49 protein-coding genes are annotated in these 57,671 nt (G+C 61.8%); 36 read left to right on the top strand and 13 right to left on the bottom strand.

Features of this window, described 5'->3' with window-relative positions; all coding sequences use genetic code 11:
- Positions 1-474: 474 nt before the first annotated feature.
- Together QH270_RS14310 and QH270_RS14305 are read right to left on the bottom strand one after the other, a co-directional pair.
- On the bottom strand, positions 475-615 hold the full coding sequence (locus QH270_RS14310) for a hypothetical protein (RefSeq protein ID WP_280341980.1): 141 nt from the start codon (positions 613-615) through the stop codon (positions 475-477).
- A 329-nt stretch (positions 616-944) separates the two neighbouring features.
- The gene (locus QH270_RS14305) at positions 945-2,102 is read right to left on the bottom strand and encodes an acyl-CoA dehydrogenase family protein (protein WP_280341977.1); all 1,158 of its coding nucleotides are present in this window, start codon (positions 2,100-2,102) and stop codon (positions 945-947) included.
- 75 nt (positions 2,103-2,177) lie between these two features.
- Here QH270_RS14305 and QH270_RS14300 point away from each other — a divergent pair, with 75 nt between their 5' ends.
- From QH270_RS14300 to QH270_RS14255, 10 genes are all read left to right on the top strand, one after another.
- Complete coding sequence (locus QH270_RS14300; protein ID WP_280341975.1) at positions 2,178-3,056, top strand: HpcH/HpaI aldolase/citrate lyase family protein; 879 nt, start codon at positions 2,178-2,180, stop codon at positions 3,054-3,056.
- Positions 3,053-4,045 (top strand): MaoC family dehydratase, encoded by a 993-nt coding sequence (locus QH270_RS14295; RefSeq protein WP_280341972.1) that lies wholly within the window; start codon positions 3,053-3,055, stop codon positions 4,043-4,045. The genes QH270_RS14300 and QH270_RS14295 overlap by 4 nt, the downstream gene beginning before the upstream one ends.
- Positions 4,046-4,214: 169 nt before the next feature.
- Positions 4,215-5,753 (top strand): acyl-CoA synthetase, encoded by a 1,539-nt coding sequence (locus QH270_RS14290; protein WP_280341969.1) that lies wholly within the window; start codon positions 4,215-4,217, stop codon positions 5,751-5,753.
- A gap of 446 nt (positions 5,754-6,199) precedes the next feature.
- Positions 6,200-7,237: an MBL fold metallo-hydrolase gene (locus tag QH270_RS14285; RefSeq protein WP_280341964.1), complete on the top strand. Its 1,038-nt coding sequence runs from the start codon at positions 6,200-6,202 to the stop codon at positions 7,235-7,237.
- Positions 7,238-7,345: 108 nt separating this feature from the next.
- Positions 7,346-8,059, top strand: coding sequence for a TetR/AcrR family transcriptional regulator (locus QH270_RS14280; RefSeq protein WP_280341962.1), 714 nt, complete (start codon positions 7,346-7,348; stop codon positions 8,057-8,059).
- Positions 8,060-8,249: 190 nt separating this feature from the next.
- Positions 8,250-9,047 (top strand): SDR family NAD(P)-dependent oxidoreductase, encoded by a 798-nt coding sequence (locus QH270_RS14275; RefSeq protein WP_280341959.1) that lies wholly within the window; start codon positions 8,250-8,252, stop codon positions 9,045-9,047.
- Entirely contained in the window at positions 9,044-9,682 is a 639-nt protein-coding gene (locus QH270_RS14270) for a TetR/AcrR family transcriptional regulator (RefSeq protein ID WP_280341955.1), read from the top strand. The genes QH270_RS14275 and QH270_RS14270 overlap by 4 nt, the downstream gene beginning before the upstream one ends.
- Positions 9,683-9,771: 89 nt before the next feature.
- A complete protein-coding gene (locus QH270_RS14265; RefSeq protein WP_280341953.1) occupies positions 9,772-10,923 on the top strand; it encodes an acetyl-CoA C-acetyltransferase in 1,152 nt (383 codons plus the stop codon).
- Between the two features lie 3 nt (positions 10,924-10,926).
- Positions 10,927-12,075 (top strand): acyl-CoA dehydrogenase family protein, encoded by a 1,149-nt coding sequence (locus QH270_RS14260; RefSeq protein ID WP_280341950.1) that lies wholly within the window; start codon positions 10,927-10,929, stop codon positions 12,073-12,075.
- 90 nt (positions 12,076-12,165) lie between these two features.
- Positions 12,166-12,786: a TetR/AcrR family transcriptional regulator gene (locus QH270_RS14255; protein ID WP_280341947.1), complete on the top strand. Its 621-nt coding sequence runs from the start codon at positions 12,166-12,168 to the stop codon at positions 12,784-12,786.
- 71 nt (positions 12,787-12,857) lie between these two features.
- Here the strand turns inward: QH270_RS14255 and QH270_RS14250 are convergent, their stop codons facing one another.
- Entirely contained in the window at positions 12,858-16,259 is a 3,402-nt protein-coding gene (locus QH270_RS14250; protein WP_280341944.1) for a serine/threonine-protein kinase, read from the bottom strand.
- Positions 16,260-17,008: 749 nt separating this feature from the next.
- Here QH270_RS14250 and QH270_RS14245 point away from each other — a divergent pair.
- On the top strand, positions 17,009-17,830 hold the full coding sequence (locus QH270_RS14245) for an enoyl-CoA hydratase/isomerase family protein (RefSeq protein WP_280341941.1): 822 nt from the start codon (positions 17,009-17,011) through the stop codon (positions 17,828-17,830).
- A 500-nt stretch (positions 17,831-18,330) separates the two neighbouring features.
- Positions 18,331-19,341, top strand: a complete 1,011-nt coding sequence (locus QH270_RS14240; RefSeq protein WP_280341938.1) for an ABC transporter ATP-binding protein — start codon at positions 18,331-18,333, stop codon at positions 19,339-19,341.
- Between the two features lie 122 nt (positions 19,342-19,463).
- Here the strand turns inward: QH270_RS14240 and QH270_RS14235 are convergent, their stop codons facing one another.
- Entirely contained in the window at positions 19,464-19,655 is a 192-nt protein-coding gene (locus QH270_RS14235) for a ferredoxin (protein ID WP_280341936.1), read from the bottom strand.
- A 491-nt stretch (positions 19,656-20,146) separates the two neighbouring features.
- Here QH270_RS14235 and QH270_RS14230 point away from each other — a divergent pair, with 491 nt between their 5' ends.
- The 11 genes from QH270_RS14230 to QH270_RS34680 all read left to right on the top strand — a co-directional run bounded on the left by QH270_RS14230 (position 20,147) and on the right by QH270_RS34680 (position 32,649).
- On the top strand, positions 20,147-21,802 hold the full coding sequence (locus QH270_RS14230) for a class I adenylate-forming enzyme family protein (protein WP_280341933.1): 1,656 nt from the start codon (positions 20,147-20,149) through the stop codon (positions 21,800-21,802).
- A 164-nt stretch (positions 21,803-21,966) separates the two neighbouring features.
- Entirely contained in the window at positions 21,967-23,625 is a 1,659-nt protein-coding gene (locus QH270_RS14225; protein ID WP_280342023.1) for a class I adenylate-forming enzyme family protein, read from the top strand.
- Positions 23,625-24,908 carry an aromatic ring-hydroxylating oxygenase subunit alpha gene (locus QH270_RS14220; RefSeq protein WP_432420362.1) on the top strand — a complete coding sequence of 428 codons (1,284 nt, stop codon included), beginning with the start codon at positions 23,625-23,627 and terminating at the stop codon, positions 24,906-24,908. Before QH270_RS14225 ends, QH270_RS14220 begins: the two co-directional genes overlap by 1 nt.
- Complete coding sequence (locus tag QH270_RS14215; protein ID WP_280341928.1) at positions 24,905-25,387, top strand: aromatic-ring-hydroxylating dioxygenase subunit beta; 483 nt, start codon at positions 24,905-24,907, stop codon at positions 25,385-25,387. The genes QH270_RS14220 and QH270_RS14215 overlap by 4 nt, the downstream gene beginning before the upstream one ends.
- Before the next feature lie 10 nt (positions 25,388-25,397).
- Positions 25,398-25,649 (top strand): hypothetical protein, encoded by a 252-nt coding sequence (locus QH270_RS14210; protein WP_280341925.1) that lies wholly within the window; start codon positions 25,398-25,400, stop codon positions 25,647-25,649.
- Positions 25,646-26,917 carry an acetyl-CoA hydrolase/transferase family protein gene (locus QH270_RS14205; protein ID WP_280341922.1) on the top strand — a complete coding sequence of 424 codons (1,272 nt, stop codon included), beginning with the start codon at positions 25,646-25,648 and terminating at the stop codon, positions 26,915-26,917. The genes QH270_RS14210 and QH270_RS14205 overlap by 4 nt, the downstream gene beginning before the upstream one ends.
- The gene (locus QH270_RS14200) at positions 26,914-28,119 is read left to right on the top strand and encodes an acetyl-CoA C-acetyltransferase (RefSeq protein ID WP_280341920.1); all 1,206 of its coding nucleotides are present in this window, start codon (positions 26,914-26,916) and stop codon (positions 28,117-28,119) included. The genes QH270_RS14205 and QH270_RS14200 overlap by 4 nt, the downstream gene beginning before the upstream one ends.
- Before the next feature lie 16 nt (positions 28,120-28,135).
- A complete protein-coding gene (locus tag QH270_RS14195) occupies positions 28,136-29,542 on the top strand; it encodes an OB-fold domain-containing protein (protein WP_280341918.1) in 1,407 nt (468 codons plus the stop codon).
- Positions 29,539-30,732, top strand: a complete 1,194-nt coding sequence (locus tag QH270_RS14190; RefSeq protein WP_280341915.1) for an acetyl-CoA acetyltransferase — start codon at positions 29,539-29,541, stop codon at positions 30,730-30,732. Before QH270_RS14195 ends, QH270_RS14190 begins: the two co-directional genes overlap by 4 nt.
- Before the next feature lie 90 nt (positions 30,733-30,822).
- The gene (locus QH270_RS14185; protein ID WP_280342020.1) at positions 30,823-31,686 is read left to right on the top strand and encodes an SDR family oxidoreductase; all 864 of its coding nucleotides are present in this window, start codon (positions 30,823-30,825) and stop codon (positions 31,684-31,686) included.
- 438 nt (positions 31,687-32,124) lie between these two features.
- Positions 32,125-32,649 carry a transposase gene (locus QH270_RS34680; RefSeq protein ID WP_432420361.1) on the top strand — a complete coding sequence of 175 codons (525 nt, stop codon included), beginning with the start codon at positions 32,125-32,127 and terminating at the stop codon, positions 32,647-32,649.
- 87 nt (positions 32,650-32,736) lie between these two features.
- On the opposite strand, the gene QH270_RS14175 is transcribed toward QH270_RS34680, so the two are convergent.
- Complete coding sequence (locus tag QH270_RS14175; RefSeq protein ID WP_280341913.1) at positions 32,737-33,612, bottom strand: alpha/beta hydrolase; 876 nt, start codon at positions 33,610-33,612, stop codon at positions 32,737-32,739.
- Positions 33,613-33,919: 307 nt separating this feature from the next.
- On the opposite strand from QH270_RS14175, the gene QH270_RS14170 reads away from it, so the two are divergent.
- The 3 genes from QH270_RS14170 (at position 33,920) to QH270_RS14160 (ending at position 37,091) form a co-directional block, all read left to right on the top strand.
- Positions 33,920-34,687: an alpha/beta fold hydrolase gene (locus QH270_RS14170; protein WP_280341911.1), complete on the top strand. Its 768-nt coding sequence runs from the start codon at positions 33,920-33,922 to the stop codon at positions 34,685-34,687.
- 130 nt (positions 34,688-34,817) lie between these two features.
- Complete coding sequence (locus tag QH270_RS14165) at positions 34,818-35,741, top strand: esterase/lipase family protein (protein WP_280341909.1); 924 nt, start codon at positions 34,818-34,820, stop codon at positions 35,739-35,741.
- 324 nt (positions 35,742-36,065) lie between these two features.
- Positions 36,066-37,091 (top strand): MCE family protein, encoded by a 1,026-nt coding sequence (locus tag QH270_RS14160; protein WP_280341907.1) that lies wholly within the window; start codon positions 36,066-36,068, stop codon positions 37,089-37,091.
- 224 nt (positions 37,092-37,315) lie between these two features.
- Here the strand turns inward: QH270_RS14160 and QH270_RS34675 are convergent, their stop codons facing one another.
- On the bottom strand, positions 37,316-37,522 hold the full coding sequence (locus QH270_RS34675) for a hypothetical protein (protein WP_432420360.1): 207 nt from the start codon (positions 37,520-37,522) through the stop codon (positions 37,316-37,318).
- Positions 37,485-38,123 carry a tyrosine-protein phosphatase gene (locus tag QH270_RS14155; RefSeq protein ID WP_280341905.1) on the bottom strand — a complete coding sequence of 213 codons (639 nt, stop codon included), beginning with the start codon at positions 38,121-38,123 and terminating at the stop codon, positions 37,485-37,487. Before QH270_RS14155 ends, QH270_RS34675 begins: the two co-directional genes overlap by 38 nt.
- A 152-nt stretch (positions 38,124-38,275) precedes the next feature.
- Here QH270_RS14155 and QH270_RS14150 point away from each other — a divergent pair, with 152 nt between their 5' ends.
- Positions 38,276-40,120, top strand: coding sequence for a wax ester/triacylglycerol synthase family O-acyltransferase (locus tag QH270_RS14150; protein ID WP_348537657.1), 1,845 nt, complete (start codon positions 38,276-38,278; stop codon positions 40,118-40,120).
- A gap of 372 nt (positions 40,121-40,492) precedes the next feature.
- Here QH270_RS14150 and QH270_RS14145 read toward each other — a convergent pair whose 3' ends face one another.
- Positions 40,493-41,065 (bottom strand): TetR/AcrR family transcriptional regulator, encoded by a 573-nt coding sequence (locus QH270_RS14145; RefSeq protein WP_280341901.1) that lies wholly within the window; start codon positions 41,063-41,065, stop codon positions 40,493-40,495.
- A gap of 357 nt (positions 41,066-41,422) precedes the next feature.
- Between QH270_RS14145 and QH270_RS14140 the strand changes: the two genes are divergently transcribed.
- Complete coding sequence (locus tag QH270_RS14140; RefSeq protein ID WP_280341898.1) at positions 41,423-42,712, top strand: NlpC/P60 family protein; 1,290 nt, start codon at positions 41,423-41,425, stop codon at positions 42,710-42,712.
- Positions 42,713-43,766: 1,054 nt separating this feature from the next.
- Positions 43,767-44,606, top strand: coding sequence for an SDR family oxidoreductase (locus tag QH270_RS14135; protein ID WP_280341895.1), 840 nt, complete (start codon positions 43,767-43,769; stop codon positions 44,604-44,606).
- Between the two features lie 64 nt (positions 44,607-44,670).
- Here QH270_RS14135 and QH270_RS14130 read toward each other — a convergent pair whose 3' ends face one another.
- Positions 44,671-45,243 (bottom strand): TetR/AcrR family transcriptional regulator, encoded by a 573-nt coding sequence (locus tag QH270_RS14130; RefSeq protein ID WP_280341892.1) that lies wholly within the window; start codon positions 45,241-45,243, stop codon positions 44,671-44,673.
- A 228-nt stretch (positions 45,244-45,471) separates the two neighbouring features.
- On the opposite strand from QH270_RS14130, the gene QH270_RS14125 reads away from it, so the two are divergent.
- From QH270_RS14125 to QH270_RS14110, 4 genes are all read left to right on the top strand, one after another.
- Positions 45,472-45,876: an SCP2 sterol-binding domain-containing protein gene (locus QH270_RS14125; protein WP_280341889.1), complete on the top strand. Its 405-nt coding sequence runs from the start codon at positions 45,472-45,474 to the stop codon at positions 45,874-45,876.
- 42 nt (positions 45,877-45,918) lie between these two features.
- Complete coding sequence (locus tag QH270_RS14120; RefSeq protein WP_280341886.1) at positions 45,919-47,439, top strand: acyl-CoA synthetase; 1,521 nt, start codon at positions 45,919-45,921, stop codon at positions 47,437-47,439.
- Positions 47,440-47,518: 79 nt separating this feature from the next.
- Complete coding sequence (locus QH270_RS14115) at positions 47,519-48,919, top strand: aldehyde dehydrogenase family protein (protein ID WP_280342017.1); 1,401 nt, start codon at positions 47,519-47,521, stop codon at positions 48,917-48,919.
- 223 nt (positions 48,920-49,142) lie between these two features.
- Positions 49,143-50,375, top strand: coding sequence for an NAD(P)/FAD-dependent oxidoreductase (locus QH270_RS14110; RefSeq protein WP_280341884.1), 1,233 nt, complete (start codon positions 49,143-49,145; stop codon positions 50,373-50,375).
- Positions 50,376-50,471: 96 nt separating this feature from the next.
- On the opposite strand, the gene QH270_RS14105 is transcribed toward QH270_RS14110, so the two are convergent.
- The 4 genes from QH270_RS14105 to QH270_RS14090 all read right to left on the bottom strand — a co-directional run bounded on the left by QH270_RS14105 (position 50,472) and on the right by QH270_RS14090 (position 53,568).
- Positions 50,472-50,753, bottom strand: coding sequence for a hypothetical protein (locus QH270_RS14105; RefSeq protein ID WP_280341881.1), 282 nt, complete (start codon positions 50,751-50,753; stop codon positions 50,472-50,474).
- 58 nt (positions 50,754-50,811) lie between these two features.
- Entirely contained in the window at positions 50,812-51,405 is a 594-nt protein-coding gene (locus QH270_RS14100; RefSeq protein ID WP_280341878.1) for a TetR/AcrR family transcriptional regulator, read from the bottom strand.
- A gap of 242 nt (positions 51,406-51,647) precedes the next feature.
- A complete protein-coding gene (locus QH270_RS14095) occupies positions 51,648-52,292 on the bottom strand; it encodes a TetR/AcrR family transcriptional regulator (protein WP_280341875.1) in 645 nt (214 codons plus the stop codon).
- A gap of 202 nt (positions 52,293-52,494) precedes the next feature.
- Positions 52,495-53,568: a hypothetical protein gene (locus tag QH270_RS14090; RefSeq protein WP_280341873.1), complete on the bottom strand. Its 1,074-nt coding sequence runs from the start codon at positions 53,566-53,568 to the stop codon at positions 52,495-52,497.
- Between the two features lie 574 nt (positions 53,569-54,142).
- Here QH270_RS14090 and QH270_RS14085 point away from each other — a divergent pair.
- The 3 genes from QH270_RS14085 to QH270_RS14075 all read left to right on the top strand — a co-directional run bounded on the left by QH270_RS14085 (position 54,143) and on the right by QH270_RS14075 (position 57,495).
- Positions 54,143-55,258, top strand: a complete 1,116-nt coding sequence (locus QH270_RS14085) for a phosphotransferase (protein WP_280341870.1) — start codon at positions 54,143-54,145, stop codon at positions 55,256-55,258.
- Between the two features lie 158 nt (positions 55,259-55,416).
- Positions 55,417-56,652 carry a cytochrome P450 gene (locus tag QH270_RS14080; RefSeq protein WP_280341867.1) on the top strand — a complete coding sequence of 412 codons (1,236 nt, stop codon included), beginning with the start codon at positions 55,417-55,419 and terminating at the stop codon, positions 56,650-56,652.
- Positions 56,653-56,739: 87 nt separating this feature from the next.
- A complete protein-coding gene (locus tag QH270_RS14075; RefSeq protein WP_280341864.1) occupies positions 56,740-57,495 on the top strand; it encodes a hypothetical protein in 756 nt (251 codons plus the stop codon).
- Positions 57,496-57,671: the final 176 nt, after the last annotated feature.

Raw genomic sequence — 57,671 nt, 5'->3', positions numbered from 1 at the left:
TGGAGTGCGGCACCGGAAGACAACTAACACACCACCAACCTTGCGGCGACGCTGGCGCGGTTGAGGGCTCGCTGTGAGAAATGAGGGCGATCTCCTGGTGAGGGCGATCGCTTGAGGTCGCCATTTTGTGATGGTGTCGCTTCGCGATGAAGTATCTTGGCGAAAGGGGACGGCATGGACGATCGGCTGCGCAGGCACGTGGGATATCACCTGCTATGGATTGGGCGCACCTGGACCGGCTCGCACGATGTGGCCAGGGCTGGCTGGGCATTGACGAGGAGGCCGTTCGTCAATGCCGCCGTTTCCGCCTCTACGGCCCCACAGCGTCCACCTGTCCGACATGACCTGTGACCACCGGCCGCTGCGCGATCTTGACGCAGGCGTCGAAGACGAGAACCCTGCCTCGCTCGACTACAGCATCCTTGGTGTGGATGCCGTCCTCGGCGGCTTGCGGAAGCGTCGTCCAGTAGGGCGCTACGCGGCCTCCACTTGTGGTGCAGCGCCTCGTGTGAGGTGATAGCTGTCGCGGCTGACTTCCAGCACCGCGGCAAGTCCTCCGAGCTGCAAACCCACGTCACGCATGGCAGCATTTTCGATTAAGCGGTCGATCTCCACGGTATCGTTTCCGGCGTCGACCGTCGCAGACGGCAGTGTCCGGCCATTGGATCCACACGTCATCTTAGCGGCAGTGGGCGCCGCCGAGGTATCGTGGAGGGCCCTCGGCGACGCCCACTGCCGCCAAGATGGTATGCGGTCCCGTTGTCCGGCTCGGCCCTTGTTCGGCTCACGAGTCGCCCGGAGATGCGACTAGTCGTGTCGGAGATGGGCCCCTGTGGTATTCGCCGATTTGCGGCAGTTCCATGTCAAAGGCGCTCGACCGCCAAGTTGCAGGGCCAGTGGTGACAGACCGGCGTCACCACTAACGTCCAAACTGGCCTGCCAATTCAACGCTGCAGTCCGCCCCTGGCGACAAGCTGGGATACGATCACATTTTGCAGGATCTCATTTGTTCCTTCGCCGACAATCATCAAGGGCGCATCACGGAAGTATCGTTCGACGTCGTATTCGGTGGAGTAGCCGTATCCGCCGTGGATTCGCACGGCGTTGAGTGCAATCTCCATGGCAATCTCAGAGGCGTAGTATTTGGCCATCCCGGCTTCCATGTCGCACCGCTCGCCTGCTTCGGATCGCTCGGCAGCGAGTAGTACCAGCTGGCGAGCGGCGGTCAGTTTAGCTGCCATCTCGGCCAGATAGTTACCGATAGCCTGATGCTTCCAGATCGGGACACCGAAGCTCTCGCGTTGCTGTGCATAGTTGAAGGCGTCGTCGAACGCGGCCTGCGCTACGCCCAAGGCTCGGGACGCGACTTGGATGCGGCCGGTTTCGAGGCCCTTCATCATCTGCGCGAAGCCCTTGCCCTCGACTCCGCCGAGTACCGCGTCTTCCGGTGCGTGAAATGCATCGAAGACGAGCTCGCAGCTCTCGACCCCCTTGTAGCCGAGCTTGGGGAGGTCGCGCGAAACCGTCAACCCGGGGCCATGCTCGACAAGCATGATGCTGATGCCGCGGTGACTTGGTCTGGCGGAGGGATCCGTCTTGCAAAGCAGCGCGATCAGTTGCGACCTACGTGCATTGCTGATCCATGTCTTGGCGCCGTTGATGGTGAAGCCGCCGGCACTGCGCTTTGCGACAGTCTTCATAGCTTGTAGGTCGGAACCACCACCCGGTTCGGTCAGTGCCATCGTTGCTCGGATCTCACCGGTGGCCATCTTGGGCAGGTAACGCTGCTTCTGGTCTTCGGTGCCGAACGCGAGGATGAGCTTGGCGACCACTGTGTGCCCGCCCATGGCGCCGGCGAGACTCATCCAGCCGCGTGCCAGTTCCTCGGTCACCCCGACGTAGCAGGGCATAGAGACCGGAGCTTCGCCGTACGGTTCGGGGATCGCCAGGCCGAAGATGCCGAGCTGTTTCATCTGGTCGATCAGCTTTTCGGGGTAGGTGTTCGCATGCTCGAGTTCGCGAGCGACCGGCCGGACCTCCCGGTCGACCCACTCGCGCACTGTCGCCACTACCTGCTGCTCCTCGGCGGACAGCTTGCTCAATTGGACTCCTCGCTAGCTCCGATGTCTACCGCTATACTTTAACATAGATTAAAAACCAGAAGGGAGCGGTATGTGATGACCGGACATCCACCGCGCAGATCTGTGCTCTGCGTGCCGGGCGGTGACGAGCGAAAGATCTCCAAGGCAATGGCCTCAGGGGCCGACCAGGTGGTCATCGATCTCGAGGACGCTGTAGCGCCTGGGGGGAAGGAGCGGGCAAGAGCTCTGTTGGACTCGGTGGAGTGGCGTGACTTCGCGCAGCTGCCTTCGATCGCGGTGCGTGTGAACGCGCCGAGAAGCAGATGGTGCTATCTGGATGTCGAAGCTGTCGTGCGGTCGTCGGCCCCTGTGGGTTCGATCGTCCTACCGAAGGTGGAGTCACCGGGGGATATCGATTTCATCGAACGCCTGCTCGACGGTGTCGAGTCAGGCGGCGCGACGGCTCGCCCGATAGCCGTGGAAGCGCTGATCGAAACGGCCGATGGCCTCGGTCGGGTCGACGAGATAGCGGCTTCCTCGAGGCGGCTATCAGCTCTGTTGGTGGGCTACGCCGATATGGCGGCCTCCCTTGGGCGTGCCGCTGACATGCCACCCGAGTTGTGGATTGCCGTGCAGGACAAGGTGATTACTGCCGCACGAACCAACCGCCTGGATGCCGTCGACGGCCCGTTCCTCGGAGTCTCCGACGACGAAGAATTTCAATCGGCTGTCCGACACGGTGTGCGGATGGGTTTCGATGCCAAGTGGGCCATCCACCCGCGACAGATTGAATCGATCAACCGGGCGTTCGAACCGACTCATGCGCAGATACACCATGCACGCCGAGTGGTCGAAGCCTTGGCTGCTGCTCACGGTGCAGGACGCGGAGCCGTCGAGCTGGACGGCCAGATGATTGACGAGGCCGTCGCCGTCGCTGCGCGTCGGGTCCTGTCGAAGATCGGAGCCGCGTTGTGAAGGCCGAAGGGCCGTACTTCGACGAGTTGGAGCGCGGCCAGGTCTTCGGCGGCGCACCCGCCGTGACCCTCTCAGAGGGGGCGGCTGCCGTCCATCAGTCGATCGTTGGTGACCGCTTACGTTTGCCGCTGGACCGCACGCTTTCTCGGTCGGTGACCGGCGAGTCGCGGCTTGCCCACCCCGCACTCGTTTGGGATATCGCGATCGGGCAATCCACAGTTGTAACCCACCACGTCCGGGCCAACCTGTTCTACCGCGGCCTGGTGTTCGGGCGAATGCCGTCGTTGGGCGACACGCTGCTTACGACCACTACCGTGGAGGGATTGCGAGAGAACACGCGTAGGCCGGACCGCGCCCCCACTGGACTCGTCGCCTTGCGAATTCGAACGATCGACCAGGACAGTCGGGTTGTGCTGGATTTTTGGCGGTGTGCGATGCTGCCGCTGCGCGGTGACGCGCCGACGAGCCACCGGGACGATCTAGACGACATCGGGGCTGGACCGAATCGTGATTGGGTCGCCGCAGTGCGCGATTGGAAACTGGACGCACTGAAGTCCATCCCGGACGGGGGTGCAGTTCTGCCGGTAGGCCAGACTGTCGAGGTCGCCGGTGGGGACTTGGTTGACGGTGCGGCCCAACTGGCTCGCCTCTCACTGAATATCGCCCAGGTGCACCACGACGTATCTGCTGCTGGCGGGCGGCGCCTCGTCTATGGTGGCCACACAATCGGGCTGGCATTGTCGCAGGCTTCGCGGGCATTTCCCAACTTGGTCACCGTTGTTGGTTGGCATGGGTGCGACCATGTCGGACCGGTGCATGAAGGCGACACTGTTCGCAGCAAGATCACGGTCGAACGTGTGACACCGTTGACCGGGGGCGCCTCTCTAGTCGAACTTCGCTCGATGGTGTTTGCGGATGGCGCGGACGGGCCGGACGCGGCGTACAGCCGTCAGGTGCTGGACTGGAGATATGTCGCTGTGTTCGCCTGAACTCAGCGCCGCGCGGCGCAGTGCTCTGGAGTGCCGGATGGCGGCGAAGAACCGCGTGATTCTCCAGCAAGATTTTAATCAAAGTTATATTATGAGACGCGCGACGGCGGTTCCGGCCTTGCTGGCCAGCTGACGGATCGCGTGAAACCGACCGAAGAGGTATCGAACAATGTTTCCTGGCGTACATGCCCAATCGACACCTGACAAGCCAGCGGTGGTGATGGCAGGCTCCGGCCGGGCCCTCACGTATCGTGAGTTGGATGAAAATTCTGCCCGGTTCGCTCGAGCGCTGCACGATCTCGGGCTACGGAAGGGTGACGTGGTGGCCATCCTGGCCGACAATGCGCCCGAGTGCTTCGAGATCTATTGGGCCGCTCTGCGTTCCGGGCTCTATGTCACGGCGATAAACAGGCATCTAGCCGTTCCGGAGATCTCCTACATCATCGAAGACAGTGATGCCAAGGTTGTCGTGGCGTCGTCGGGCACCGCGGACCTTGCGGGTCAGGTGCGCCGGGAAGTCACAACGGTAGAACACTGGCTTGCGTTCGGTGGCGAAATTGAAGGATTCGGATCCTATGAAGAGGCGCGCGCGGGAGCGGGCGATCGACTTCCTGAGCAGCCGCGAGGTGCGGACATGCTGTACTCCTCGGGTACGACCGGACGTCCGAAGGGTATCAAACCTCCGTTGCCGGCCTTTGCTGTCGATCAGCCGGGCGACGTGTTGACCATGGCGCTCGGGAAACTGTTCGGAATCAGCGCGTCGGATGTCTACCTGTCGCCTGCTCCGGTGTATCACGCTGCGCCGCTTCGTTGGTGCGGTGTCGTTCATTCTTACGGCGGTACTGTCGTTATGATGGAGAAATTCAGCGCCGAGGAGTTTCTCCAGGCTATCGAGCGGTACCAGGTGACGGTCACTCAGGTGGTACCCACCATGTTCGTTCGCCTCCTGCAGCTGCCGGAAGATACGATTCGGAAGTACGAAACTTCCTCACTGCGTCTGGCGGTTCACGCGGCGGCGCCGTGTCCGCCCGACGTCAAGCGATCAATGATCGACTGGTGGGGGCCGATCATCGCCGAATACTACGGTGCGACCGAGGGCAATGGTCTGGCAGTCATCACCACGCCGGAATGGGAGAAGAAGACCGGATCCGTCGGTCGCAGTATCCTCGGCCCAGTACACATCTGCGACGACGATGGAAACGAGCTTGCGGACGGGCAGATCGGGACCGTGTACTTCGAACGTGAGGTGCTGCCGTTCGAGTACCACAAGGACCCAGTCAAAACCGCTGCGGCGCAGCACCCCGAGCACCCCAACTGGACTGCCGTCGGCGACCTCGGCTTTGTCGACAACGAAGGCTATCTCTTCCTGACCGACCGCAAGTCCTTCATGATCATCTCCGGTGGCGTCAATATCTACCCTCAAGAGGTCGAGAACGTTCTGACGTTGCACCCAGCCATCTTCGATGTGGCTGTCATCGGCGTGCCCGATGCCGAGATGGGCCAGCAGGTGAAAGCCGTAGTCCAGCTGAAGCCAGGGTTCGACCCGAGCGAGGAGACGGCAGCACAGATCATCTCCTACGCACGCGATCGAGTGGCCCATTACAAGGCGCCGAAGACGGTCGACTTTGTCGACTCCCTGCCGCGGACGGCAACGGGAAAACTTGTCAAGCGAGAGCTCGAAAAGCTCTACACCTCCACCAAAGCGTGAGTGTCCTCCTTCCTGCCACTCTCTGACCGGATATGTTCGGAGCGCGCGATGATTGAGCGGGTACGCCCAAATCCTATGTCTGATGAGGCATCTCCGATGATGCAGCAGATCCGCGGGCCGGCAGGACGCACAGTGACTCAATGAACACCTCGAGACTCCGCTGGCCTGGGCTGCACAGCAGGTGTTGAGCCAGCGGTGGCGGTGCCCGACCGCGTCCGCTTCGCGACCCATGAAGCGGCTGAACGGGCGAATGACTGTCGGGCTTGTCGGGGCATCGACAAGCCCGACAGCCGGCTCTCAGAAGAATGCTCTGTTTGGCGGATCGTCGGAGCGGCGTAAGACGACCCGAGCGACAGTCCGCGATGTGTGCGATAGCACGCATCGCGTTTCGGCAAATCTGAATTAGAATTCATTTAATGGCAGCTTACCGACAGAGACGAGCAACTATGCCGCCAGTCGTCGAACAGCCTGCTCACTGGACCGAGGCGGGTGCGCACCCTGTGGCGCCGGGCGTGTATCGCATACCGCTTCCGCTGCCACTCGACGGATTGACGGCAGTGAATGCCTATCTGATCGAGGCCGGCCCTGGGCTGATTCTGATCGATCCTGGATGGGCGAGTAGGCAGACGGAGATGGCCATTTCTTCGGCTCTGCGTAGCTTGGGGCATCAACTGAATGACGTGACATTGTGTCTTGCCACTCACCACCATTGGGATCACTACACCCAGGCCTACGCATGGAGGTTCACGCTGGGCAGTCGCGTTCTCATCGGCGAACATGAACGTCACAGTATCGAGGATTTCGGGGAAGACAGCTCGCGCTTCCCGAACCACGCGCCGCTGTTGCTCCGTTGTGGTGCTGCAGATCTCGCAAAACGACTCGTGACTCGAACGCCGCCGAGCCATGAGATCGGTGTACCTTTCGGTGTGCCGGACGGGTGGTTGAAGCACGGAGACCGGGTCGAGCTCTCCGCTGGCCATGCACTGGAGGTCATGGCGACGCCAGGGCACACCCGTGGTCACGTAGCCTTCTATCATCGCGGCCTCGGCTTGCTGTTTTCGGGCGATCACGTCCTGCCTGCCATCACGCCGTCGATAGGGTTCGAGCTTGTTCCCGAATCTCAACCGCTGCGTAGTTTTCTGGCATCGTTGCGGCTGGTGCGGGAACTTCCCGATGCTGTCTTGCTGCCCTCGCATGGTCCGGTGACCGCTAGCGCTCACGTGCGCATCGATGATCTGTTCGACCATCACCGGCAACGCCTCACCCGCGTGGCCGACGAAGTCGCAGGTGGCGCCGATACGGCGTATGCCGTTGCTCGGATGTTGCCCTGGACTCGACGTGCGGTGCGGTTTGACGACCTGCCCCTCGATCATCAGCTGTCTGCGATTACGGAAATCGACGCGCACCTGGATGTGCTCGCGTTCCTTGGGCGAGTGACACATCAAGATGCCGGACTGGTACGAAGCTACACGGTGGCTCAGTGAGCCAGCCGTCGGCAGCCAAGGGTGCGGAGGCACCCTTGTCGCGCTCTTCCAAGGTCGATTCCGGTGCCGCCGCGACCGGTACAGGCCGCGCTGACATATAGTTGAACCGTGGCTAGAAAAACTCGGGGCGGTACGCCGCCGGAACAAGAGCCGTCGGTGGATTCAAAATCCGCCAGAACGCGACGGCGGATCCTTGATGCTGCCGCCCATGTGCTCAGCATGAAAGGCTATTCGGGAACAAGGCTGACCGATGTCGCCGAATACGCCGAGATCCAAGCTCCTGCAATCTACTACTACTTTCCCTCCCGTGAGGAGTTGATCGAGGAAGTGATGTGGAGCGGTGTCGCCGACATGGCCAAGCATCTCGAGGCTACGCTCGACCAGGTGGCCAGCGATGTCACTCCTATCGACCGGATCATGATCGCTGTAGATGCGCACCTGCGTCACGAGTTGGAGTTGTCTGACTATGCCACCGCTGCGATCCGTAACAGCGGTCAGGTCCCTGAACATCTGAGGGCGCGTCAACTTGCCGAAGAAGCAAACTACGGCGCGATCTGGCGAAAGCTGATCAAGGACGCCTCAGCCGAGGGGCAAATCAGGAATGAGCTCGATCTGCATGTCACGCAGATGCTGATCATGGGTTCGCTGAACTGGGCCGCAGAGTGGTGGACGCCACGCCGCGGCTCGCTGGAGACTGTCATCCGGACGGCCCAGTCGGTGATTCGCCACGGAATCTCGACCGTGGGCTCTGATGAGGCGCCGGCGGCTGCCCGCCGCACGCGCGGCTCGAGCAAGTCGACCAGCCGCAGTCGAACTGACTAGGCAGCGCGGGGCGACAGGTGGCGGGCCCGTGTGTCGCCCCCATTGCGCGGTTCGGTCGGCTCCTGCTGCGGTCGCGTAGTCTAGCGCCACTGTCTGAACTGGCCATGAACGCCGGGATTGCTGTTATGATTTGAATCAAATATAAATTAAAATGCGCAGCGTCTGCGCGCATCGTCAGGAAGGTGTCGGGATGGATCTGGGGTTAGCTGACGCTCGCGTGTTGGTCACCGGCGGTGCGTCCAACATCGGGCGAGGGATCGTTCATGGCTTCGCCGCCGAAGGTTCCCGCATCGTCATCTGCGACATCGATGGCGAGCAAGCCGAGAAGGTCCGGTTCGAGGCAATCGAGCTGGGTGCTGCCGCTGTCGAAGTAGTTGCGGTCGACCTCACTGCAGAAGGCGCTGCTGAACAGGCCGTTCAGTGCGCAGTCGATGCCTGGGGCGGGTTGGATATCCTGATCAACAATGCGGGCTGGAGCAGGCCAGGATTTCTGACCGACGACACCGACCGGGCCCTCTGGCAGCGAACTGTCGAGGTCAACCTCTTTACTGCGATCGGCACAACACAGGCGGCGCTGGCTCCGATGATCGAGGCACGTCGTGGTTCGATCGTGTTCATTGCCAGCGACGCGGCATTCGGTCAGATACGGCAGGCCGTATACGGCGCTACCAAAGCGGGAATGATCGCGCTCGCCCGCTCGACCGCGAAAGAGCAGGGGCGCAACGGAATCAGGTCGAACATCGTGTGTCCGGGTCTGGTGGTTCCGGCCGGACCCGAAGCCGTGGGACGTGACAGCCTCTGGGCCGTGGGCAACGACTCCGTCTTCAACGAGAAGCAGATCGACTTCCTCCTCAAAGACATTCCACTGCGTCGGCTCACCGATGCTGCCGACGTCGCAAACGCAGTGCTGTGGATGTCGTCGGATGCAGCGGCGCGACAAGTGACCGGGCAGATGTTCTCCGTGAGTGGGGGCTACACGATGCCATGAGGGCCGAGACCACGTCATATGACGTCTCGCCGTCGAATGCCACTCGCGAACGCATCCTCGTCGCAGCTGCCTATATCCTGAGTAGACGAGGTGTCGCGGGAACTCGGCTGTCCGACATCGCGCGCCGGGCGCGGCTGCGGACGCCTGCGATCTACTACTACTTTCGTTCACGAGATGACCTGATTATCGAGGTTATGCGTGAGGGGCAGCGTCGAGTGCGCACGTATGTCCAACGGGCGATTGCTGCGCAAGCCCCGGATACATCTGTGTCCGATTTGATCGTCATCGCAGTGGAAGCGCATCTGCGGATCGAGTTGGGTCTGTCGGACTTCGCCTCTGCGGTGACTCGGAACGCTGGGCAGCTCCCGTCGGCGAGCCGTGAGTTGCTTCGCGAAGAGGGCGTGGCATACCACGCAATCTGGGAGGGCCTGTTGGAGCGGCTCGCCGAATCCGGCTCATTGAGGCCCGGGCTGGATATCGGGATCGCTCGCTTGCTGGTGGTGGGGGCCCTCAACTGGACATCGGAGTGGTGGGTTCCGGGTGGCGACTCGCTGGACGCTTTGATCGCCACCGCGCAGTCATTCGTCCGCGACAGCTTGGTTGTGCCGGTGAGGCACCCGCACGCCACCGCCTGACAGCGACGCCGTTCGTATGGCCGATTGCGCTAGACGCATTTTTGAGTCTATATTAAAAAGCATCACCCTGATCCAAGTAGGAGAGTCACATGCCTGAGGCGTACATCATCGACGCTGCTCGCACCCCGGTCGGCAAACGGGGAGGCGGTTTCGCGGAGTCTCATCCGGCTGACCTCGCCGCGCATGTCATCAAGGCCGTGGTCGGTCGCAACGACTTCGATCCTGCCGACATCGACGACGTCATCCTCGGGTGCCTGGACAACATCGGGTCTCAAGCCGGTGACATTGCCCGTACCGCGGCGCTTGCGGCGGGTCTTCCGGAATCGGTGCCCGGTGTCACGATCGACCGGCAGTGTGGCTCGGCTCAGCAGGCGGTCCATTTCGCCGCTCAGGCGGTCATGAGTGGAACGAGCGATATCATCGTCGCCGGCGGCGTACAGAAGATGAGTCAGTTCCCTATTCTGTGCGCGTTCACTGCGGGCGAACCGTACGGGTCGACGGACCCCTGGACCGGGTCAGTGGGGTGGTTCGCGCGTTACGGCAACGAAGAGATCTCGCAGTTCCGCGGTGCGGAGATGATGGCTCAGAAGTGGAACATCAGTCGCGAGGACAGTGAGGTTTTCGCCCTGGAGAGCCATCGCCGTGCTTTGGAGGCGATCGACGCAGGTCGGTTCGCTCGGGAGATCACCGAGTTCGCCGGTATCTCGGTGGATCAGGGACCTCGGCGCGATACCTCGCTGGAGAAGCTGGCCCAGTTGAAGACCCTCACACCAGACGGAACCCTGACCGCAGGCGTGGCCAGCCAGATTTCGGACGGCTCGTCGGCGTTGCTAATCGCATCAGAAGCCGCCGTGGAGCGGTATGGGTTCACTCCGCGTGCCCGCATCCATCACATGTCCGTCCGAGGCGCAGACCCCGTGATGGTGCTCAGCGCGCCTATCCCGGCGACCCAACATGCACTGAAGCGAACCGGGCTGACGATCGACGATATGGACGCGATCGAAATCAACGAAGCCTTCGCGCCAGTTGTCCTCGCGTGGCTCGACGAACTCCGTGCCGACCCGGCGAAGGTCAACCCAAACGGAGGCGCCATCGCCCTCGGTCATCCCATCGGCTGCACAGGTGCGCGGCTGATGACCTCGCTGCTGCACGAACTGGAGCGGACCGGTGGACGCTATGGCCTGCAAACCATGTGCGAAGGCGGAGGACAGGCCAACGTCACCATTATCGAAAGGCTCTGACGAATGCGACGCGCTCTCTACGAAGCCGATCACGAGGCCTACCGTGAAACTGTTCGAGCCTTCCTCGAGCGCGAGGTCGCGCCATACAAGGAACAGTGGGACGAGGACCGCTGGATCGATCGGGAGGTGTTCAAGAAGGCTGCCGCTGCGGGGCTTTATGCCCTCGAGATCGGTGAAGAATACGGTGGTTCAGGTGTCCACGACTATCGGTTTCGCATGGTTGTCTGCGAAGAGGTCGCTCGCATCAACGCACTGTCCTTCGGCGTCACCATCAGCCTACAAGATGACCTGGTCCTGCACTATTTGCTCGATCTGACCAACGACGAGCAGAAGCATCGCTGGCTGCCCGGTTATGCCTCTGGCGACACCATCGGTGCACTTGCGATGACCGAACCCGGAGCGGGCAGCGATCTGCGTGGGATCCGTACAAGCGCTGTACGCGACGGCGACGAGTGGGTTGTCAACGGCCAGAAAACGTTCATCTCGAGCGGCATCATGGCCGACCTGGTGGTGTTGGTGGCTCGGACCGATCCAGACGCCGGATCACGAGGATTCAGCTTGTTCGTAGTCGAAAGCGGGACGCCCGGTTTCGAACGAGGCCGCAAGCTGGAGAAGATCGGTCTGCCCGGGCAAGACACTGCGGAGCTGTTCTTCTCCGATGCTCGGGTTCCGCATGCCAACCTGCTGGGCGAGGAGGGGAAGGGCTTGCAGTATCTGATGAGCCACCTGCCTCGTGAGCGTCTCGGAGTAACGGCCAAGTCGATGGCCACCTCGCGGGCGATTCTCGATCTCACTATCGATTACTGCAAGCAGCGTCGTGCGTTCGACCAGGCAGTTGCCGATTTCCAGCACGTGCGCTTCGAACTGGCCGAGATGCAGACCGAGGTTGAGATCGCAGAAGCTTATGTGGACAGGTCGGTCCTGGCTTACAACGCCGGCGAACTCGACCCGATCGATGCGGCAAAGGGAAAGTGGTATCTGAGCGAACTACAAAAGCGGGTGGTCGATCGTTGCCTGCAGCTCCACGGCGGCTACGGCTACATGACCGAATATCCGGTTGCGAAAGCTTTTGTGGATACTCGAGTTCAGACCATCTATGGGGGCACCACAGAGATCATGAAGGATCTGATCGGTCGGGCGATCGTCCGATGAATCGTGCCCTGTGAGCCGAGCCGGTCGCTCGGTTCACAGGGGCAGCGACGGAAGATCACCGGTCGGCACTACCGGAAGGAGTCGGCTGCCGTGAGTGACAACGAAACTCTCATCGCCGACAGACACGCCCAGCGGCTGCAGCGCGAGATGCGTCGGTCGGAGATCATCCAAGGCGCGGGCCATGTGTTCGCCCGTGGGGGCTACCATGCCACGAGCATGGACCAGATATCCCGTTACCTCGGGATCAGCAAGCCGGTCCTCTATACCCATGTCAGCAGCAAGCTGGAGCTGTATCTGGCTGCGCTACAAGTACATCTGGACTGGCTGGTCGACAACATCCGACACGCGCTACGCGCGGAGACCGGCAATAGGAACCGAGTGCACGCGGCGGTGGATGCGTACTTCGATTTCGTCGACGCCGACGAGCGAGGTGCGCGCCTGGCTTTTGAATCGAGCGTGTCCGGGGAGCCGTCGGTCCAGCACCGGGTAGATATGGCTTTCGACTGCTGCGTCGATCTGATCTGTGCGCAGATAGTCTTCGGTGCCAACGTCGATCGGGATGCAGCCCGGATGCTGGCGGTAAGCATGGTCGGAGCGAGCCAGCACGCCGCACGCTACTGGCTGGAGTCAGAGCGATCGATTCCCCGAGCAATCGCTGTCGACGCTGTCGTGGCGCTGTGTTGGCGGGGGCTCGCATCTATTGCTACATAGGTTCGATCCAGTGTGTTGCATCGTCCGGGCAGTTGCCGACGTCGAACGCCACCATGCACCGCGCCGAACCGTCAGGGTGCCGGGTGGTCGAGTTGATCGAGAAACTCGAGAGGAACACCAGGCCACGTTCCGACGTGGTCTCGAACTACGTCCCTCAGCGATGGTCCTTCATCGACGACAGGTCGGATAATCCTGGTCGCTGCGCACTGGATCAACACAGGTGCGAGGAGCTTCTGCGCTTCCGCGGGGCGTCCATCGACCGCAAGACAGGTCGCATGAAGTATGACCGCGTACAGTGCGGCGCGAGGCCGCTTCTCGGCGTCTATCGAGCGACTGAGGGCGTCGGCCGTGTCCGCAGCGAGATCAGGGTGTTCACGGAGAAGCCAGCGAATGTCGGATTCCGCTTCGAGTTCGTCTGTTGCGATGTCGATCTGGCCCTCGATCACCGAGCGGCTCCGCCTGCCGGGCTCGGCGACGACTGGGGCAAGGTCCAGCCGTATTCGTTCGCACGCGATACGGGCCGCCAGTCGCGGCAATTCGAGCGAGCGGGCAACCCGGTCGCCCTCGTTCAGGAGTCTCGCTGCCGCGGCACGGTCATCAAGTGCGGATTTGACTCGCGCGCCGGTGCCGTATGAAGCAATAAGGAAGTCGACTGGTCCACCTTCGGCGCCGAGTTCGGCACTAGTTGCGAGCAACCGGTCCGCCTCCTCGAGATCGCCTTGCTCGTAGAGGAAATCCCCGAGCATCGAACTGGCCAAACGCGCGGAAAATGAGTGCTCGCCGGTTTCTGTAAGAGCCAGGTGCAGCGCCGTTCGAAAGTGGTTCTCAGCGTTGGCCATGTCAAGTTGTTCGTGGGCGGCCATGCCGGCGAAGCAGTGGCTGTACATGATACTCAACGCCCCAGGAAACTGCTGGAAGTACGGTGTACCCCACTCATACCACTCGCGTGCACAATCGAACTCGAATCGGCGGAGCGAGACCAACACTGCAACGTTGGATGCGGCACAGAGAGCCCAGGGGTCCAATGTTGTTGTCCGTGATCTCACTTGGTCGACGATGGCATCGACACCGACGAAATTGTCAGCCATGGCGGCGGCAGCACCACGGATGAGAGAGGCCTCGACGGCCAAGTCAGATGGTGGTTGCCCTGGTATCGAAGCTGCCTTGTCAGCAGAAAGGGCCAACCGGAGCGCCCGGTGCAACTCCGCCTCGTGCCGGGAATGGACGGCCGCCCAGGCCAGTACGATCTGAAGGGTTGCGTGCTGCGCGGCGCACGCAGGATCGAGCTTGGCGGACAACTCGGTGAGTGTGGCGAAGTGGGAGTGTTGGAGCAGGTTACGTGCGTTCACCTCTACCAGTTCGACTGCCCGCTCCGGGTCGCCGGCGGCTGCGGCATGGTCGATGGCCTCGCTGAGCATGCCGTGGGCACCGAACCACTCCGAGGCGAGTCGATGTAAACGCGGGAGAAGCTCGGGATGGGTGCGCTCTAGGCGTTCCCGTAGAAACTCAGCGAAGAGATGATGATATCGGAACCACGTGCCGGTGTCATCGATGCGCCGGAGGAACAAGTCGCGTCGCTCAAGGTCCTCGAGGAGGGACTGTCCGTGGCGATCACCGGTGAGGGAGGCCGCGAGTGAGTCGCAGGTCCTGTCCGTGATCGATGTTTTCAGGAGCTTGTCCAGGAGATCGGGTTCTAAGGAGTCCAGTACGGAATCGGTGAGGTACTCACTGATCGCCTGGTGCCGCCCGGACAAGTGGTTGATGAACGACGTGGGGTCTGGATGGTCGCGCAGCGAGATCGAGGCTAGCTGAAGCCCTGCTACCCACCCATCGGTGACATCTGTGAGCCGGGCCACGTCGTGATCGTCCAATGAGCGACGATTGGACAATGCCAATAGCTGGCTGGCTTCGGGTTCGTCGAAGCGCAGGGCTGTCTCGTTGATTTCGACGAGCTCGTTTCGGACTTGCATACTCGACAGGGGTAGGCCTGCTCGCTCGCGACTGGTCACGACGATCTGCAGATGGTGGCAAGCGTGTTCCAGCAAGTACCGTAGTGCGGACCGTGTTTCCTGATCGGTTACCCGATGCCAATCTTCGATGATCACGACGATCCGTTCGCCACGGGTGTGGACCCGGTTGATCATGGTGGTCAGGACGTGGCGAACTACGTCGTCACCCTGGTCTTGGACGATTCGACTCAGGGCGGCAGCAAGCTCGGGTAAACCACGTCGCAACGCCTCGATAAGGTGAAGGAGGAACCACATTGGACGGTTGTCATCGGCGTCGATGTTGAGCCAGCACGCAGCCACTCCCTGAGCGATCAGCTGCTGGGCCCACTGAGCGGCAAGGGTGCTCTTTCCGAAGCCTGCGGGTGCGTGGATCAAGATCAGTCGAGGCCACGGATCGACGGTGAGCGCATCGAGGAGGCGCTGGCGGCGGACGAAGGGGCGCGGTGACCCCTCGGGACGAAAGCGTGTCTCTGCGGTGGGCGGGGTCGGCTCGATGCCGCGTGCGGCCGAGGGCAGGGTGCCGGAGGGTGTCCTCCCGCTCGGCGGACTTCGCCGGAGATCAAGTGCCTGTGTCCCGATAGCCTCGAGACCGATGGTTTGACGAACTCGGTTGATTGCCTCGCCGAGGGCCGCTGCCGAGATTGGTCGGCTTTTTGTGTCAGGTGACATGCAGCTCTCGATCAGATTGCATGCCTCGTCGGGGATGCCACTGGTGCGTAGATCGGGCAGAGGTTCTTCTGTGATGCGTAGGAACTGTGTCACGAGTCGTTCGCCGACGCGCCGCTCGTATGCGGCATGCCCGGTCAACATGCAGAACATCGTGGCGCCGAAACTGTAGACGTCTGAAGCGACTGACGACGTTCCGTCGCGCAAGACCTCGGGGGCGGTGAACGCTGGAGATCCGGTCACGATCCCAGCCGCTGTCTGGAATCCGCCGACTACCCGTGCGATGCCGAAGTCGGTCAGCTGTGGCTCATCGAAGTCGGTGATCAAGATGTTGGCGGGCTTGATGTCGCGGTGCAAGATGTCGGCGCGATGGACGGTGTCCAGTGCGTCTGCGAGCTTGGTTGAGATGCGCAAGGTGTTGGGTAGTGACAGCGGACCGCTGCGCCGGATGAGGCCGTCCAGCGATCCCCGCTCGTAGAAGGGCATGACGATGTAAGGGAACCCATGGGAGGTCGTCCCGACCTGGTAGATCGGGACGATGTTGGGGTGGCCTGCCAACCTGCCCATCACCCGTTGCTCGCGTAGGAACCGTTCGAAGCTGTCTTGGTCGGCGTTGGCTGCTGTAGTGAGCACCTTGACCGCCACGGCACGGTCGAGTGCGGTCTCACGACAGCGATAGACCAGGCCGAATCCCCCGCGGCCGACCACCTCGGCATCTGCGAGGCCAACGGCAAAGAGATCCCGGACGACCATCGAATGCTGGTCGTCGTCGGATTTCAGGGTATCTCCCTCGCTCATCTACTCGCCCGTCTCGGTGCTTCGGTGAACGCCGTCGCGCGTATCGATTATATGGCTCGCACCAGGCTCAGCGGTTGACCGCGGGGACCGATCGAAGGGCGTCTCGTGATCCGAATCGATACGTTTTGTCCAGGTCGGAGCGAGATCCGCTTGCCATGATCCGTGTTCACCCAGATCCGCGCGATCGCCAGGAGGCCTGCGGTGTTCCCGCCGAGCGCGACGGACAGTTCGTGGGCTTGCCAGCGGATCAGGCGCGTTGGCTGGCGTGCCGGTGTCGCGGGTTCCCGCCCGTAGGCAACGCGGGCCCTGTCGTTCCGCGCCATCCTGGCGCGGCACGCTGGCCCAGCCCCTCGGGGCAACATCGATGCCTTGGCACCGATGCAAGGCCGCTTGGAGCCGTCTGTTCATGGTGGTAGCTGACCGGGTTCACCTGCCGGCGGGGGGGGGGGCTGGTCTATGGTCGACTCGCAGTGTAGATTAATTTAGATTCGATTTTAGAAGGTAGGGCGGATGCGCGAGAGCGTGATGTGGAGCCGAGTTCATGCGAGATCGCGATCCCGCCGTTGGCGTGCTTGCCGGGCCCAGATGTGCGGTACCCGTGGAGAACTCATGGTCGACCGCGAACTGCCCGCACTGTTCGGCACCGGAATTCCGGCGAGCCTGCGGACTTTCGCCAGGCGTCTCAAGCTGGGTCTCCCCGCCTGAGTGTGTTGACCAGCCGACTCGATCGGCCCTGCATCATGAACGGGTTGCGTGACTTGAACGAATCGTCGAATGAGCGCCGAGAGCTGCTGGTCAGCGAGCCGGCAAAGGGTGTTCTGCGGGTGACTTTGAACCGCCCGGAGCGTCTAAATGCGCTCACCTCCGAGGTTCTTGCCGAGTTGTCGACCGTGCTCGATGCGGTGGCGAAGGACTCGGTCACGCGGGTGGTCATTCTCAATGGTGCCGGGACGTCCTTCTGTGCGGGCTTCGATCTCGACGAGATCGCTCAAACGCAGGAGATGGGCTTGCCGGAGCTCTTGCGAAATCAGGAGCGATGGGCTGCTGCTGTGCAACGAATCGTTGATCTGCCGGTCCCAGTGATCGCCGCGATCGACGGTGCCGCAGTCGGGGCTGGGATGTCTCTTGCGCTTGCTGCTGACTTGCGGGTTGTCACACACAAGGCGAAGTTCGGTGCGGCGTTCGTTCGCATCGGTCTCTCGGGTGCGGATCTTGGTCTGTCCTGGAGCCTTCCCCGTGTCGTTGGCATGGGGGTCGCCGCGGAGCTGATGCTCACCGGCCGCAACGTTGACGCTGCCGAGGCCTATCGCATCGGCCTGGCAAATCGGCTGTGTCCGGATCACGACTTGCAGTCGGCGGCAATGGATTTGGCTGCAGAAATTTCTGCCAACAGCCCGTTTGGCGTGCGTTTGACCAAGCAGGCCTTACATGCCGGCGTCGATGCATCTTCGTTCCGTGTTGCTGTCGACATGGAAAACCGCAACCAGCTGTTGGCTTCTCGCACTGAGGACATGGCCGAGGTGATGCGTGCTCGATGGGAGCGTCGACCGCCGCGTTACCGAAATGCCTAACCTTCCCTGTCGTGCCCGGATCGAGTGCGCGGGGATCCGACGAGCGCCCGCGCTCGGGTAGTCACGTTCACCCGAGTGAAGCTGTTGGTCGTCAGGACGAATCCGGAGTTGATCCTCGCTGCTAGGGACCACCCTGCTGTCGGCGTAGCTGTCTCTTCGGTGGGAGTCGAGCGCTCATGTGGCGTAGAACAGCTGTCTGCGCCGGTCCGACGCGGTTGTAGATGCTCGGGCATGCGACGTTTGGCCATGCGGAACGGGAAAGACTACTTGAGATAAGTCTACTTATGTTAGACTCCTCTCATGTGATCGGTCGCACTCTGGAGAATCTTCCGAATGGATCGCGAGTGTTGCGCCCACCGGCGTCCGCGGCTACGGCCGGGCCGTGTCGGAAGGAATCGCCGCTTTGCGGCGGGCCCTGGGCTCGCAAGTCGTGGCCGCACATTCGACAGCGGCCTTCCTGTGGCCGCCGTCGGCACAATCGAAGACGATAGGGGAGTCCTATGGGCGTCGAGGTCAAGACCGTCGGCATCACGAAGTCTTTTGGTCAGCAGCAGATTTGGCAGAATGTCTCCTTGACCCTGCCAACGGGCGAGGTGAGTGCTCTGCTCGGGCCATCTGGTACTGGCAAATCGGTGTTTCTGAAGTCGCTGATCGGGTTGCTGCGTCCAGAACAGGGATCGATCTACATCGATGGCACCGATATCACCACCTGCTCCAACAAGGAGCTCTACGAGATCCGCAAACTGTTCGGTGTTCTTTTCCAGGACGGCGCGCTGTTCGGGTCGATGGATTTGTTCGACAACATCGCTTTCCCGCTTCGTGAGCACACGAAGAAGTCGGAAACCGAGATCAAGCGCATCGTCATGGAGAAGCTCGAGCTGACCGGTCTGCTCGGTGCCGAGGGCAAGCTGCCCGGCGAGATCTCCGGCGGTATGCGCAAGCGCGCCGGTCTGGCCCGTTCGCTCGTGCTCGACCCGCAGATCATCCTCGTCGACGAGCCCGACTCTGGTCTGGACCCGGTGCGTACGTCCTATCTGAGCCAACTCCTGATTGATATCAACGCGCAGATCGACGCCACGATCCTGATCGTGACGCACAACATCAACCTGGCCCGTACTGTGCCGGACAACATCGGCATGCTCTTCCGCCGCCAGTTGGTAATGTTCGGCCCCCGCGAGGTGCTGCTGACCAGCGACGAGCCGGTGGTCAAGCAGTTCCTCAACGGCCGCATGATCGGCCCGATCGGCATGTCGGAGGAGAAGGATGGTGCGCAGATGGCGCGCGAGCAGGCGCTCGTCGACGCTGGGCACCACCACGGTGGCGCGGAGGAGGTCGAGGGCATCATCCCGCAGATGCAAGTCACTCCGGGCCTGCCAGCTCGCCAGGCTGTTTTCCGTCGCCAGCAGCGTGTACGTGAGATCTTGCATTCGCTGCCAGCCGCCGCTCAGGCTGCGATTCGAGAGGAACTCGATCAGATCGAGACTGCGCACATTCCGGTTGTTTCCGTTTAACGATCTCGGCCGGACCCGAGAGAGTTTGGCTTGATCGATTAGTCGGCGGTACCAACCCGTACGCCGTCGGTGTTTCCGCCTGTACGGCGGAGGCACCGACGGCGCCAGGACAATTGTCGCAGCTAGCTGACGATTCGCAGCGCCTCGGTCGGGCAACTCTGCACCGCTTCTTCGACCTCGGCCAGCTCGTGGTCGGCGATATCTTCCTTGAGCAGCAACAGATCGCCGTCGTCGTCGACCTCGAAGAAGGCTGACGCGAGCGACTCACAGATTCCCAGTCCGGTGCACTTGCTCCGATCTACGACCACCTTCATGGCGGGCTCCTTCCGGGGTGGTTCATCGGCTGTTTCGTTGGGTACTGCCCCAACCTCCAGCGCACGACGTGTGGTTTTGAATCGAAGATAGATTAAAAACTGGTGGCGGTCAACCGCGGGTGCTAGGGAGCGGGTACGCGCCGGTCCGCGGTGACCATGCGAGTTGAGCACCCATGGACCACCCCTTGGGTGAGATTCTCAACCGCTATCAGGTTGCCTGGGTCTCGATCGAGGCCCAGGCGGACGGGGTGGCTCGCGTGTCAAATTCACCCTCAAGTCGGTACGCGGGGATCACTGGTCGATCTGGACGTTCGGCACTCGTGGCTGCGGCCAGGCGATCTGCTGGAGTGCTCCTGTCTGTGCATCGCGTGCGGTGTCGGCGCAGGCAACTCCGCGGTCCGGCCAATCGTCGAATATTTTAATCTGGATTCGGTAACGTGGCGAAGTGGGATCGAAACCCTCGGACCACCGGCTGATGGAGTGTGAGACAGGTGACCAGTTCTTCGCGAGCATCTTTGGCAGGGGATGGCAGTAGCCGCAAGATCGACCAATCGTATTGGCGGCGAGACGAGACCGTGCCGCTCGTCGACCATACGGTCGGTTCGCTCCTTGCTGAGCGCGCATCAAGTCAACCTCACCAACTCGCGCTCGTGGGTAACTCGCACGGCGCCGGCTCCCAGCGGCGGCTGTCGTACGGGGACCTCTACGGGGAGGCGGGGCGTGCTGCGCGCGCGCTACTTAAAATGGCAAATCCGGGCGAATACGTTGCCATCTGGGCGCCGAATGTCGTGGAATGGCCGATCGTTCAGTATGGCGCAGCGCTAGCCGGAGTGACGCTTGTGGCGCTCAACCCATCTCTGCGCACCCGCGACCTGGTGTATGCCTTGAACCACTCCCGTGCGGTTGCGCTCATACACGCGGACCGCAATCGCGACGACGATCTCGCCGCCATCGCGCAGTCCGTCCGCGGCCAATGCCCGCACGTGCGACATGTAGTTAGCCTCTCTTCCTGGCCGGACTGGCTGGCTACCGGGTCGGGGAGCGATTCGTTGCCGCCGACCGCTCCCGACATGCCTGCCATGTTGCAGTACACATCGGGCACCACGGGTACACCGAAAGGTGTCCTGCTTCGGCACGGATCGTTGGTCAACGTCGCCAAGTTGACTGTGGAGACCGCTGCGGCCGATGTCGGGGCGGTCTCAGTCAACCCGCTGCCGATGTTCCATACCGCGTCATGCGTTATCGGGACTCTTGGCCCGCTGTGGCTGGGCGGCTGTGTCGTCCTGATCGAGCAGTTCTCCCCTGGCGCAGTTCTGTCAGCTATGCGAGATGAAGGAGCCAGCATCCTCTTCGGCGTGCCGACAGTTCTCGGTGCACTGGTCGAAGCGGCCCGTACTGCAGAAGTGCCGCCGCCCGCGCTGCGCACTGTGATGATCGGAGCCGCTAACCTGCCACATACCGTGATCGAGGCTGCCGAGACACTCTTCGGTGCCAGGGTGCACAACCTCTTCGGGCAGACCGAATTGGCTCCCGTGCTGTCGATGACCAGGCGCGACGACAGCCACGACGATCTGGTCCGTACGGTCGGAAGGCCGCTGCCCCAGGTCGATGCCAAGATTGCAGATCAGGTGACAGGTGAGCCGCTGCCGCTGGGGCAGGTAGGGGAGATCTGCGCTCGCGGATATCAACAGTTGATCGAGTATCTACATGATCCAGAATCCACTGCGCGCACCGTAGACGCCGAGGGATGGGTGCATACCGGTGATCTCGGAAAGATGGATGAACGCGGCATGCTGACGGTGACCGGGCGTCTGAAGGATCTGATCATTCGGGGCGGGGAGAACATCGCCCCGGCTGAGATCGAGTCATGTCTCGTCGAGCACGAGGCAGTGCTGGATGCGGCGGTCGTCGGAGTACCGGACGACAAGTGGGGCGAGGTTGTTGCCGCCGTGATCAGACTTCGGAGGGAGTGGGCCCCCGGACTACGTGACCGGCTGGAATCTCATTGCCGGGAACGTCTGGCACGGTACAAGGTCCCCCAGTACTGGCTGGTCGTCGATGAACTGCCGCTCACGCCCACCGGCAAAGTGCAGAAGTTCAGACTTGTCGACATGGTCGTCGGTGGTGGGCTCGACGCCCTTCTCTGACCGGGCGAACCGGTCGCGACACCGCTAGGGCGATCGAGGGGCCCGGGCGGGTTGCGCCGACCAGCGGCGATATATTAATCTAATTTCGATTCAAAAGGAGGTGACTCGTGTCGTCGGACATCGAACAACGCCGTTCCCTGCTCCGGGACCGGTTCGCCGATTGGATGCCGCGCACCCTCGGTGACTGGCTGGACCTGTGCGCCGAGCAGTACCCGGATCGGCCGCTGGTGATCACCGATGAACGCACGCTGACCTACGGCGAAGCTGCGCGCTGGTCGGATCGCCTCGCGGACGGCCTAGCAGCTCTGGGCATAGCCGCGGGCGACCGTGTCGGGTTGCTGATGGCGAACTATCTCGAGTTCGTGCCTCTAAAATTTGCCATCGCAAAAGCCGGTGCGGTCGCGATTCCGTTCAACTACCTCTACCGAACGGATGAGCTGGCCTATGTCCTCGCCCAGTCGGGATGTTCGGTCTTGATCACCATGACGAGGTTCGGCGAGCTCGACTATCTCGGCATGCTCGACAGCATCTCTCCCGGTTGGGATCGTGGAGATCAGGCTGCCCTGCCCGATCTGACGGCCGTGGTGCAGATGGCTCCAGAAGGTTCTATTCGGTCGGGTGTGTTAACAGTCGAGGACCTGGCAACGCTTGGCGACGAGTTTGTCGGGACTGCAGCGACGTCTGACCCAGGCGACGTCGCCGATATGCTGTACACGTCGGGAACCACCGGGTCGCCCAAGGGAGTCCTGGTGACTCACGACGCCGTGCTACGCACCGCCTACGCGTCGGCGCTGACCCGAGCATTCGAGGACGGTCGCCGGATCCTGTTCTCGCTGCCGTGCTATCACATGTTCGGCTACATCGAAGGCCTGCTTGCAGCAACGATGGTGGGCGGTGCCATCATCCCGCAGGCTGAATTCCACCCCGAACGCTACTTCGAGGGGATTTCACGGCACCGGGCAAACGATATCTTGTGTGTACCCACGATGACCGTTGCTCTCCTCGAATACCGGCGGCATCGAGCATTCGATCTCTCCTCGCTCACGGCAATTCTGTCTGGAGCCGCGCCGGCGCCAATCTGGCTGTGGGAGAGGGTTCGTGATGAACTGGGTGTAGACGAGATCGTCACCGGCTACGGAATGACCGAGTGCGGCGGCGCAATGACCCTCACGCTGCCGGAAGACGATCTTCTATTGACGGCCGAGACGGTTGGCCGACCCAAAATGGCCGGCGTGGCAGGCGTTCAAGGAACCGATGTGCTTGCGGAATACAAGACCGTCGACCCCAGTAGCGGTGAATTCCTGCCTGTAGGTACTGAGGGCGAGCTTGTGTCGCGTGGCCCCACTGCTATGAGGGGCTTTTGGCACAAACCTGTCGAGACTGCCGCAATGCTGCGGGACGGGTGGATCTACTCCGGCGACCTCGGCCGGGTGCGCAAAGACGGCTACCTCGAGCTGGTCGGTCGCAGCAAGGAGCTGTACAAGAGCGGCGGTGAGCTGGTTATGCCGAAGGAAATCGAAGACTTGCTCAGTGGTCATCCCGCCGTGAGTCAAGTGTTCGCAGTCGGTGTTCCAGATGAACGCTGGGGTGAAGCGGGGTGTGTTTGCATCGTGCGCGCACCGGGCCCGCCGATCGGCGCCGAGGAGGTGCTGTCGCTTTGCAAGCTCGGGTTGGCGCGGTTCAAAGTGCCCAAACACGTCATATTCCTTGCTGCCGACGAGTTGCCGACCACCCCGACCGGCAAGGTTCAGAAGTTTCGATTGGTGACCTGGGCGCAGCGCCAGCTCGAGTCAGCGGCCGACCAACGAGAAAAGAAGGTGTAATTGTGACTACCACAGAACCGGAAGCCGGAGTGGCTCCCACCCGGCCCGACTACGGCCACTTGATTCAGCCCGATCGGGTGCACGGTTCGCTCTACACCGACCCAAGGATCTTCGCCGAAGAACTTGAGCGGATCTGGTACCGCACATGGGTTTTCGTGGGCCACGAGAGCGAGGTACCGCAGCCTGGCGACTACGTGCGGAAAAACATCGGTCCGCAGGACATCGTGATGACCCGAGACCGCTCTGGTGAGGTCAACCTGCTTCTCAACCGGTGCGCGCATCGGGCCAACCTCGTGTGTGAAAGCGCTAAGGGTAATTCGAACTCGTTCCGCTGCCCCTACCACGGCTGGACATACAGCACCGACGGTAAGTTGCTCGGATACCCCTACAACAAGGGCTACGGCGGCAAGAACAAGCTCGATCTGGCCATGGGGCGAGTACCTCGAGTCGCGTCCTACCAGGGTTTCATATTCGGCAGCTTCGCCAGCGACGGCCCGAGCCTGATCGAACACCTCGGTGAGGCGGCTACTGAAATCGACAGGCTAGCGAGGCTTTCCCCGGAAGGAAAGGTCGATCTGACCGCCGGCTGGCTCCAGCATCGCACACGAGCGAACTGGAAATTGTTGGCAGAGAACGAAACCGACGGATATCATCCACAGTTCGTCCACGGTTCGATCTTCAGCGTTACCGGCAGCCCGATCGGCGCACTGTACAGTGACAACTCCACCGCCGTCACACGCAACCTCGGCAATGGGCACAGCGAGAACGATCTTCGTCCGGAATTTCGCGGCTTCGCCGAGCCGATGCGATGGTTCGGCACGACGGAGTCGCGGGTGCCCGACTACGTAGCGAAGATGCGGGAAGTGCACGGTGAGGCCGCCGAGCAGATCCTCATCGAGGGCGCACCGCATGTGATGATCTTTCCCAACCTCTTCATCGCTGAAATCCAGGTGTTCAACATTCAGCCGGTTGCGCACAACGAGTGCATCCAGTTCTCGACGGCAGTGCAACTGCGTGGCGCACCCGAACTCAACCGGCGAATGGTGTCGCAATCGATCGGCTCGGTCGGCCCGGCAGGAATGCTCTTGGCCGACGACACCGAGATGTATGAGCGCAACCAAGTTGGCGTACAGATGCTTCGGCCGGAATGGCTGGATCTGCGTCGTGGGCTCGACCGCGAACGAACAGACGAGCGTGGCTTGACCATCGGGTCCGCGACCGACGAAACCGGCATGCGTGGCTTCTGGGCGCACTACAAGAAGCTGATGGAGGACGACAAGTGACTACTGTGGCCGAACTTGACCTGCGCCAGATCGAGCAGTTCCTGTACCGGGAGGCTCGCCTCGCCGATGAGCACGACTACGACGCGTGGGAGGAACTGTGGACTGATGATGCACTCTACTGGGTGCCTGCCAGCACGGATCTGGATCCGGCGACACAGGTTTCGGTAATCTTCGACAATCGCAGCCGTATCTCCACTCGTCTGAAGCAGTTACGCACTGGCAAGCGGTACGCGCAGTCCCCTCCGTCCAACGTTCGTCGTGTGCTGGCAAACATCGAAGTACTGGGCGTTGAGAACGGCGACACCGTCGTCGGCGCGAACTTTATCGCCGCGGAGTCGAAGGCGCGGGGAACCGAGTTCTGGGCCGGCCGAGTCACCTACCGCTTGCGCAGAGTCGACGACACGATTCGGCTCAGCTACAAGAAGGTCGTTCTGGTGAATTCCGACCAACCCATCCCCACCCTGGGATTCCTGATCTGAGGAGCACGCCATGTCCGATCAGCGCAGCGAAGCCCACAATGTGACGGGTTCAGCCGCCGGTCTCGTCGGCAGCGAGTTCGCCGTCGTTGGCGTGACCATAGACCACACTGCCAATGGTCCACGACTCCGGCTGGAAGACAAACGCACCGGCCACGTTCGGTATCTCGACGCACTTGAGTTGGAGACGATCATCTGGCTACCCGACGGTCACCTTCGTCAGCTGATGGACCCCTCAGCAGACAGATGGCGTGAAGATCGGTGAAGTACACCCAGTACCTCGATGCCAGCCAGATCGACTTCGGCCGGTTCCTGCGGCCAGGCGACATGGTTACCTGGGGTCAGGCCAGCGCCGAACCCCAAACCCTGACCGAGCAGCTGATGGTCCAGCGCGCCGAGGCGGGCCCATTCAGGTGTTTCCTCGGCATCCCTGCAACCAGGACAGTCCGCCCAGAACATGCAGATCACATCTCGTTCGTGTCGTACTGCGGCAGCGGCGGCAACCGCGCATTGTTCAGGGCAGGAGTGCTCGACATCGTGCCGGTGCACTACTCCACACTGCCGGATCTGCTCACACGGGGTCCACTTGCTGTCGACGTGCTACTGCTGCAGTTGCCACCCTCGGACGAGAACGGCCGGTACAGCGTCGGCCTCGCCGACGACTACCTTCTCGCCGCTCTGACGACCGCGCGAGTGGTCATAGCCGAAGTCAACGATCAGGTGCCGCGAACATACGGTAGGCGATCGCTGACCGACCGCGACCTCGACATCGTGGTGCGGACGTCCCGGCCGCCCGCTCAATTAGCCCCGCGGCCTACCGACGATGTGACATTGCGGATTGCGCAGAACGCAGCACAGATGATCGATGACGGGGCGACGCTGCAATTCGGCATCGGCGCAATCCCCGAGGCAGTTCTGGCCGCGCTCGGTGACCGCTCCGACCTCGGCATCCATTCTGGCCTGTTGAACGATACTGCCGCAGACCTCATGGACCGTGGTGTCATCACCAACGAGCGCAAGTCCCTCGATCGAGGTAGGGCTGTCGCTGGCGTACTGATGGGAACACAACGACTGTTCCGATTTGCAGACCGAAACCGAGCCATCGAGCTGCGCGACACACGCTATACCCATGCGCCGGCGGTGCTGGCTGGCCAAGATCGGCTGGCCGCGATCAACTCTGCGATCGAAGTCGATCTCACCGGACAGATCAACGCCGAGGTCGCGGCGGGGGACTACGTCGGAGCTATCGGCGGTGGAGCTGACTTCCTGCGTGGGGCAGCTCGCTCACGAGGCGGGCTACCCATCATCGCTCTACCTGCTACGGCAGGTACGGCAAGCCGGATCGTGCCGAGCCTGACGGGACCTGTCAGCACGGCACGATCCGACGCCGGAATCGTGGTGACCGAATTCGGCGTCGCGGACTTGCGTTGTCGACCTCTGCAAGAACGCCGCGAATTGATGGTGGCCCTTGCTCACCCAGATCATCGCCCCGCGCTGGAAAAGGCGATCGAAAAACCAGGAGTTCTGCTATGAGACGTGCCGCCGTTGTCAGCCCTTTGCGGACCCCGGTCGGAGCCTTCGGTGGATCCCTTCGGTCCGTCGCAGCGCACGATCTGGCTGCCGCCGTGCTGAAGGAACTGATCCAGAGAACCGGCATCGACCCGACCAGGATCGATGATGTCGTCTTCGCTCAGTCCTATTCCAATTCCGAAGCCCCCTGCATCGGTCGATGGGCAGCCTTGCACGCGGGTCTACCCATCGAGGTTCCCGGCTTCCAAATCGACCGGCGCTGTGGCGGTGGTCTGCAGTCGGTGGTAACTGCGGCCATGATGGTTCAAACCGGCGCTGCGGACGTCGTCGTCGCCGGTGGCGTCGAGAGCATGAGCAACGTTGAGCATTACACCACCAATATGCGCTGGGGCAGACGCTCCGGAAACGTCACCATGTACGACCGGCTGGACCGCGGCCGCGAAAGGTCACAGCCAGAATGGCGATTCGGCAAGATCAACGGAATGATCGACACCGCCGAGAAAGTCGGTGCTCAGTTCGGTGTCACCCGCGAGGCGGCGGATGCTTTCGCGGCCCGCAGCCATCGCCGGGCCGCCGCAGCTTGGCAGGATGGAAAATTCGCCGATGAGATCGTCTCGGTGAAGGTGCCACAGCGCAAGGGCAACCCAATCGTCTTCGCCAGCGACGAAGGCATTCGGCCTGATACCACGCCTGAGGTCTTGGCCAGACTCCGGCCGATCATTGATGGCGGCACCGTGACAGCGGGAAATTCGAGCCAGCAGAACGACGCTGCGGCAGCGTGCATCATCGTCGCAGAAGACAAGCTGGATGAGCTCGAGCTCGAACCTCTGGGCTTCTTGCGTGGGTGGGCCGCGGCCGGCTGCGAACCGTCGACGATGGGCATCGGCCCAGTGCCCGCCACAGCGAAGCTATTTGCTCGCACTGGAGTCTCCTTCGACGATCTCGATCTGATCGAGGTGAACGAGGCATTCGCCGGGCAAGTGCTCGCCGTACTCGCTGGCTGGGGCGTGAAGGATGACGAAGTCGCCGATCGACTGAACGTGAACGGGTCCGGCATTTCCCTCGGTCACCCGATCGGCGCGACTGGCGTGCGGATCCTCACCACGATGTTGCATGAATTGCGTAGGCGTGGTGGACGTCTCGCCCTGGAAACGATGTGCATCGGTGGTGGCCAGGGTATGGCTGCACTCCTTGAAGCACCCTGATCGGAAGGCTACGGCGGTGAACACACAAGCGCTGATCGGTTACTCGACCTATATCCCCAGGCTGCGGCTACAATTGGCCGAGGTGAGCGCGGCCCTGGGAGGACCCAGTAGCCGAGGATCCCGAGTGATTGCGTCCTTTGACGAAGACAGCACGACTATGGGAGTCGAAGCAGCAGCGGCACTGCTGCGCGCCCACCCTGCAGAACCAGCCTCCCTGTACCTCGCTACTACCTCCCCGCCATACCTGGACAAGACGAATGCCGCAGCAATCCATGCCGCTCTCGGGCTGCCGCGAAAGACCTTCGTTGCCGATATGGCAGGTTCGGCACGATCTGGAATTGCAGCATGGAAGGCAGCAGCCACCGACGGCGGACTTGCGGTTCTGGCCGACGTGCGTGTGGGCAGACCCGGGTCCATCGATGAACGCTCCGGCGGGGACGGTGCCGCCGCATTGTTGTTCGGTGACCCGTCGTTGGCCATCGCAGAGGTCATGGCCCAGCATTCGGTGTCGATCGAGATCCTGGATCGGTGGCGCGCTCCCGGTGAGCCCGCCGGAGGGCAATGGGAGGAGCGCTTCGGTCTTGATGCCTATCTTCCTCTTCTGAAAGACACTGCAGTGCAAGTGTTATCATCAGCGGGCCTGGATCAACCCGACCACCTGGTGGTGGTCTCGCCGAACCCGGGTATCGCCAAGCAAGCGCGGCGAATCGTCCCGACGGCAGTGTCCACCACGGTGTCGCCGATCGGACACGTCGGCGCCGCAGATGTGGGTTTGGGTTTGGCCGACGCACTGGACCGGGCGGCGCCCGGTGAGTCCATTCTGCTGCTCTGCGCCGCAGACGGGTGCGACGCGATACTGCTGCGCACGACCGATCGACTTGTCGAAGCCCGGCAGGCCCACTCGGTTGCAGACCAATTGGCTTCCGGCATCGACATCGCGTACCCAACATACTTGACCTGGCGTGGATGGCTCAATCGTGAGCCGCCCCGACGACCAGAGCCTGACCGCCCCGCTGCCCCGCCGAGCGCGCGCTCCGCAACTTGGAAGTTCGGGTTCACCGGAAGCGTATGTCGCGGCTGCGGGTTTGTTCACTTGCCGCCGGTGCGAATCTGCAAGAACTGTGGCCTTGCCGACAGTATGGAATCACGCGCCCTCGCAGGCGCGACCGGGACTGTTGCGACATACACCGTCGACAGGCTCGCTTACACACCATCACCGCCATTGATCGACGCCGTCGTCGACTTCGAAGGCGGTGGCCGCTACACACTGGAGGTCGCCGATGCCGAGCCCGACCAACTGCAAGTCGGCACAGCTGTCGGTCTCACATTCCGTCGGCTGTTCACCGCGGGCGGCGTACACAACTACTTCTGGAAGGCTCGCATCCTCGACGAGACGAGCACGCCTGTGGAGGTAAACGCATGAGCAGCAACGGCATCCGCGACCGTGTGGCAATCGTCGGCATGGGATGCACAGCATTCGGCGAGCACTGGGACTCCTCGGCGGAGGATCTGCTGGTCGACGCGACGACTGAGGCCATCAAATCTGTTCCGGCGATCACCCGCGAGGATATCGATGCCTACTGGCTGGGCACACTCGGTTCGGGACAATCTGGGCTGACGTTGAGCAGAACGCTCGCGCTGGACTACAAGCCCGTCACACGGGTGGAGAACTACTGTGCAACAGGATCAGAAGCTTTCCGGAACGCTTGCTATGGGGTTGCCTCCGGGGCATACGACGTCGTCATGGCAGTCGGCGTCGAGAAACTCAAGGACTCTGGATTTTCAGGACTTCTGCGGGCCGACCCGCCGAGCGACGGCACTGCCGCCGAGCTGAGCCTGACCGCGCCGGCGGCCTTCTCTCTTCTGGACCCGGCCTACTGTGCACGCTACGGCGTGAGCTCGGCGGATATGCGCGCCGCTATGACCCACGTCGCATGGAAGAACCACGTCAACGGGGCGCGCAATCCGAAGGCGCAGTTTCAAACCGAGGTCACCAAAGAGAAGATCGAGGCAGCCCCCAAGGTTGCGGGACGACTGGGCGTGTTCGATTGCTCAGGGGTGTCCGACGGTGCGTCCGCCGCTCTCATTGTCCGTGCAGAAGAGGCACTGAATTACACCGATACGCCCCTGTATGTCAAAGGGCTGTCTCTCGTCGCAGGGCCTGCTCGGGGCGTGTCGGATCCGGGCTACGACTTCACCACATTTCCTGAAGTGGTCGCGAGCGCCAGAGACGCGTTCGCGCAGGCGGGTATCACAGAGGCCCGCACCGAGATCTCCCTTGCGGAGGTACACGACTGTTTCACTCCGACCGAGCTCGTGCTGATGGAAGACTTCGGCTTCTCCGAGCGTGGTCATGCATGGCGAGACATCCTCGATGGAGCATTCGAGCTTGGTGGCAGGTTGCCGGTCAACCCCGACGGTGGGCTCAAATCTTTCGGACACCCCGTTGGTGCCAGTGGTCTTCGTATGCTCTATGAGTGCTGGCTGCAGTTCGGAGGCGCGGCCGGCGATCGTCAGCTCAGCAACCCACGGCTGGGTTTGACACACAATCTCGGCGGGCGCCCGGGCAGCTGCGTCTCTTTCGTGGCTGTAGTCGGCTCCGAACTCGGCTGATCAGTTCTCGGCAATTGCGTTCTTCGCATTTGCTGATCCGAGGTCAAGAACACTCAAGCGATGGCTGAACATCAGGAAGAAGGAGGCAACATGCCTGGAGTTGAAGGACGAGTCATCGTCGTAACCGGCGCCGGCGGCGGACTTGGCAGGGAATACGCCCTGTCGTTGGCCCACAATAGAGCGAAGGTCGTCGTCAACGACTTGGGCGGAGCCCGTGACGGCTCCGGGTCCGGGACGTCCATGGCCGACAATGTCGTTGCCGAAATACGCGCGGCTGGAGGCGAAGCGGTGCCGAACTATGACAGTGTCGCGACTGCAGACGGCGGCAAAGCCATCATCCAGACGGCGCTGGACCACTTCGGTTCGATCCACGGCGTGGTGAACAATGCGGGTATTTTGCGGGACAAGGGTTTCCACAAGATGACCGACGAGGAATGGAACATCGTCCTGGGTGTCCACCTCCATGGCGGATTCCATGTGACCAAGGCGGCCTGGCCGCATTTCCGCGAGCAAGGCTACGGTCGAATCGTGATGGCCACCTCGACCAGCGGCATCTACGGAAACTTCGGGCAGTCGAATTATGGTGCTGCGAAAGCTGGTCTGATCGGTCTTATCAACACGCTTGCCATCGAAGGCCGCAAGTACAACATCCTGGCGAACGCAGTAGCGCCGATGGCGGCGACCCGAATGACCTCTGACATCGCCCCGGCTGAGCTCTTGGCGAAACTGCCGCCGGAGCAGGTCGCGCCGGTCGTCGGCTATCTGCTGACCGAGGAGTGCGAGGACAGCGGCACGGTGGTCGTCGCTGGCGGTGGCCAGGTGCACCGTGTGCAGTACTTCCAATCCCAGGGTGCGACGTTCGATGAAACTCCGACCATTGATGAGGTCGCTGCGCGCTGGAAGGAGATCACTGACATGACAGGGTCCGAGCCCGGCGTCAACCCCGTCGGCTAACAGCAGCCGAAGTTTGCTCACGCGACGACTTCATCTGTCCGGATGGCGGAGAGCGGGCCAGCGGCCGGAAGGTCCGCCCTTCGCGTCGTCACTCGATCCAGGCATAATGACGGCCGCACCGCTGGCATTCGCTGAACATACCGACGCCAGATCGTCTGCAGCACTGTGCATCCACCGGTCTGGTCAGCTACCAACTCGGGCCCGAAGGTCGTGCGGGACGAAACTTCGCCAATAATCGCCTGGCGGTGGAGGGAATGTTGTTCCGCTTGCGGACCGGATCCCGTGGCGGGACCTGCCCGAGGCGTTCGGTTCGTGGCAGACCGCGTTGGCGGATGCGACTGAAAACCTCGATTGGGTGGTCTCGGTCGATTCGACGATCGTGCGGGTTCGTCAGCACGGCGCCAACTCTCGTTGTGGTGGCGGGACCGCCGCTGACCGGTGGATGATGAGTTAGGAGCCGGCCGATCACGGGATCGGCCCGTCTCGGGGCGGGTTGACCACGAAAGCCCATCTGGCCACCGACGGCAACGGTCGTGGTCTAGCCGTGTTGGAAACCGCGGGTCAGACGGGAGATTCACCGATGATGCCCACGGTGCTCGACGCGGTCGCCGTGCCGAGGCTGCTCGGCGGCCGCCGCGACGTAACCCGGATCGGGTCCTGGCCGACAAGGTGTATTCCTCGGCGGCGATTCGAGAGCTGTTGCGAGGCGGGAATCGAAGCTGTGATCCCGCAACGATCCGATCAGGTCGCCAACAGGAAAGGTCGTGGACGTACTGGTGGACGCCCGCCGGGGTTCGATTCCGATGCCTACAGGGTCGCAATGCGGTCGAGCGGGCGTTCAACAAGGTCAAGCACTGGCGTGGCGTCGCCACGCGCTACGACAAGCTGGCCTGCGCCTTCCGGGCTGGGATCGTCATGGCACTCGTGGTCGAATGGCTGGGGTTAGTGGGAGACATGACCTAGAAATGGCAGCACAACAGGACCTGGACGCAGAATAGGCCCGATGCAACTCCGCAGGAGTGCGCCGGGCCCACCTTCAGACAACGAGGATCAGGTGAGTGCGCGATCAATCCATTCGAACATATGGGCGAAGACTTCATCGCGGTTCGTCTCGTTGAAGACCTCGTGCCGGGCGTCCTTCCAAACCTCGAGTGTCACGTCGGAGAGCCCGGCCTCCCTATACCGGTCAACCAGAGCGTTGACCAGGGCGAGCTGTCCGTTGACGGGATCCTGATCGCCGACGGTGATGTAGATCGGAAGATCGGAACGAATCGAGGAGACGCGGGCGGCATCGGCAGCCTGCCTGGCGCCCGCGAACAGCGCTTTCCCGCTGGCGATGTCCAGTCCGAAGCCGCACAACGGGTCAGTGATGTAGGCGTCGACCTGAGCCTCGTCACGGCTGATCCAGTCGAATTCCGTACGCGCGGGTTCGAACGGCGCGTTGAAGGCGGCCAGGTCGAGCGGGACATTGAGGTCGATTGCGGGCTCGAGCAGGTCCACGGCCGTCGTGCCCGACAGTGCCACTGCATCGAAGTCGAAGCTTCGATCAGGCAACACCTGTTGAGTGGCGAATGACCCAAGGCTGTGGGCGATCAGCACGAGCGGCAGGGTGGGGTAGGCCCTATGTGCCAGCTCTGCCATGCGGCCGATGTCAGCAACCAGTTCGGGCCAGCCGTCGACTCCGAGAGTGCCAGGGACTTGGCCATCGATCAAAGTCCTCCCGTGGCCACGGTGGTCATGGGCGTACACCACGAAGCCGCGCGCCGTGAGCGCCTCGGCGAGAGGGGTGTACCGAAGCGCGTACTCGCCGACGCCATGCACGATCTGGGCGATTGCGCGCGGTTCGCCCTGCGGATCCCAGCGGTACCCGGCGATCGTTACATCGCCGGCGCTGGGAAAGTCGACATGTTCTGCAGTATGGGGCACGCTGCGCTTCTCTCTAGACGGGGCCACTCAGGTCCATCATGTAATCTATGTTCAATTACTGACTCTACTCAACCTGCGGGTCTGGCGTGGAACTTTTGCCCCTTGTGCCAGATGGATAGCCCTCCGGCGGTGCCGCACGCCGAGTGTTGTCGTTGACACAATTTAATCTGCATTCTATCTTGGGAAAGCGGGCGGGTCGACGGGGACTTGCCCAGTTGGGCAGGGAACCATGGTGCACGTCAGATCGACCTCGGTACACATCGATCCGAGCTCCTCGATGCGAACGGGGTCAGGAGAGCCTCTGCTGTTGTTGCATGGCTTCTCGAACAACTGGCTGGTGTGGAACGGTGTGATGGATGAGCTGGCCGACGGCTACGACATGTTTGCGCCGACTCTGCCCGGGCACTGGGGCGGACCAGAGCTGGTTGGCCCCCCGACCGTTTCAGGCTTCGCGGACTTCGTCGAACAGGTCATGGACGACGCTGGTCTCGACACGGCTCACATCGCAGGAAACTCGCTCGGGGGGTGGCTTGCTCTGGAGTTGGCAACTCGCGGCCGCGCCCGGTCTGTGATTGCCATCGCGCCAGCAGGATTGTGGTCGCCGTTCGCCTCCGAAGCAAGCCGTGTCCGACGGCTGTTCGGGTTGCTGCCGTGGACGGCCCCTGTTGGCAGGTCGCTCACACGTCGCCGAGTGCCGATCGCCGCGCGTAACGCCTATCTTCGATCGATGGCCCACCGCCCGCAGGATGTCGAGCCATCGATGGCATTGACAACCTTGGAAGCTCCTGCACACTGCACGTGTCTGCGGACCGCGCTAAAAGATCCAGCGATCATTCATGGAATGGACAAAATGAGCGACATCCGCGTGCCGGTCACCATCTTGTTCGGTGAGCGCGACCAGGTCCTCCCGCCGGAAAGGTATGGGCGTCAGTGGATCAAGAAGTATCCGAACGTCGCCGCCAAAACTATCCTCGGTGTCGGTCACGTGCCGATGTTGGAGGCGCCGAGCCTCATCGCATCCGAGATAGACGCCGCGATTGCGCATTGCCTTAACACGCTCGGAAAGTCTGCCTAGCGCCGCCGCAGGACTGATGCGACCGCATATCCCTCGGCGGGAAAGGTGCTGGATTTCGAGTCTGCTCACCTAGGCGCGTTCGGCGCGTAGCAAGTTGCGGCTGAAATTATACAAGCGAGAAGGTGAATTGATGGTGCCCGTCCTGCGTCGCATATCGGTCGCTACATTATTGACCGTAGCGTGGACGTCTCTCCTCGCGGCGGCCCCGGTTGCGGCGATTCCTGATCGGAGCGGCCCGCGGACCTGGGGCGAAGCGATGGCGTATTCGCTGCAGAATCCTGCCGCGATGCCACCCGGTATGAACGATTTTTCTTGCGTGCCGGGTCCTGCTCATCCGAATCCTGTCGTACTCGTAAATGGCGCATTCGAGAATATGTTCGCGAATTGGTCGATGATCGCACCGCGCCTCCATGCTGAGGGCTACTGTGTGTTCGGATTAAACTACGGCGAATTTAGGGGAATGCATCAAGCGGGGCCTCTTCGTGAGTCGGCGAGGGAGATCGCAGACTTCGTGGACGAGGTCCTCGCAAAAACGGGATCCAGCCAAGTCGACATGGTCGGGCATTCTGAAGGAGGGCTGGTGCCGAGATATTTCATCAACCGGTTGGGCGGCGCCGAGAAGGTATCAATGTTTATTTCGCTGGCCGGGATTGTAACCGGTCTTCGATTCTATGGTGTAATGGAGGCGGTCGGCTCGAACCGCGATGCGCAGAGCGCTTTCGCCGGTACCCTACCCGCGGCAGTTGACGCTGCGTTTGAGTCTGACTTCATCAGGGAGACGGATACCGGCGGAGTAACCCGCCCGGGAGTTTCCTACCTCAGCATCAGTTCTCGGACGGACATGGTTGTGGACGTGGCAGAATCACATCTGCCGGAAACGTCGGCAGTCACCAACGTTGTTTTGCAGGACGTTTGTCCGTCAGCTCTTCCTGACCATAACAATATCTCCTATGACGAGAATGTATACCAACTCATTCGAAACGCGCTGGACCCTGCGCATCCATTACCGATTCAATGCCGTTCGTCGATACCGTTTGTCGGCCAAACATCGTAACATATCCCGTGTTTGCGTGGGTGTTCACACTGAGGCGGCTACGGCGATCGGCCTGAAGTTCGGCTGCTGCCAGGCCGGCGGTGCACCTTCTGATCTGCGGCATCGGTGCACGACTTGCGCAGGTAGCGACATAATCTAGGATAAATTAGAGATTGGTCGACTTCTTGTCTGGAGTGCCCTAATGATTCCTGTCGGCAACCACAGGAGGCGCGGTGTGAGAGCTATCGCGCCGCGCGCAGCCGAGGTTGGCCGGCCGTATGGCTGGGGCCAGGTCCATGGCCTTGTTCAGGTTCACGCGATCCCTGACCTGAGCTGCTGGACACGATGACCATACGGAGACCTCTGATCGGCTTCGCCGTCTTCGCGGTCGCATCGGCGCTGGTGACGGTGACGGTATGGAATACTCTGTCCCGCACCGTAGATGGCTCTACTAACACTTATTCGGCGACCTTCAGCGACGTTCTCGGGCTGAACGAGGGCGATGATGTTCGCATGGCTGGTGTTCGTGTCGGCAAGGTCAAGCGCATCGAGCTCGACGAGCGAAACAAGGCGAGAGTGACCTTCGTGGTTCAACGCTCTCAGACGCTGTTCGCTAACAGTAAAGCGCTCGTTCGGTATCAGAATCTCGTCGGCCAGCGATATGTGGCGCTGACACCCGGGGTTGGTGGTGACACATCACCGCTGGCTGACCACGGTAAGATACCTATCAGCCAGACTGAGCCGTCGTTCGACATCTCCGGGCTGCTGAACGGGTTTCAGCCGCTTTTTCAAGCGTTGCAGCCCGAGCAGGTCAACGATCTCGCCAGCTCCTTGATCCAGGCGCTGCAAGGGGACGGGGTGTCGCTTAGCGCGTTCATCGTCCAAGCTGCGACGCTGGCGCGCGATTTTCATCTTCGTGACGAAGTCGTGTCCGAGGTGATCGCCAATCTTTCCGCTGTCATGCACTCGCTTGCGCAGCGGGGTAGTGAGCTGGAAACGCTCGTGACGCAAACCCGCGCGTTGATCGGTGGGCTGCAGGATCAGGGCCGAACCCTGGAGCACGCGACTGCTGGTATCGCGACGGCAACGGAGACGTTGGTCGCCCTGTTAACACAGGTGCAGCCGATGCTGGCGGCCGCTCAGAACTCCACCCGTGAGGCATTGACTCTGATGCTGGCCAATGGCGCCAAGCTGGATGAGGCGGCGCCGCATCTGTCGGCCCTTCTTGCTGGCATCGGGCGAGTTACCGCCGAAGGCACGCACGGCAATGCCTACCTGTGTGGGCTGGACATCTCGCTGTATGACATCGTGCTGCCACGTGGCCTGATATCGCAGATTGGTGGGAACGCTCACACGGAAGTGTGTAGATAAGAGTGTGTAGATTGAGGAGAACCGCCGCCGTCCGATTCCGCGCTGATTGGTTCCCGGCTGTAACGGATCATGCCAGGGTTGAGCTCCTTTCCCAGCCGAGTTCAGGTTGGTGGAGAGGGGCTCACAGCATCGGCCGCGTCCTACGTCGTTCAAATCGTGGCAGTGCGGGGCGGATTTCGTCTAGTTTGTGAGACGCATTCGGATGTTCAGAATCGTCTCTTCGCTCAATCGCAGTCCGGTGCGCAGGTACTGGTGCAGTTAGCCGTAGTCCCTGGGCATCTGCGCAATCGCTGCTTCGAAGCACTCGGAGCTACTGCGAGCAGCCGGGCGTAAATCGTCGCTGCCTCAACGCCTTTCGTTCCAGTGGTCTGTGCGAGAGTGGCAGTGATCGACTCAGCTGAATATGCATTGCTGAGCAGGTAGTCCCCCATGATGATAGCGGGGTATACCCCCGCGATGCTGAGCAGGAGGACGGTTGCCCAGCCCGGTTCGGTCTTTGCCCGCGGTGCAGTGTATGACGAAGGGCCCTTCCCGCTCGGCGATCTGACTGAGTAGTCCTGCGAATCCGGCCTTCTCTGTTTCGCCGGTAACGAACGATCTGGTTACCTCCCGCATGAGCTCTCTGGAATCCTCGACAGAACTGAGCTTGGCGGCGGCACCGGACAGGTCACCGCCGAGTGCGGGGATACTGACGTAGTTCGCGCCAACTGGCATACGGTCCGGTTTTTGTGCGATCTCGTCGGCGCTGCGCAGGTCGAACACTGTAGACAGATGGAGCCCGTCGAGAACCGTCAGGTCCGCATCGCTGGCTGTGAGCGCGTTGGAGCGGTAGACCGCACCCTGACGTGCGTGCTCACCGTGCTGTGTGGGATGCCCGTTCCCTGTGTCGGCAATGTCGCGAAAGTTGTCGATACTGGCCAGTCGTGGTGCCTGGACGACTGGAGTGGCTCCCGGCTCCGCCGCGGAGGACGCGATCCGGAGCGCTGGAAGATCGTGGGCACCCGGTGATTCGATGGAGGGAGAGAACAGCAACCCCGCTGGCCAGACCCAGGATTGTATTAGCTCGGCGCAGTGGAAACCGGCATCCGATTCCTCCTGTTTGCGTGGGTTTCGTCTCGTGAGCCAGGGCGGGTCACGTATTTGAATGCGGATACGAAACTCCTACGCGCGCGGAGTGAACTGTGATGAACTGCAAGGCGAATTCGTGGCGCGCTGCGGTGCTTTCGCTTGCGCGGCTTGGCGCCGCCCCGCCTGTTACGAGGGCGATGCTGGTGTCGATGTCGTGTGGTGGCGTCCCCTTCGCGGCATCTTCGAGTTTGGGGGGTGCGCCTGGCCGCGTCTGGTGCGTGCGGTGGGCGGGCGCGGTTGCGTCTGTCGGCCAACGGGTTCGGCTTCGACGTGCCGTCGGATGTTGCATCGGCCGGCCGGCCACCGGGGGCAATGTGGGGGATCTCACCGCTGGTGGGAGGAGTTTTCGGCAGGATGCGCCGTACAAGTATTTTAATATGTATTCGGAATTGTTGAGGCAACTCCCTTGCTCGGCCAGTGGCGTTCGAACGCCGGGATGTGCCACCTCGAATCGGTGGGAGCAGCTGTTGACAAGAGTTAGTGATCTCGATGCCCAGTTCATTGCATTGGAGAGGGGAACGCAACGGGGCCACTATCTAGCCTTGGTGCACCTGGGTGTGCCGGCGGGCAAGCCCGCAGTAACGATTGACGATATCCGAGACCGGATATCCCAGCGGATCCATCTGCTGCCGCCGCTTAGGTGGAAGCTGCGGGCCGCCCCGCTCGGACTTGAGCATCCCTCAATCGTCGAAGTCGATGTCGATATCGACAGCCATGTGACCGAGGTGACGATCGATCAGCCTGGAGACGACCGCAGCCTGGCCCGTGCCGCGTCGGCGGTGTTGGCTCAGCCATTAGATCGGTCCCGTCCGTTGTGGCGAGTCGTGGTGTTCTCGGGTTTGCAAGATCGCCGAGTCGCGCTAGGGATCGTGCTGCACCACGCCACGATCGATGGAGTCTCGGCAGGGCGGCTGTTCTCGTCTCTGTATGACGACGCCCAGGATTTACTGGCAGAAGTCGGCACGGAAATCGTAGGCAGAGAGGAGCCCGCTGCGGTGGCGTCGCTACTGCGGGGGCTCGGGCTTCTCCTTGTCCACCCGTTCGCCTCGTTGGGTGCTGCCACTCGTGCATTGCCGCACTTAGACGAACACCCCACGTTGCGATCTTTGCCGGGGGTGTTGTCGCTGGCCCGGTTTGCCAGGGCAATTACCCGGAAGGAAGGTAGCTACAACGGATCGAACACCCTCGTTGCGCCGGTGACACCATTCACCACTGCCTTGTCGGACTCGCCCAGTACAGCATTCGGAAGCCTGGATTTCGCCGATATTCTCGCGATCAAGAAGGCAACCTCGATGACCGTCAACGATGTTGTGATGGCCCTGTGTGGCGGTGCGCTGCGCCGCTGGCTTGATGTCCATGATCAGCTGCCATCAGCGCCGCTGCTGGCGTTCGTCCCGGTGACCGTGCGCGGCGCTGGGGAGCTGTATGGAAACAGGTTCTCTTCTATGATTGCACGCCTTCCTACCGACGTTGAAGACCCTGTCGCACGTCTGGACGCCGCTCGGCAAGAGATGGGGGCATGCAAGGCCCGTGGTCGGTCGGTACCAGACTCGCTGCTTGTCGACACCAATTCGCTTCTTCCGCCGCCCCTGCTGCCATTGGCGTGCCGTGCTGTCGCAGCGCTCGTGTCATCGCGGCGCATTCCGCCTCCGGTTAATCTGGTCATCTCCAACATCCCAGGGTCTCCCGTCCGACTTGGGCTGGCTGGGGCGCCGGTTCTCGCGCAGTACCCGCTGAGCCTCATCTTCTCCGGAGTCGGCCTCAACATCACTGTCGTCAGCTACATGGACAAAATCGATGTGGGGATCGTCGCAGCGGGCAGCGTAGCGCCGGATGCGTGGGAGCTGCTGCAGGACATCCGCGCCGAATTGAAGGAGCTCGTGTCGGCGGTATCGGGCTGAACACACAGGCTGCTCAATCCTGACCAGTCCGTGCGGTGACGTGCTCGTCGTGGGTGTCGGGCGTGGGTGTTGTCCGAATTCTGGACAAGGCATCCACGCCCGCGGATGGTGGCCATCGGCAAAGTGAGACCAACCTCGAGTCATGGTGTCGAGATGCGACCGGGAGAACGGTCTCTACAACGCGACTGCTGTCACTGCCTCTCGACCTGCGGGGGCGCAGATGCGGAGTGACCGGCCTGTGTCCGCCGGCCAGGCTTGCAACGTCCCCGCAGTTGCCGGCACGGTACGAACGCTCCGCTGTGTCATCGACTCATGCAGTCATTGTCCATCGGGCGCTCTCCGCAGAGCCGCGAGCTGAATCGTGATGTAGCGTCAGATGTCGGGGCGTAGACCGTCCAGTAGAAGATGGAGGAGCCGGTCGGGGAGTTCGGTGTGTTCAAGGCCTGAACCGGACACGGCGGGCTGAGCGGTGGCCCAAGCGATTGCGATCACCATCCGAAGGGCATCGACCGTCTGTATATCGGAACGAACGACGCCGGCGTGTTGAGCCTGTCTGAGCAGTGCCGCGCCGACTGCGAAGGTTGGCTCGTGCCACGAGTCGACCGATTGAGGCGCTGCGTCCAACTCCGATTTCATCGACGCGGCGGCCAGGCCGCGGTAGGCCGCGGCATAGGCAATGGCTGCGCGCATCCACTGAGTGAGACTGGCGAGAGGGGCCGAGTGATCGAGGAGGCGTTCGCCGAGATCGACCAACGCCTTGCACTCCGCGTTCACAACTGCCCTGATCAGGGAATCTCGATCCGGAAAGTGGCGGTACAGGGTCGCGCTACCGACCCCTGCCCGATGGGCGATTTCGTCTAGAGAGCTGTCGGGACCCCGCTCGGAGAAGACATGTCGGGCCTGTTCGAGAAGGCGTTCGTAGTTGCGACGCGCATCGGCGCGCATCGGTCGTTGGGGTGTGATGGGTGCAGGTGAAGTTGACATGGGGGCCTGTCGCTAGGCGGGCGTAGTCGGGAGGGGCTGTACGCATAAGTCGACTTATGCTAGCCTTCTTGCCGAAGTGCTTCAGGTCACAAACCCCCGGTCTATGTCGTCGGGGCAGAGGCTCCAGAGGCGTTTCTAATCAAACATAGATTATATCTGGCGGTGGCTGCCCGAGAGGTCGACGAGTACCTGGCATGCCTGTGGCCGGAGTCGACTGGTGGAGATGAAGATGGATACATGCCGAGCTTCCATACCGCAATTCGCTGATGCCGTCTCGCGCCCACCAGGTCGTTCGGCAGCTGCACGAGCCTCGGCTGGGTGGTGATCGAGGTGTCCGATCCAGCTTCGGCCGTCGCCGCCATCATCGCTGCCGCCGCCGGAGCCGTGAATAATACGAATCCACCAGACCCCATCCAGCTGTATGTCTCCGATGTCGTTGCGGCCGCGCCAGCGATTGGAAACCAGCTTGAACAGCTCACAGCGCAACTGCCGCCGCAGGTTCAACAGGTTGTCGAGGACGGGCTTGCCGCTGCGGCATCCGAGTTCGGTGTGCCGGTATCAGAGGTAGCGCCTCCGGCTGAAAGTATCACTCCGCCAGGAACTTTGGGCACTGGGTCTGAATCAGTCCCACGGGGCGCTTCCTCATCCGCTGTAGAGTCGGCAGGAGTCGCCAACTACGCCTACTCGGCGATCACCCCATCGCCTGCGGCGGCCGTGCCGACCGGCCACGGTGGGTTCCCAGTGTTCGGGCCGTGGCTGGTGAAGGCCGGTCGGATCTGCGACGGAATCAAGCCGGCTACGATCGCAGCGATCTACTCCGCAGAGAACAACTTCCGGTATGGCCCGGATGCACCCATCTCGCCGGCGGGAGCTCGGGGACCCGGGCAGTTCATGGAGTCCACCTGGAAGATCTACGGCAAGTCGGAACAGAGGGATGGACCGGGCGACATCAACAGTGTCCCGGACTCGGTAATGGCATCAGGTCGGTACCTGTGCGATATGTACGGCCAGATTGAAGTGTGGCGAGCGCTGGGGCGGGTCCACGGCGACCCTGTCGATCTCGCGGTTGCCGGGTACAACGCAGGCCTCGGCGCGGTGCTGTCTTCGATGGGCATGCCCTCCGGTGCTCCCGACTACGAGAACCAGACCAAACCGTATGTCGCCAAGGTGCGGGGCCTCGAGCCCTACTTCGAACAGCTGCTGGTTCCGTTCAACGGCATCGTATCGAGCGGCCAGGGCCTCGACTTCGTAGGCCGGGCAATGGAATTCCTTGGAATTCCCTACGTGTGGGGCGGCGGCGGGATCCATGGCCCGAGTGGCGGTGGATTCGATTGTTCAGGGTTGACATCTCACGTGGTCTACGCGGCGACTGGCGGTGCGATCACACTCCCGCGGACATCAGAGACTCAATGGCAGGTGGGTCGGGAAGTTCCGTTGTCTGAGGCCCGCGCAGGCGACCTGGTGTTCGGAAACTGGCACGACGGAAGCCCGGGCCACGTCGGCATCTACCTGGGCGACGGTCAGATGATTCACGCACCGCAGCCGGGCGATGTGGTGAAAGCTGGCCCGATTCTCGAGGGCATGAAAGCCCGTCGCATCCTTGGTTGAACGCCGTCACGACGTTGGTGCCTCGTCTGCCTACCCGGACGTTACCCGGGTAGGCAGACGTGTACGCGTTGCCAACAACTTCGCGCCGCCGAGCATCGCTCGGCCCGCACATCACCAGCACGCCGACGCGAGCACCGTCCGTGCGAAGACACCGTCGACCGGGACGGCCCGGTCGTGAGCGAGGGTCGGCACGCGCTCAACATCACGGCCTGGGTTGGGGGGCGGGGCGCAGGTCCGCAGACTGGCCGTGAGCGGCGCCACCGCCGATGACGGGCGGTCGACCATTGAGGGCGAACCCGAGAAGGGCGCCCGATTCATGCACGTGTTCACAAGGCGTATGCGTCGGCGACCAGTCGGAGCAGGATGAGCGGGCTCGGCCATGCCACGACGACACTGACTAAGATCGAGTGCGCGGACCCGTCGGGGACTTGAGCGGATCGGGTAACTGCTGGAGAAGGAGGGTTCTGGCCGGGGGTGGCGTGGCGATTACTGTGGTGGTCGAGCACGGGATGTGGCGGCTGACGACTGCGCGTCATTGCTGCTGATTGCGGCAGTCACCTCTCACTGGGCGAAGACATGGCCTTGGCTGGTCGGCGCGCGGTCCGGTTGATCGACGACATACTGTTGAAGTGGTCGTAGTGGGTCTTACGCCCGTTTTCCCGGTCGCGTATGGCGTACGTGACGTTTCGGGTCGGGCCTCGACTTCCGGCTTCACCTGGATCTCGGTGACTGCCGCCGCTGGCCGAGCCGCCTCGCGCTGTCGACTTCGGGCGCCGCGCCCCCTGTAACGAAGGCTAACTACTCGCCCCCAGGCAACCTCAACAGCACGGTCGCGAATGAGGCGCGTAGTCGGGGCTGGCCCGGCACCACTACTTCCAGGGGATGAACATCAAGGTGGCGCTGTCACACGGCGCGGGAGGACCGCACCAGACTGCGATGCGGTGGTCAAATTTTAATCTGTATTCTAATATGGATGTGATTCGGGTCGCGTTTTCTGGAGCGTGGCCACAGCCGGTCGAGCCTGGCGCCGACCTCCAGTGAAGTGGGTAGGAAGATGAACGAAGCGAAACTCTCGGGGCGTGTTGCGGGCAAGGTTGTTGCCGTTACCGGAGGTGCCAGGGGGATCGGATTTGCAACCGCGAGGGCGCTGCACCGTCGTGGGGTCCATGTGATCATCGGTGACATCGACGAGGTGGCAGTGAAGGAGGCTGCGGATGAGCTGGGCGGCAGCGTAGATGCTGTCCGAGTCGATGTCACCGATGAAAGCTCGTTCGCTGACTTCGTCGCCTTCGCTGAGCAGAAGTTTGGCAAGCTCGACGTCCTTATCAACAACGCGGGCATCATGCCAATCGGTCCGTTCATCGATGAGAAGACCGCTCTGTCGAAGCGCGTCCTGGAAATCAACGCCGGTGGTGCCATCATCGGCATGCGGAGCGCGCTGCCTGGCATGATCGCACGTCGCCAGGGGCACATCATCAACGTTGCATCGGTGGCCGGAAAGTCCCCGGTTCCCGGTGGGCTGACCTACGCTGCCAGCAAAGCAGCTGTGATCTCTGCCACGGAATCTGCTCGTGTCGAGTTCGCGCGCTCCGGGGTCTCCTTCACCTGCGTGATGCCGTCGTTCACGAACACCGAGCTCATCGCAGGTACGGCTGGGACGAAGTTCATCGGCAACCTGGAACCGGAAGAAGTTGCCGAGGCGATCGTTGCTGCTGTTGCAACGCGTAAGCCCGATGTGTACCTGCCCGGGGTGCTCGGGGCGGTTCTGTGGAGTCAGCCGCTGATCGGCCGCCGCTTGCGCGACTGGATGAACAGGCTGATCGGAGCCGACAGCGCGTTCCTCTCGTTCGACGCTACTGCCCGCCGCGGATACGACTCGCGGATCAACCCCTGACGCCAGCCCGGGCGCGTCGCCGGATGACTGAACGTGGGAGTTGGATCGGCGACGCCCCCGAGGGTCAGGCCGGATTCTCGACGGGATCGGGGGTGATACCGGCTTGAGCAACGATCTGATCGAGCAGCTTGCGCAGAGCCCATTCCAGAGACGAAGTGTCGTTATCGGAGTCGAGCAGTTGATAGCCGACCAGGACATAGATGCCCCATTCGGCGTAGTGCAGCGCATCGTCTTCGTCGAAGACCATGCGGGCAGCCTCGAGAACGACCGCACGGCGCTGTTGGTCCACAGCCTCCTGGACTTGGCGGACCATGGGATCGACCTTGCTCCATGCCCGTATCTCGGCCTCAGCTCGATGCGGCAGGGCGAGGGTGAACTGCAGCAGCGCTTCGAGTTGATCGATTGGGTTCTCACGCTGTCGCGCCGATACGACCAGCTGAGTAGTATTAGCGGAAAGCCAGTTCGTGAGGAAGTGGTCGATGAAGTCTCGCCAGCTCTCGAAGTAGTTGTAGAACGACCCCGTGGTCACGCCGAGATGTCGGCATACCGGCGCCAGCTTCACCGCGCCGTAACCCTCGGAGGACAGCAGCTCGAGTGCTGCGTCGAAGTAGTCTTGCCTGGTCACGATCGTGGCCATGGTTCTCCCTCTGGTGGACTACTCAAGACCACCCTTGTGCATAAGTCGACTTATGTCTACGATACTCCCATCGCGAGTGTGATGGGCGACACGGCGACAGCGGCCGATCCGAACAGGAAGGTACGGGATCGACTCGCTTGGTCCGGTGCAGGCCCAGGTCGTTGAGCATAGAATTTAATCAAAATTATATTCACCACCTGGACGAGTTCAGGGTGAGAGGAGAGTCTGATGGCCTTCAAAGATGCAGGCGAGGTACGCAAGTACATCGGCGGAATCTTCGACGCGGCGTTCGCCGACCCGGAGATCGGCCCCAAGCTTGAAGCCACCGGGATCGTGCTGGCGTTCGAATTTTCCAACCCCGATGCGGTTGTCGTCGTGGACGCCCCCGGACGGACCGTTGAAGAAGGGGCTGAGCATCTTGCACGTGCCACGGCGGGCATGCGCATGGACGCTGATACCGGCAACGCCTACTGGCAAGGAAAGGTCAATCTGCCCCTCGCGATGGCACGGGGCCGAATCAAGGTTTCTGGCAACATCGCGAACATGCTCAAGCTTGCCCCTCTCGGCAGCAAGCTCTACCCCGTCTACATCGACCATCTCGAGCGCGACGGCCGCACCGACTTGCTGCTCTGACGACCGAACGATCCCTGCTCAGCCACAGAAGGTGTTTCTGCCATGTACCCAGGCGCCCACGCTGAATCGACTCCTGACAAGCCGGCCGCAATCCTGGCCGAGTCGGGTCGCGTGCTCACCTATCGCGAACTGGATGACCGCTCCGCAAAGCTCGCGCGCGCACTGCACGATGCCGGGCTGCGCCCAGGTGATGTCATCGCGATGTTGTCCGATAACGCTCTCGAATGCTTCGAGATCTACTGGGCAGCCCTGAGAAGTGGCCTGTATATCACCGCTGTGAACCGTCACCTGGTTGCCGCCGAAGTCGCCTACATTGTCGAGGACAGTGACGCGAAGATCGTGCTGGCGTCCGCCGGGGTCAGCGAACTTGCGCGTGCTCTCGTAGAGCGGGTTCCGGGAGTGCAGCGCTGGGTTGCCTTCGGAGGCGCGATCGACGGCTACGAAAGCTATGAGACTCTGCTGGATGCAGCAGGCTCCCGCTTGGCCGAGCAGCCCCGCGGATCGGACATGCTGTACTCCTCGGGTACTACCGGACTCCCCAAGGGAATCAAACCGCCGCTGCCGGGTATCTCGGTGGACCAGCCGGGTGATCCTCTGACCGCTGTCGCCGGCAAGGTCTTCCAGATCAATCCCGCCGACGTCTATCTGTCGCCCGCGCCGATCTACCACGCGGCGCCGCTGCGATGGTGTGGCGTTGTCCACGCCTACGGCGGCACCGTGGTGTTGATGGAGAAGTTCGATGCCGAGGCAGCCTTGGCGGCGATCGAGAAGTTCGGCGTCACAGTGACGCAGATGGTTCCGACGATGTTCGTGCGGATGTTGCAACTGCCTGCCGAGGCACGGCATCTTTTCGACGTATCGAGTCTGCGTCTCGCTGTGCACGCCGCTGCGCCGTGCCCTCCGGATGTAAAGCGGGCCATGATCGACTGGTGGGGGCCGGTGCTTGCAGAGTACTACGGTGCCACGGAAGGAAACGGTCTTAGCGTCATCTTCACACCGGAGTGGTTGGATCGGCCCGGCTCTGTGGGACGTAGCATGCTCGGATCAGTGCACATCTGTGATGACGAGGGCAAAGAGCTTCGGGCCGGCGAGATCGGCAATGTGTATTTCGAGCGTGAGGTGCTTCCATTCGAATATCACAAGGACCCGGCGAAGACCGCAGAAGCCCAACATCCTGTGTATCCGACTTGGACCGCCATCGGTGATCTGGGGTATGTCGATGCACAAGGCTATCTGTTCCTGTCGGATCGGAAGTCTTTCGTGATCATCTCCGGCGGTGTGAATATCTATCCCCAAGAGATCGAGAACGTCCTCGCGCTGCACCCGGCGATCTTCGACGTGGCGGTGATCGGAGTCCGGGACGAGGTAATGGGCCAGCAGGTCAAGGCTGTGGTCCAGTTGAATCCGGGAGTCGCGCGAGACGATGCGCTGGCGGAGGAGATCATCGAGTACGTCCGCGATCGCATCGCCAAATACAAGGCCCCCAAGAGCGTGGAATTCGTGGATGTCCTACCGCGCACGGCCACTGGAAAGCTCGTGAAGCGGCATGTATCAGTTCGATGAGCCGCCGGTCCGCCCGAAAGCTGAGTCTGCGCCACCCGCCGATTGCCAGCCCGACAGCACTAACGAAACGGAGACGATGATGTCCACACCCTCCCTTGGCCGGTCGGTAGATGATCCGGTGGTCGCAGACGTTCTTGCTCGTGCAAGGGCGGGCTTTTCGTCAGGTCGGACGCGGTCTCGACGCTGGCGTGTAGAGCAGCTGCAAAACCTGATCCGGCTGCTCGATGAACGTGAGGAGCAGATCGCCGCGGCCTTGGCTGCTGACCTCGGTCGCAGCGCGGCCGAGGCCTGGTTCGGCGATATCTCGTCCACTCGTGGTGAAGCGGTGTTTGCGCTGAAACACCTGCGAGGCTGGATGCGTAGGCGACGGCAGCCATTACCGATAGTCCAGCAGCCCGGTTCAGGGTGGATCCAGTACGAACCTCTCGGTGTCGTGCTCATCATCGGTCCATGGAACTACCCGGTAGTCCTCACACTTGCTCCGCTGATCGCTGCGCTCTCCGCTGGAAACTGCGCTGTGGTAAAGCCGTCGGAGCTGGTGCCGACGACTTCAAACCTCCTCGCCCGCCTCCTGCCTGAGTACCTCGACTCGGAGGCGGTGTTCGTGGTCGAGGGCGGTGCTGAGGTCACCCAGGATTTGCTGGCGCAGGGCTTTGATCATGCGGTATTCACGGGTGGAACCGAAGTCGGCAAGAAGATCATGGCGGGCGCAGCCGCGACGTTGACACCGGTGACTCTGGAACTTGGCGGCAAGAGTCCGGTGATCGTGACTGCAGATGCGGATCTGGACGTCGTCGCGCGCCGCGTCGCTTGGGTCAAGTTCATGAACTCGGGCCAGACTTGTATCGCGCCGGACTACATCCTGGTCGACGAGCGTGTTCGTCAGGCCTTGGTGGAAAAGCTCGTCGCGACCACGAAGAAGTTCGAGCGCGGTGACGACCCACGTGGGCGACGCATCATCAACGAGCGACAGTTCGACCGCCTCGTAGGCTACCTCACCGGGACCAAGGGTGAGCTCGCCCTGGGGGGCAATTCCTACAGGCCCCAGTTGCGGGTCGAACCAACCATTCTCGTCGATCCGGATCCGAGCGACGCCGTGATGCAGGAGGAGATTTTCGGGCCCATCCTGCCCGTGTTGTCCTACTCGTCGCTGGACGAGGCGATCGCATTCGTAAACGGTCGACCCAAGCCGCTGGCAGCATACTACTTCAGCACGTCGAAGCGTGATCAGCGGCGCCTTGTTGACGAGATCCCCTCTGGTGGCGCCGTCGTCAACCATCTCGCGATGCATTTCCTGGTCCCGCAGTTGCCCTTTGGCGGTGTCGGCGCCAGCGGCATGGGTGCCTACCACGGCAGGTGGGGGTTCGAGACGCTGAGTCATCGGAAGTCTGTGTTGAAGAAGACCTTCTGGCCCGACCTGTCGCTGATGTACCCGCCATACACCGACAAAGCCCTGCGGATCATGCGCAAGGTCCTGTGAGTGCGGGGTAGGGGGCTTACACGGTTCTGAGTCGGCCGAACCACGGAGGCAGGCGGTACTTGACGCCACGCATGTATTTAATTTACTTTCAATTAAATTCTTTGCGGCGTCTGATGATGGCAATGCGTTGCATGGCAGCGTCGCTCCAGAACCCAATCCGGCGGGATCGACAGTTCGGGACCTCGGCGTGGCAAGACCACAGAACGAAGGAGTAGGAACGGATATGGCAATCGAGAATCTGACCGTCGTGGGAGCTAGCCTTGCCGGGCTACGTGCGGTGGAGGCTGCGCGGAAGGCCGGATTCTCCGGCACGGTGACCATGGTTGGCGCGGAACATCACCTGCCCTATGACCGGCCGCCGTTGTCGAAGGCATATCTCGATCCGCTCGGTGAGAACGAGGAACCGGATTCGACGGAGTTCCGGACCGCGGAGCACCTGCGCACTGAACTCGGCGTCGATCTGGTCCTGGGATCGCCCGCCACAAGTCTTGATACCGAGGCCCGTGTCGTCGAGGTCGGCGGAGACCGGATCTCTTACGGGGCACTGGTCATCGCGACGGGCGCATCGGCGAGGCGATTGCCGGGATCGGAGGGACTGGAAGGCGTGCACACCCTCCGCACTCTCGACGACGCCGTCGCGGTGCGGCGGGCGCTGGATTCCGGTGCCCGCACGGTGGTCATCGGAGCTGGCTTCATCGGGTCGGAGGTAGCGTCCGGCGCCCGCAAACGCGGGCTCGAGGTGACGGTCATCGAAGCGCTGCCGACGCCACTGGTCCGGTCTATCGGCGGGGTCATGGGGCCGTTGTGTTCGACGCTGCATGAGCGAAACGGCACCGATTTGCGTTGCGGCGTGGGCGTTGCTGGGCTGGAGGGCAACGGCCGCGTCGAACGTGTACGTATGGCTGACGGAACAACGATCGATGCCGACCTCGTCGTGGTCGGCATCGGTGCGGTGCCGGCAACAAATTGGCTCGAAGGTTCAGGACTTACTCTGGACAACGGCGTGGTGTGTGACGCCACCCTCTGGTCTGGCGTGGACGGAGTGTACGCCGCGGGCGACGTAGCGCAGTGGTACAACCCACTCTTCGAGCGCTCAATGCGACTGGAACACTGGACCAGCGCAGCGGAGCAGGGCGCTTTCGCGGCCAGGAATGCACTCGACCCCGATGCCGCGAAGCCGTATTCCACAGTCCCGTACTTCTGGTCCGATTGGTACGACAGCCGCATTCAGTTTGTGGGTGTTCCGGCGGTCGACGAAGTCCGTGTCGTCGACGGCGATCTCGATCGGGATGGGCGTTGCGTCGCCCTCTACCGTGAGGGTGACAGGCTCGCAGGGGTCCTGACGATCAACGGGCAGTCGATCATCATGAAATACCGCGGACTTCTCATGAAGAAGACAAGCTGGATCGACGCCCTGGCCTTCGCTGAAGCGAAGCGGCGTGCGCCGATCACATAATGTTGGCGGGTGGCCCGGATGTTCTGGAATTCACAGCGGTTTCCGTATCGTGTCGGACACTCGCCGCTCGCCTCGGACCTGTTCGGCTCATGCGAACTAACGCCGACTGATCTCACGATCGAACTGGCACATCGGATTATGCAGCGACATGCCCACTGGCGCGGGTCGCTGTGTGCGCAACGTCAGGCCGCGCTGGCCTATCTCATAGAGCTGGGTCGGTGCGTTCCTGATACGAGACGTCGGCATGTGCGTGCGATCTTTACGCGCTTCGGAGTAATACTCGATTTCCAATGCGACCGGACAGAAGCAGCCCGTTTCGCTGAAGAGATGGCCAAACGTCGATCTGATGTCGAAGTCACCATAGATGGTGACGTACATCCGGATATGACGCCCTTGCCATGCCGGGCTTTATGGGTGGCTAGGTAATACTGGGCGCCTACACGCGTACATTTATCGCACTCGGATGCGGTGAGGATTTCTCCGACTCCGTCAAATCGAGCGGTGTACGGGTGCCGAGCGCCGGCCGAACGATCTCTCGAAGTAGTGGTTTCAGCGGGGGGTAGCCTACGCCTATCCGAAGGTGCTGATATCCGATCAGCGTATACAGGCATCTGACCGCCAGTTGCTGTGCCGATAGGGCATCAAGAGGATCTTGCAGAACCTCAGTGGCGACCTCGATACGGCGTTGATCCATCCTGGATTGCATCTCGAAGGCCTGGGCATCGAGTTCGCTCCACACCCGCAGCGCTGCTTCGGCACGATGGGGGAGAGTCGTACCAAAGCGGAGCAGGGATTCGAGCCGTTCTTTGCGTACCTTCGGGCTGGCGGCGAAATCGAGCCCTGTGTTGCTCCGGGCCAGCCAGTTGTCGAGAAACTGTGCAGTAAAGTCGTGCCAGTCGCCAAAGTAGTGGTAGAACGAACCCGTAGTCACCCCGAGACTGCGACATAGCGATGCTTGTTTGAGGCTCCCGTATCCACAGGTATTGAGCATTTCAAGCGCGGTATCGAAGTACTGCTTCTTGGTGGCCATGGGTCTCCGTCGGCAGGCTGTGGGTACAATTTCGCCAAATATGCGTCCACTGAGCGTTCTTTGATGACGGCCGGGAGCATCGGAAGTGTGGATGCCGATGCTCCGGAAGGCCTAGATCATCCGCGCTGACGTTCTACGTAAACTCAATACCACCATAGGAAGATTACACAATGATGTCTGCCATGCTCCATGACTGTTACTTCCGCCGGGCCGGCTCAAAAGATAGCCGCTGGCCAGCTCACTCAACCGATGCCCTCGTAGAAGGTATACCAAATGACGCTGGTCAGCCCTTCTGTAAAATCCGGGGTCGTAAATTCCGACTGGTCACGTGTATCGTGGCCCAACCACTGGTATAGGCAACGCTCTATCATCCACGTAATCCAGGGAGTCACCGACGGTACGTCGACATCTGGTCGGACGGCGCCCTGTCGCTGCTGTTCCAGGAAGTGTTCGGTGATGAATTCGATTCTGCGCGCCATCACCTCGCCGTACTGCGCCCTGACGCGCGGGTCGTACGCTGCGGCCTCGGCGACCGCGGCAAGAATATGACGATGAGTGAAGTATGCCTCGACTACCCGGTTGAGCGCGTCCCTCAACTGGGATCGGCTTGATTTCGGTGGCAGTTCCAGCCAGGCAAGAGCTGCTTGGCCCATGGTGACGGTGACCCTGTCGGTGAGCTCGAGAAGTAGTGCTCCCTTGTCTTCGAAGTACATGTAAAACGTTGACCGCGCGATCTCAGCCTCTGTGATCAGTTGTTCGACGCTGATCTCAGTGAAGCTCGCCCCATCGACGACGAAGCGCTCCGCGGCGGACAACAGTTTTTGTGCGATCTGGTCTCGTCTTTCCGCTCGTGTGGCACGTACTTTCCGGACAGCTGGTCGCACCACTGCGCGGGTCCACCTCTCTCCACTGGCGATGGCAATTGGTATCGACACATTGTACGACTGGGTTGTCCGCTTGCAGCGGACAACCCAGTCACATCATGCGTGCAGGGTCATCGTCGTCCTGCGTCGAAGTTCGACTGTACAGAGCCTGCTGACGCGGGCAGACGATGGCAAATGCACGTCGAACGGTCCCGAGCGCTACGCCTCACGGCTGGCCGTACGGTGGGTAGTCGGGCGAGGGCGGGAAGCAGTGCATCAAGCCGGGATCCGTCTCCAGCAGGCGCTTCCAGTACTTGCGGTAGTGCCGGAAGTTCATGAAGTCCTGGTCCTCGCCGTACACGACCTGGCCGTCGTACTCCCATTTCACCAGCGACCACCAGTTCATGATGTCGCTGTTGACCGGCCACTTGAGCCAGTTCATCGACTGGCCGACTGCGTGAAGTTCCCTGCCGAGCTCGTCGACGCAGTCGATGACCTGGGTGAGCACCCTGCCGTCTCGGCCGCGTGTAGCTCGCCGAGTTCCATCGACAACACGGGCCTTGATCCCGTCGCGGATGTAGAAGCCAGTCGTCACCGTCTCAGTCGTGCCTTCGATCGGGTCTTCGTCGAACGACAGCGTGGTCTGAGGATCGTAGAGGTGCCATCCGCTCTCTGCCGATGCGAAGACATAGGGCCAGCCAGCTCGCAATGGATCTTTGATGTCCGCGTGCCGCGGACCCCATCCCCGGTCGCGCAGGGCGCCGCAATCGATGTCGAACACCTCACCCTCGACCTCGACGGTACCGCGGAAGCGCCCTGCCTGCTCGTAGTGCCCGACGGAGTACTCCCCATCCTTGGATACCCAGTTCGCGATGCCGGGGTCTTCCTCGCCGGTCTTGGACAACTTCATGTAGTGCGGCTCGGCTACGGCCGTCCAAGTGAGATCGATCTTGACACCATGTCGGTCGTAGCCGAACCGGTATTCCCGCTGAGGCTCGATCATTTTACAAGACAGCGAGTTCGACAATTCGAAGTCGAACATCTGGGCGCCTTCAGGGATGGCCAGGTGCTGATCCCAGCCGTAGTACTTGCAGTTGTACACGTCCTCGCCGGTGTGATCCCAGATCGCTGGGCCGGCGACCACAAGGTTCATGTTCGGCCGGAAGTAGAAATAGATGAAGCCGCACAGATTCCGCTCCGGCACCGTGAATCCGAGCAGACTGTTCTCACTCCAGTAGGGGTCGTCGCTGTGCTTGTGGAAGTACTCATCAGCGGCGTTGACCTCGTCGCTCCAGCCCATTCCTGCTCCTAGGTATTGATGTGTGGATCCGGCGAGAGACGCTGATGCTGTGGGAATCCGGACCTCAGGGGTGATGGTGTGATACTCGATCCCCGATCGCGGCGGGCCTGCTCGCGCGCGCCGTCATCGACGGCGTGTCCACCGTAGGCATCAAAGCGGACATCGGTCAAGGAGATTTTTAATATTGGTTCACAATCGAGCCTCGACGTGTAGCGAGCGCCTGGAGTCGCAGGCGGACCCGACGTGACTGTCCGGGAACGGCGCATGGAGCGCAAGGCCTAGGCGTGGCGTGTGCGCCTCGGTCCGGTCGCGTCCCGTCCTCGGCGCCGCTCTTGTTGCAGTTAGAAGCCACTAAATCGCGAGGGTTCGGCCGGTCGGGCTGCGGCTCCTGAGGGTGGCTGGCAGGCCACTCATGGGTGCGCCAAGGAGATGTGATTGACAACACTCCAGCTAGCATACATACTGTTCGAACACAGTATTCGACTGGCATGCATGAGTTCGTCGAAATCTATTATCGATTAAAAATCGAGGCCGGCCCGCCCGGTCATCCGTGCACAGCAGGAGAAAGATACGTATGACGCAGTCCGCTACCCAGGGCACCGAGGCCCGGGAACCCGTTGCCGTGGCGATGAGCACCGCAGACATGACTACCGACTGGTTCCAGTCCGTGCTGAAGGCAGCGCCAGGTACTCCGGGCATCGCGGAGGTCGCGCTCGCACCTATCGGCGGCGGCCTCCTCGCCCGAATGGTCCGGGCGACGTTGACCTATGCCGATAAGACCACGGCTCCGACCTCAGTCGTCGTGAAGTTCCCCACCGACGACCCGGGAAGCTCTGGACTGGCGCAGGCGATGGGCCTGTACGAGCTGGAAACCTCGTTCTATCGCGACATCGCTCCGCAGCTCACCGAGATGAGCTTGCCGAAGTGCTACCACTCCTACTTCGATCCCGGCTCGAACCTTTTCAACTTGGTTCTCGAAGACCTCAGCGGTCGAACCCGGCCCGGTGACGTGCTGCAGGCCTCAAGCCTCGACGAATGCGCCAGCGTGCTGCGTCAGCTGGTCAATTTCCAAGCGCCCCTGTGGAACTCACCTGCGCTCCACGAGCTGGAATGGATCGCTAACCCGGCTCGCACGTTCGGAATCTTCGATGGCCTCTCGGCAGGACTCGTACCGTTCCTCGACCGTTTCGGTCACGGCCTCGAACCCGAGCACGTGCAGCTGTTTGAGTCGGTACTGCCCCGGGCGGGTGAGTGGGTTCGCAGCTGGAAGTCGCCGACGGTCGTTCAGCACGGTGACTTCCGCACCGACAACATCATGTTCGGCACCGACTCGGACGCCGGCACCGCAACCGTCATCGACTTCCAGACAGTGCGACTCGGCCCCCCCGGAGTCGACCCCGCCTACTTCCTCGGTTCTTCGCTGTCGACGGAGACGCGCCGTTCGGCCGAGCGCGACCTGATCACCGACTACCACCAGCAGTTGCTCGGCGCCGGGGTGACAGGGTTCGCCTTCGACGAGTGCTGGGCGTCCTATCGGGAAGGCGCGCTCTATGGCGTCTTCTTGTTCGTGGGTGCAGCGAGCCAAGTCGAATCGACCGAGCGCGGTGACCGCCTGATCGTCGATCAGATCCGTCGATATGCCGATATGGCGATCGACCTGGATTCAGTTGCGGTTGCCGGCCTGAAGTGACATCTGGTCCGTGGCACGTCCGACCAGCGTTCTTTAGCAGCGGACATGCCGGGCCAGTTGAAGGGGTTCACTCCCTATCGCTTTGTCACATTGAGCGCGCGACCGACCACCCTGCGATCCGGTCGTGTGACTTGGAACGATCATCTGGAGGATGAGCAATGACTGAACAGACGGCAGGACCATCGATGATGGAAGCCTTCCGGGGCATGTGGGACACCTGTCCGATGTTCAAGGAGCTCCGCCAGCACGCGCCCGTGCTGCACGTTCCTGAACTCGATGCCTGGATTTTGAGCCGGTATGACGATGTACTCACCGTGGTTCGCGACTCGGAACGATTCGGTGCCATGCCCTCCGATCTCGTCGGGGACATTCCCGACGAGGTAAAGGAGTCCCTGCCGCACGGATACGCTCCGTGGCAGCCGGCTTTGGTCAACACTGATCCGCCTGAGCACGACCGCATTCGCAAACTCGCCGCGAAGCCCTTGACCCCGGCCGCCGTCGCGAAGCGGGAAGGCCAGATCCGTGAGGCCGCAACCAGCCTCATCGAGCCGCTGATTCCCCTCGGGCACGCGGATCTGGTCGACAGGTTCGCGACTCCGATGCCGGTTCAGGTACTGATCAAGATCCTCGGCGTCTCGCCGGAGGATCACAAGCAGTTCCATCAGTGGACCCTTGGCATCACCGAGCTCTTTGTGCCCACGATCTCCGATGAGCGACGGTTGGAGCTGGCTCGAGAGCAAGTCGGCTTCAGCGAGTACCTGACTGACGCGATCGCCGCTCGCCGCCAAAACCCGGGTGACGACCTCATCAGCGGTTTGATTCTGGCGCAGGAGCGAGACGAGAAGAGGCTGACCGACCGTGAGGTCCTCGGTGTTGTAGGCCAGCTTGTCATCGCCGGATTTGAGACCAGCGCAGGTGCCATCAGTTACTCGCTGTACAAACTGTGCGAGCAGCCGGAACTTCTGGCCCGGGTACGCGACGATCTGACCCTGGTCCCGAAGGTTGTCGAGGAGTCGTTGCGACGTTTGACACCAGCCCGCGGTGTCGTGCGTCGGGTCAAGCAGGACGTCGAGTTCCACGGACAGCAGATCCCCGCCGGCTCGAACATCTTCGCGCTGGTACAGTCCGCCAACAACGATGAGTCCCGGTTCGAGTGCCCGGAAAAGTTCAACATCGACCGTGACGCCACAGAGATGCGCAACAGTATGCACTTCGGCGGCGGAATCCATGCTTGCATCGGACAGTCCGTTGCGCGTCTTGACGCGCGTATCGCAATCGAAACCGCTATCACCCGTCTACCAAATCTGCGCGTCGTGCCAGACCAGCAGATCCAGGTGCAGGATGGGATGATCTTCCACCGTCCCGAGAAGCTCGAGTTCGAGTGGGATGTCTGATCACTGCAAACCTGTGACACCGGCGAGGATCGAACCCCCCGTGTGGATTGGGCCGGAACACTTCAGCGAAGCAAAGGAGCTCGCGCCATGAAACGTAGAATTGAGATTATCTGTACCTGGGGCGGCGTAGCTTTCGCAGTGCTGTTCTTTGTCGGATTCGTACTGTTTGCCAAGTTTCTGCCGCCTTTGAGCCCGAATGACACCGCGGAGCGAACCGCAGAAATCTACCGAGAAAACCCGAACGGCATTCGGACCGGGTTGGCGTTGTGCTATTTCGGTACGATGTTTTACCTCGTGTTCGGTGCTGGAATCATCGGGCAAACACGGCGAATCAGAGGTGTCGCCCCGACGATCATTATCGTTCAGATCGCCGCGTTCGCTGCATCGTCCCTACTGATAATTCTGCCCATCACGATGTGGTTCACTGCCGCCTTCCGACCGGAAAGCCAGTCAGCGGAGAACATCCAGATCCTCAACGACTTCGGATGGATCTCATTCGTTGTCGGCTTCCCGCCGTTCGTCGTCTGGATCTGTGCCACCGGCCTCGCGATCTTGTCCGACCAGAGCCGCACCCCGATGTATCCGCGCTGGGTCGGGTACTTCAGCCTACTGATGGCGTTCATCCAGATGGCGCCGCCGATCGTGTTGATCTATGTCAAGACCGGCCCGTTCGCCTGGAACGGGATCCTGGCCTGGTGGATTCCGATGACCGACTTCTTCCTGTGGTTCATGGTGATCACGGTGTTTACTTTGAAGGCGATCGACCGGCGGTACGAAGAGGAAGCAGCCTCCGCTGACTCCGCCTCGATCGTTGAACCGCACCCGGTCCCAAGCCGGGGCTGAGCGGCGCATCGTCATCGCGTCTCTCGAATCGTTGATAACGGGTGGGGGGGGGGGGGGGGGGGGGGGGGGGCCCCCGGGGGGGGGGGGGGAAAAATTTAGTGAAGTGGGAGGTCAACAGTGCCATGGAAGCGCTCAAAGCTCGTGTCGCGGAGAAGGTCTCCGCGATCCGTCTCGGC

The organism is Nocardia neocaledoniensis, assembly GCF_029868625.1.
Lineage (GTDB): Bacteria > Actinomycetota > Actinomycetes > Mycobacteriales > Mycobacteriaceae > Nocardia > Nocardia neocaledoniensis_A.
This window is presented reverse-complemented; position numbering and strand designations above follow the sequence as displayed.

Bases quoted from the DNA above. Each gene is read 5' to 3' on its own strand.
- QH270_RS14110 (WP_280341884.1), top strand. From the start codon at position 49,143: ATGGCAATCGAGAATCTGACCGTCGTGGGAGCTAGCCTTGCCGGGCTA.
- QH270_RS14150 (WP_348537657.1), top strand. From the start codon at position 38,276: ATGAACTGCAAGGCGAATTCGTGGCGCGCTGCGGTGCTTTCGCTTGCG.
- QH270_RS14290 (WP_280341969.1), top strand. From the start codon at position 4,215: ATGTTTCCTGGCGTACATGCCCAATCGACACCTGACAAGCCAGCGGTG.
- QH270_RS14100 (WP_280341878.1), bottom strand. From the start codon at position 51,405: ATGGCCACCAAGAAGCAGTACTTCGATACCGCGCTTGAAATGCTCAAT.
- QH270_RS14185 (WP_280342020.1), top strand. From the start codon at position 30,823: ATGCCTGGAGTTGAAGGACGAGTCATCGTCGTAACCGGCGCCGGCGGC.
- QH270_RS14120 (WP_280341886.1), top strand. From the start codon at position 45,919: ATGTACCCAGGCGCCCACGCTGAATCGACTCCTGACAAGCCGGCCGCA.
- QH270_RS14160 (WP_280341907.1), top strand. From the start codon at position 36,066: ATGACCATACGGAGACCTCTGATCGGCTTCGCCGTCTTCGCGGTCGCA.
- QH270_RS14145 (WP_280341901.1), bottom strand. From the start codon at position 41,065: ATGCGCGCCGATGCGCGTCGCAACTACGAACGCCTTCTCGAACAGGCC.
- QH270_RS14085 (WP_280341870.1), top strand. From the start codon at position 54,143: ATGACGCAGTCCGCTACCCAGGGCACCGAGGCCCGGGAACCCGTTGCC.
- QH270_RS34675 (WP_432420360.1), bottom strand. From the start codon at position 37,522: ATGGGGGACTACCTGCTCAGCAATGCATATTCAGCTGAGTCGATCACT.
- QH270_RS14090 (WP_280341873.1), bottom strand. From the start codon at position 53,568: ATGGGCTGGAGCGACGAGGTCAACGCCGCTGATGAGTACTTCCACAAG.
- QH270_RS14125 (WP_280341889.1), top strand. From the start codon at position 45,472: ATGGCCTTCAAAGATGCAGGCGAGGTACGCAAGTACATCGGCGGAATC.
- QH270_RS14270 (WP_280341955.1), top strand. From the start codon at position 9,044: ATGAGGGCCGAGACCACGTCATATGACGTCTCGCCGTCGAATGCCACT.
- QH270_RS14210 (WP_280341925.1), top strand. From the start codon at position 25,398: ATGTCCGATCAGCGCAGCGAAGCCCACAATGTGACGGGTTCAGCCGCC.
- QH270_RS14075 (WP_280341864.1), top strand. From the start codon at position 56,740: ATGAAACGTAGAATTGAGATTATCTGTACCTGGGGCGGCGTAGCTTTC.
- QH270_RS14080 (WP_280341867.1), top strand. From the start codon at position 55,417: ATGACTGAACAGACGGCAGGACCATCGATGATGGAAGCCTTCCGGGGC.
- QH270_RS14275 (WP_280341959.1), top strand. From the start codon at position 8,250: ATGGATCTGGGGTTAGCTGACGCTCGCGTGTTGGTCACCGGCGGTGCG.
- QH270_RS14190 (WP_280341915.1), top strand. From the start codon at position 29,539: ATGAGCAGCAACGGCATCCGCGACCGTGTGGCAATCGTCGGCATGGGA.
- QH270_RS14235 (WP_280341936.1), bottom strand. From the start codon at position 19,655: ATGAAGGTGGTCGTAGATCGGAGCAAGTGCACCGGACTGGGAATCTGT.
- QH270_RS14200 (WP_280341920.1), top strand. From the start codon at position 26,914: ATGAGACGTGCCGCCGTTGTCAGCCCTTTGCGGACCCCGGTCGGAGCC.
- QH270_RS14260 (WP_280341950.1), top strand. From the start codon at position 10,927: ATGCGACGCGCTCTCTACGAAGCCGATCACGAGGCCTACCGTGAAACT.
- QH270_RS14285 (WP_280341964.1), top strand. From the start codon at position 6,200: ATGCCGCCAGTCGTCGAACAGCCTGCTCACTGGACCGAGGCGGGTGCG.
- QH270_RS14225 (WP_280342023.1), top strand. From the start codon at position 21,967: ATGCCGCGCACCCTCGGTGACTGGCTGGACCTGTGCGCCGAGCAGTAC.
- QH270_RS14115 (WP_280342017.1), top strand. From the start codon at position 47,519: ATGTCCACACCCTCCCTTGGCCGGTCGGTAGATGATCCGGTGGTCGCA.
- QH270_RS14165 (WP_280341909.1), top strand. From the start codon at position 34,818: ATGGTGCCCGTCCTGCGTCGCATATCGGTCGCTACATTATTGACCGTA.
- QH270_RS14130 (WP_280341892.1), bottom strand. From the start codon at position 45,243: ATGGCCACGATCGTGACCAGGCAAGACTACTTCGACGCAGCACTCGAG.
- QH270_RS14300 (WP_280341975.1), top strand. From the start codon at position 2,178: ATGACCGGACATCCACCGCGCAGATCTGTGCTCTGCGTGCCGGGCGGT.
- QH270_RS14135 (WP_280341895.1), top strand. From the start codon at position 43,767: ATGAACGAAGCGAAACTCTCGGGGCGTGTTGCGGGCAAGGTTGTTGCC.
- QH270_RS14250 (WP_280341944.1), bottom strand. From the start codon at position 16,259: ATGAGCGAGGGAGATACCCTGAAATCCGACGACGACCAGCATTCGATG.
- QH270_RS14105 (WP_280341881.1), bottom strand. From the start codon at position 50,753: ATGTACGTCACCATCTATGGTGACTTCGACATCAGATCGACGTTTGGC.
- QH270_RS14265 (WP_280341953.1), top strand. From the start codon at position 9,772: ATGCCTGAGGCGTACATCATCGACGCTGCTCGCACCCCGGTCGGCAAA.
- QH270_RS14240 (WP_280341938.1), top strand. From the start codon at position 18,331: ATGGGCGTCGAGGTCAAGACCGTCGGCATCACGAAGTCTTTTGGTCAG.